This window comes from Actinomadura sp. 7K534, assembly GCF_004348575.1.
In the GTDB taxonomy this organism is placed as follows: Bacteria; Actinomycetota; Actinomycetes; order Streptosporangiales; family Streptosporangiaceae; genus Spirillospora; species Spirillospora livida.
In genome coordinates, this window is the sequence record NZ_SMKB01000021.1 from 1 (window position 1) to 55,196 (window position 55,196).

Annotated in this window: 42 protein-coding genes and 4 pseudogenes; 34 read left to right on the forward strand and 12 right to left on the reverse strand. The window is 70.1% G+C overall.

Going from position 1 to position 55,196, the window contains the following annotated elements:
- Positions 1-26: 26 nt before the first annotated feature.
- From E1266_RS06950 to E1266_RS06965, 3 genes are all read right to left on the reverse strand, one after another.
- Positions 27-1,031 (reverse strand): IS3 family transposase, encoded by a 1,005-nt coding sequence (locus E1266_RS06950; protein ID WP_132044950.1) that lies wholly within the window; start codon positions 1,029-1,031, stop codon positions 27-29.
- A 29-nt stretch (positions 1,032-1,060) separates the two neighbouring features.
- The gene (locus tag E1266_RS06955; RefSeq protein ID WP_132044952.1) at positions 1,061-1,489 is read right to left on the reverse strand and encodes a transposase; all 429 of its coding nucleotides are present in this window, start codon (positions 1,487-1,489) and stop codon (positions 1,061-1,063) included.
- Between the two features lie 782 nt (positions 1,490-2,271).
- Positions 2,272-2,628 carry a VOC family protein gene (locus E1266_RS06965; protein ID WP_132044954.1) on the reverse strand — a complete coding sequence of 119 codons (357 nt, stop codon included), beginning with the start codon at positions 2,626-2,628 and terminating at the stop codon, positions 2,272-2,274.
- A 154-nt stretch (positions 2,629-2,782) separates the two neighbouring features.
- On the opposite strand from E1266_RS06965, the gene E1266_RS06970 reads away from it, so the two are divergent.
- Together E1266_RS06970 and E1266_RS37815 are read left to right on the forward strand one after the other, a co-directional pair.
- Positions 2,783-5,572, forward strand: a complete 2,790-nt coding sequence (locus tag E1266_RS06970) for a LuxR C-terminal-related transcriptional regulator (protein ID WP_132044956.1) — start codon at positions 2,783-2,785, stop codon at positions 5,570-5,572.
- Positions 5,573-6,225: 653 nt separating this feature from the next.
- Complete coding sequence (locus tag E1266_RS37815) at positions 6,226-6,555, forward strand: hypothetical protein (protein WP_165965962.1); 330 nt, start codon at positions 6,226-6,228, stop codon at positions 6,553-6,555.
- Positions 6,556-6,573: 18 nt separating this feature from the next.
- Here the strand turns inward: E1266_RS37815 and E1266_RS06975 are convergent.
- Both E1266_RS06975 and E1266_RS06985 read right to left on the reverse strand, forming a co-directional pair.
- Positions 6,574-6,678: pseudogene (locus E1266_RS06975) on the reverse strand (2,3-dihydro-2,3-dihydroxybenzoate synthetase); the annotation flags it as partial.
- Positions 6,679-7,008: 330 nt separating this feature from the next.
- A pseudogene (locus E1266_RS06985) lies at positions 7,009-7,614 on the reverse strand (septum formation family protein); the annotation flags it as partial.
- 149 nt (positions 7,615-7,763) lie between these two features.
- On the opposite strand from E1266_RS06985, the gene E1266_RS06990 reads away from it, so the two are divergent.
- From E1266_RS06990 to E1266_RS39290, 5 genes and pseudogenes are all read left to right on the forward strand, one after another.
- Entirely contained in the window at positions 7,764-7,949 is a 186-nt protein-coding gene (locus tag E1266_RS06990) for a hypothetical protein (protein WP_132044962.1), read from the forward strand.
- Between the two features lie 928 nt (positions 7,950-8,877).
- Complete coding sequence (locus E1266_RS06995) at positions 8,878-10,890, forward strand: NB-ARC domain-containing protein (protein WP_165965963.1); 2,013 nt, start codon at positions 8,878-8,880, stop codon at positions 10,888-10,890.
- A gap of 44 nt (positions 10,891-10,934) precedes the next feature.
- Positions 10,935-12,305, forward strand: a complete 1,371-nt coding sequence (locus E1266_RS07000; RefSeq protein ID WP_132044966.1) for an FAD-dependent monooxygenase — start codon at positions 10,935-10,937, stop codon at positions 12,303-12,305.
- Positions 12,306-12,414: 109 nt separating this feature from the next.
- Positions 12,415-13,230, forward strand: a pseudogene (locus tag E1266_RS39285) (helix-turn-helix transcriptional regulator); the annotation flags it as partial.
- A 141-nt stretch (positions 13,231-13,371) separates the two neighbouring features.
- Positions 13,372-13,983 (forward strand): annotated as a pseudogene (locus E1266_RS39290) (PP2C family protein-serine/threonine phosphatase); the annotation flags it as partial.
- 37 nt (positions 13,984-14,020) lie between these two features.
- On the opposite strand, the gene E1266_RS07010 reads toward E1266_RS39290, so the two are convergent.
- Positions 14,021-14,839, reverse strand: coding sequence for a class I SAM-dependent methyltransferase (locus E1266_RS07010; protein WP_132044968.1), 819 nt, complete (start codon positions 14,837-14,839; stop codon positions 14,021-14,023).
- Positions 14,840-15,040: 201 nt separating this feature from the next.
- Between E1266_RS07010 and E1266_RS07015 the strand changes: the two genes are divergently transcribed.
- The 10 genes from E1266_RS07015 (at position 15,041) to ispG (ending at position 27,577) form a co-directional block, all read left to right on the forward strand.
- The gene (locus E1266_RS07015; RefSeq protein WP_207945468.1) at positions 15,041-15,835 is read left to right on the forward strand and encodes a HEAT repeat domain-containing protein; all 795 of its coding nucleotides are present in this window, start codon (positions 15,041-15,043) and stop codon (positions 15,833-15,835) included.
- A gap of 1,031 nt (positions 15,836-16,866) precedes the next feature.
- A complete protein-coding gene (locus tag E1266_RS07020; protein ID WP_132044970.1) occupies positions 16,867-17,388 on the forward strand; it encodes a cupin domain-containing protein in 522 nt (173 codons plus the stop codon).
- A 14-nt stretch (positions 17,389-17,402) separates the two neighbouring features.
- Positions 17,403-18,548 (forward strand): DegT/DnrJ/EryC1/StrS aminotransferase family protein, encoded by a 1,146-nt coding sequence (locus tag E1266_RS07025; protein WP_132044972.1) that lies wholly within the window; start codon positions 17,403-17,405, stop codon positions 18,546-18,548.
- A 29-nt stretch (positions 18,549-18,577) separates the two neighbouring features.
- Positions 18,578-19,189: an NAD(P)H:quinone oxidoreductase gene (wrbA, locus tag E1266_RS07030; RefSeq protein WP_132044974.1), complete on the forward strand. Its 612-nt coding sequence runs from the start codon at positions 18,578-18,580 to the stop codon at positions 19,187-19,189.
- 146 nt (positions 19,190-19,335) lie between these two features.
- Entirely contained in the window at positions 19,336-20,922 is a 1,587-nt protein-coding gene (locus E1266_RS07035) for a class I adenylate-forming enzyme family protein (RefSeq protein ID WP_132044976.1), read from the forward strand.
- 109 nt (positions 20,923-21,031) lie between these two features.
- A complete protein-coding gene (locus tag E1266_RS07040) occupies positions 21,032-22,072 on the forward strand; it encodes a methyltransferase (RefSeq protein ID WP_132045022.1) in 1,041 nt (346 codons plus the stop codon).
- A 239-nt stretch (positions 22,073-22,311) separates the two neighbouring features.
- Positions 22,312-23,415: a type III polyketide synthase gene (locus E1266_RS07045; protein WP_207945469.1), complete on the forward strand. Its 1,104-nt coding sequence runs from the start codon at positions 22,312-22,314 to the stop codon at positions 23,413-23,415.
- 23 nt (positions 23,416-23,438) lie between these two features.
- The gene (locus E1266_RS07050; protein WP_207945476.1) at positions 23,439-24,401 is read left to right on the forward strand and encodes a 4-hydroxy-3-methylbut-2-enyl diphosphate reductase; all 963 of its coding nucleotides are present in this window, start codon (positions 23,439-23,441) and stop codon (positions 24,399-24,401) included.
- Positions 24,402-24,452: 51 nt separating this feature from the next.
- Entirely contained in the window at positions 24,453-26,294 is a 1,842-nt protein-coding gene (locus tag E1266_RS07055) for a 1-deoxy-D-xylulose-5-phosphate synthase (protein ID WP_132044980.1), read from the forward strand.
- 107 nt (positions 26,295-26,401) lie between these two features.
- The gene (gene ispG, locus E1266_RS07060; RefSeq protein ID WP_207945470.1) at positions 26,402-27,577 is read left to right on the forward strand and encodes a flavodoxin-dependent (E)-4-hydroxy-3-methylbut-2-enyl-diphosphate synthase; all 1,176 of its coding nucleotides are present in this window, start codon (positions 26,402-26,404) and stop codon (positions 27,575-27,577) included.
- A gap of 281 nt (positions 27,578-27,858) precedes the next feature.
- On the opposite strand, the gene E1266_RS07065 is transcribed toward ispG, so the two are convergent.
- Both E1266_RS07065 and E1266_RS07070 read right to left on the reverse strand, forming a co-directional pair.
- Entirely contained in the window at positions 27,859-28,020 is a 162-nt protein-coding gene (locus tag E1266_RS07065) for a helix-turn-helix domain-containing protein (RefSeq protein WP_207945471.1), read from the reverse strand.
- A 520-nt stretch (positions 28,021-28,540) separates the two neighbouring features.
- The gene (locus E1266_RS07070; protein WP_207945472.1) at positions 28,541-29,059 is read right to left on the reverse strand and encodes a hypothetical protein; all 519 of its coding nucleotides are present in this window, start codon (positions 29,057-29,059) and stop codon (positions 28,541-28,543) included.
- A 2,085-nt stretch (positions 29,060-31,144) separates the two neighbouring features.
- Between E1266_RS07070 and E1266_RS07075 the strand changes: the two genes are divergently transcribed.
- The 10 genes from E1266_RS07075 to E1266_RS07120 all read left to right on the forward strand — a co-directional run bounded on the left by E1266_RS07075 (position 31,145) and on the right by E1266_RS07120 (position 42,221).
- A complete protein-coding gene (locus tag E1266_RS07075; RefSeq protein ID WP_132044984.1) occupies positions 31,145-32,050 on the forward strand; it encodes an aromatic prenyltransferase in 906 nt (301 codons plus the stop codon).
- A gap of 231 nt (positions 32,051-32,281) precedes the next feature.
- Positions 32,282-32,938, forward strand: coding sequence for an undecaprenyl diphosphate synthase family protein (locus E1266_RS07080; RefSeq protein ID WP_132044986.1), 657 nt, complete (start codon positions 32,282-32,284; stop codon positions 32,936-32,938).
- 149 nt (positions 32,939-33,087) lie between these two features.
- Positions 33,088-34,668, forward strand: coding sequence for a DUF6851 domain-containing protein (locus E1266_RS07085; RefSeq protein WP_207945473.1), 1,581 nt, complete (start codon positions 33,088-33,090; stop codon positions 34,666-34,668).
- Between the two features lie 194 nt (positions 34,669-34,862).
- A complete protein-coding gene (locus E1266_RS07090; RefSeq protein WP_165965965.1) occupies positions 34,863-35,765 on the forward strand; it encodes an aromatic prenyltransferase in 903 nt (300 codons plus the stop codon).
- Positions 35,766-35,779: 14 nt separating this feature from the next.
- Positions 35,780-37,288: a DUF6851 domain-containing protein gene (locus E1266_RS07095; RefSeq protein ID WP_207945474.1), complete on the forward strand. Its 1,509-nt coding sequence runs from the start codon at positions 35,780-35,782 to the stop codon at positions 37,286-37,288.
- 154 nt (positions 37,289-37,442) lie between these two features.
- Positions 37,443-38,978 carry an MFS transporter gene (locus tag E1266_RS07100; protein WP_132044990.1) on the forward strand — a complete coding sequence of 512 codons (1,536 nt, stop codon included), beginning with the start codon at positions 37,443-37,445 and terminating at the stop codon, positions 38,976-38,978.
- Between the two features lie 17 nt (positions 38,979-38,995).
- On the forward strand, positions 38,996-39,616 hold the full coding sequence (locus E1266_RS07105) for a TetR/AcrR family transcriptional regulator (protein WP_132044992.1): 621 nt from the start codon (positions 38,996-38,998) through the stop codon (positions 39,614-39,616).
- A gap of 109 nt (positions 39,617-39,725) precedes the next feature.
- Entirely contained in the window at positions 39,726-40,778 is a 1,053-nt protein-coding gene (locus E1266_RS07110) for a polyprenyl synthetase family protein (RefSeq protein ID WP_132044994.1), read from the forward strand.
- 220 nt (positions 40,779-40,998) lie between these two features.
- Positions 40,999-41,469, forward strand: a complete 471-nt coding sequence (locus tag E1266_RS07115; protein WP_132044996.1) for a VOC family protein — start codon at positions 40,999-41,001, stop codon at positions 41,467-41,469.
- 272 nt (positions 41,470-41,741) lie between these two features.
- Complete coding sequence (locus E1266_RS07120) at positions 41,742-42,221, forward strand: VOC family protein (RefSeq protein WP_132044998.1); 480 nt, start codon at positions 41,742-41,744, stop codon at positions 42,219-42,221.
- Between the two features lie 216 nt (positions 42,222-42,437).
- Here the strand turns inward: E1266_RS07120 and E1266_RS07125 are convergent, their stop codons facing one another.
- Entirely contained in the window at positions 42,438-43,676 is a 1,239-nt protein-coding gene (locus E1266_RS07125) for a cytochrome P450 (RefSeq protein ID WP_132045000.1), read from the reverse strand.
- Positions 43,677-43,702: 26 nt separating this feature from the next.
- Complete coding sequence (locus E1266_RS07130; protein WP_132045002.1) at positions 43,703-44,413, reverse strand: class I SAM-dependent methyltransferase; 711 nt, start codon at positions 44,411-44,413, stop codon at positions 43,703-43,705.
- Positions 44,414-44,797: 384 nt separating this feature from the next.
- Between E1266_RS07130 and E1266_RS07135 the strand changes: the two genes are divergently transcribed.
- From E1266_RS07135 to E1266_RS07145, 3 genes are read left to right on the forward strand one after another with little or no spacing between them, the layout of a single operon-like run.
- Positions 44,798-46,258 (forward strand): DHA2 family efflux MFS transporter permease subunit, encoded by a 1,461-nt coding sequence (locus tag E1266_RS07135; RefSeq protein ID WP_132045004.1) that lies wholly within the window; start codon positions 44,798-44,800, stop codon positions 46,256-46,258.
- Positions 46,255-48,405: a CRTAC1 family protein gene (locus E1266_RS07140; RefSeq protein WP_132045006.1), complete on the forward strand. Its 2,151-nt coding sequence runs from the start codon at positions 46,255-46,257 to the stop codon at positions 48,403-48,405. Before E1266_RS07135 ends, E1266_RS07140 begins: the two co-directional genes overlap by 4 nt.
- A 16-nt stretch (positions 48,406-48,421) precedes the next feature.
- Positions 48,422-49,615 (forward strand): acyl-CoA dehydrogenase family protein, encoded by a 1,194-nt coding sequence (locus E1266_RS07145; protein ID WP_132045008.1) that lies wholly within the window; start codon positions 48,422-48,424, stop codon positions 49,613-49,615.
- A gap of 31 nt (positions 49,616-49,646) precedes the next feature.
- Here E1266_RS07145 and E1266_RS07150 read toward each other — a convergent pair whose 3' ends face one another.
- A complete protein-coding gene (locus E1266_RS07150) occupies positions 49,647-50,381 on the reverse strand; it encodes a class I SAM-dependent methyltransferase (protein WP_165965966.1) in 735 nt (244 codons plus the stop codon).
- A gap of 266 nt (positions 50,382-50,647) precedes the next feature.
- Complete coding sequence (locus E1266_RS07155) at positions 50,648-51,391, reverse strand: DUF6073 family protein (protein ID WP_132045012.1); 744 nt, start codon at positions 51,389-51,391, stop codon at positions 50,648-50,650.
- Between the two features lie 588 nt (positions 51,392-51,979).
- On the opposite strand from E1266_RS07155, the gene E1266_RS07160 reads away from it, so the two are divergent.
- The 4 genes from E1266_RS07160 (at position 51,980) to E1266_RS07175 (ending at position 55,109) form a co-directional block, all read left to right on the forward strand.
- Positions 51,980-52,564, forward strand: a complete 585-nt coding sequence (locus E1266_RS07160) for a hypothetical protein (protein ID WP_132045014.1) — start codon at positions 51,980-51,982, stop codon at positions 52,562-52,564.
- Between the two features lie 10 nt (positions 52,565-52,574).
- Entirely contained in the window at positions 52,575-52,916 is a 342-nt protein-coding gene (locus E1266_RS07165) for a hypothetical protein (protein WP_132045016.1), read from the forward strand.
- Positions 52,917-53,061: 145 nt separating this feature from the next.
- Entirely contained in the window at positions 53,062-53,643 is a 582-nt protein-coding gene (locus E1266_RS07170; RefSeq protein ID WP_132045018.1) for a carboxymuconolactone decarboxylase family protein, read from the forward strand.
- 11 nt (positions 53,644-53,654) lie between these two features.
- Positions 53,655-55,109, forward strand: a complete 1,455-nt coding sequence (locus E1266_RS07175; protein ID WP_207945475.1) for an aminotransferase class V-fold PLP-dependent enzyme — start codon at positions 53,655-53,657, stop codon at positions 55,107-55,109.
- Positions 55,110-55,196 lie beyond the last annotated feature (87 nt).

A 55,196-nucleotide genomic window follows, 5' to 3' on the forward strand; every position in this document is an offset into this window, starting at 1 on the left:
CGGAACCTGTCAAACCGGATGAGACGTCAGGCCACGTGGGTGGTTTGTGGCTTGTTGTCGGTCTGGGGTTGGGGTGGCGGGTTGATCCAGACCTTGTCCGGTAGCGGGGGCGGTGAGGGGCACCGGCCTCGGAACCGTTCGGGGTGGGCCCGAAAGGCCGCCTGCAGGGTGGCGGCCCGGCGGGCCTGGACCTGGATGGCGGTGCCGTCGTGGACGGTCGCGGGCGTGTGCATTCCGATCCCGGAATGGCGATGTTCGTGGTTGTAGTAGGCGAAGAAGTGGCTGCAGAAGCTGTTGGCGTCCTCGATCGAGCCGAACCGTCCCGGGAATGCCGGGCAGTATTTGAGGGTCTTGAACTGTGCTTCGGAGTAGGGGTTGTCGTTGGACACGTGCGGGCGGGAATGGGACTGGTCGATGCCCAGGAGGGCGAGGAGTCCGGTGACGGTGTTGGAGGTCATGGCCGTGCCGCGGTCGGCATGGATCGATCGGGGCGCCACGCCGCCGTTGGTGATGATGGCGTGCTGGATGAACTCCTTGGCCAGGGTGCCGTTCTCGGTGGGCCAGATCTCCCAGTGCACGACTTTGCGGGAGAAGATGTCGATGATGACGTACAGCAGATAATGCACGCCGCGCACGGGGCCTTTCAGTTTCGTGATGTCCCACGACCACACCTGGTCGGGGCCGTCGGCCTGAAGTTCGGGCTTGACGGTCGCCGGACGCACGGCCTGGGCGCGCCGCTCACCGGTCTGGCCGCGCTCGCGCAGCAGCCGGTACATCGTGGCCTGCGAGCACAGGTACACGCCCTCGTCCAGCAGAATCGCCCACACCTGCGCCGGTGACTTGTCGACGAACCGGGCCGAGTCCAGCACCGCCAGCACCCGCTCGCGTTCGGCCGCCGACAGCTCGGCCGGATGATGGAACGGGCGGCGCGGCCCGAGCCGCGGCGGGCGGGGATTGCGGTGCCGGTGCAGAGTCGAGCGGGATTTCCCCAGGATGCGGCATGCCCGGGCGGTGCCGAGCAGTTCCTCCATGCCGGGCAGGTGGTCGTCGATGACCTGGTTCAGTTCTCGTCGGAGTCCGCGCTGCTTGAGATGTCCTGCAGCAGCGCGAATGCTTTTCCCGCGATGTCCAATGCGGTTCGGGTCTTGTCGAGTTCACCCGCGAGTTTGGCGTTGCCGGCTTCGAGTTTGGCGGCTTCGGCCTTGAGTTTCTTGTTCTCGGCCTTCAGGCGGGCCAGTTCCTCGGCCTCGGGGCTGCGTGCCGGCTTTCCCGACGTGGCTGCCAGGGTGCCTTCATCGCGTTGTTTGCGCCAGTGCTCGATGTGGGAGTGGTAGAGCTTTTCGGCACGCAACAGGGCGCCGCGTTCGGGGCTGCCCTCGGGCAGCGCGTCGTAGGCGGCCAGGATCCGGGCCTTGTAGGCCTTGGTGAACGTCCGGCGCTTGGGCCGGGCGGGCCTGCCCGGCTGCTGGTCGCCGTGTTCGTCGGTCACCCGACCATCCTGCCGTGTCGTCACGGCGGCCTGGTCGGCGAGAGTCATCGTCACTGCGCTGTTCGTCCTGTCTCGCCCTGCTTGGTATCAGAAGGACTCGTTCGTCCCTTGTGTCACAGCAGTCTGACAGAGAGGGGGTGGGCGTGGGTTCCCAGGCGAATCCGTCCGGGTCGGTGATGGGGTCGCTGCCGCCGACCAGCACGAGTCGGTGCGAGCCGGTGCCCTCCTGGTCGACGCCGGTGTCCTTGGCGAGGGCGCGGCGCGGGTAGAGCGCCAGTGCGACGGTGGACGACGGGGTGTCGAACTCGGCGTACTTGCCGCCGAAGCTCTTGGCGACGGCCAGGCCGCGGTCGACATAGAACCGCTTGCTCGCCTTGACGTCCGCTACGCCTAGCAGAAGCGTGACCTGGTCGAATTCGGGGGCGGCGGGCGCGGAGTCCTTCTTCTTTGAGGACGCGACCTTGCAGATCGTCCCGTCCGGGGTCTGGATGACGCCGCCGTAGCCCCAGAACGACTTCGTGGCGGGCTTCAGCGTCGTGGCGCCGGCGTCGAGCGCGGCGGCGATGAGGGCGTCGACGTTGCCGGGCTGGGACGTGACGAGCGACAGCGCGAAGCCGCGGAAGCCGGTGGTCGGCTCGTCCGAGGGGCGGACGTTCACATAGGGCGCGAGACCGAAGGTGTCATAGAAGGTCTCCGCGGCCGTGGGGTCGGCGACTTCCAGGGTGATGGATTCGAACGAGGTCATGGTGGTTCCTTCTGGTGAGGTGGTCCGGCGGTGGTGCTCAGCGGTCCTGGATCAGCCCGAGGACGTTGCCGTCCGGGTCGGTGACGGCGGCGACCAGCCGTCCGCCGCCGACGTCGTGCGCGGCCTCCTTGACGGTCGCGCCGGCGGCGGTCAGTTCGGCGACCTTCGCGTCGATGTCCGGCACGTGCCAGTAGGCCACCGGCGAGGTCATGTCCCGGGGGCCGCCGGCCGGGACCAGCCCGATGTGCTGACCCCCGACCTCGAACCCGACGTAGTGGGACGAGTCGGTCTGCGGCGCCTCGCCGAGCAGGGCCGCGTACACCGCCTTGGCCTTCGCCAGGTCGCTCACGGGGTGCAGCACGGTTCTGATTCCCTGGACGGGAGATCCGCTCATGGTCGCTCCTGGAGTCGTGGGCCGCATCGGCCCGTTGTTCAACTGCTCATAGCCTCGCTTCAGGCTCAGGCCGGCCACATCCGTAGCGCCTACGGAACCGACTACGGATCGCTGACACGGACCGCGCACGGATGGCCTGCGACAGAATGGGACAGTGACCGCGAGCGTGGACGTTTCTCCCCGTGAAGCCGAGGTGTTGGAGCTGGTCGGGGACCATCTCAGCAACGCCGAGATCGCGGCGCGGCTGTTCATCTCGGTCCGCACGGCCGAGAGCCACGTCTCCGCGCTGCTGCGGAAGCTGGACGTCCCGGACCGGCGGGCGCTCGCCGCGCAGGCCGCCGCGAGCCGCCGCGCCGTCGATGCGTCGCATGCCGTGCCCGTCCTGCCGGCTCCGCTGACCTCGTTCGTCGGCCGGGCGAGCGAGCGGGCCGAGCTGACCAAGATGATCGGTGAGCACCGGCAGGTGACCGCGGTCGGGCCCGGCGGTGTGGGCAAGACCCGGCTCGCGCTGGCGGTGGCGGCGGACGCGGCCGGCGTTTTCGCGGACGGGGTGTGGTTCGTCGATCTGGTGCCGGTCAACGATCCGGGGATGGTCGCGGACGCGGTCGCCGGGGCGCTCGGTCTCGGCGAGCAGCCCGGCCGCGGTATGACCGAGTCGGTGGCCGTGGCGCTGGCCGACCGGCATGCGCTGCTCGTGCTGGACAACTGCGAGCAGGTGCGGGACGGCGTGGCGCTGTTCGTCGAGCGGCTGCTCGCGGCGTGCCCCGGGGTGACGGTGCTGGTGACGAGCCGGGCCCGGCTGATGGTGCCGTTCGAGCGGGTGTACCAGGTCCCGCCGCTGTCGCTGTCCGACGACGGCGAGTCGGACGCGGTCGCGCTGTTCAAGGAACGGGCGACGGCGATCGGCTGGCCGCTGGATCCTCCCCTGCACGACCACATCCGCTCGATCTGCGAGCGGCTGGACGGCATGGCGCTGGCGATCGAGTTGGCCGCCGCCCGGTACCCGACGCTCGGGCTGGACGGTCTCACCGCAGCCCTGTCCGAACCGCTGCGGACGCTCACCGGCGGCTCCCGCGCCGACGACCGGCACCGTTCGGTGCGGGCGGCGATGGACTGGAGCCACGCACTGCTGGAGCCGTCCGACCGTGAACTCCTCCGGCGCGTGTCGGTGTTCGTCGCGCCGTTCACCGCCACAGCGGCGGCGGAGGTGGCCGGGGCCGGGGAGGGCGTCATCGCCGACGGGCTGGCCCGCCTGGCGGAGCAGAGCCTGCTGGTCGTGCGGGCGTCGTCGAGCGCGACCGAGTACCGGGCGCTGGAGACCATCCGCCAGTACGGGGCCGAGCGGCTCGCCGAGGCCGGTGAGCTGGCCGATGCCCGCACCCGGCACCTTCGCTGGTCCCTGGCCGCGGCCGCCGGCCTCGCGGTCGGCGGAACGGACTGGCGGCCCCGGTTCGACGCCGTCGCCGACGACCTCCGCGCCGCCCTGGCGTGGGCGGCCGACGAGCCGGAACACCGCGCGGACGCGTTCGACCTCGCGCGGCACATGGCGGAGCTCGCCTTCACCCGCAATCTGGTCGGGGAGTCACAGCAGCGGTACGAGCAGGCCGCCGCGCTCGCCGGCGACCCGGCCACCGCCGCGGCGATGCTCCGCCATGCCGCCGCCGTCGCCGGGTGCCGCATGCACGGCGACGACATGTACCGCCTGCACCGGGCCGCCGCGGCGCACGCCCGCCGGTGTGGCGCCGCCACCCGCGCTGCCGCCGACCTGGCGACCGCCGCGACCACCGTGTACCGGTTCTCGGGCACGTTCGTCCGGACGCCGTCCCCGGACGAGGCGCTCGCGCTGATCACTGAGGCGCGGGAGGACGCGAACGACGACCCCGCCGCACTGGCGGCCGTCGCGCTGGCCGAGGTCGCATCGGCCGCCGACGCGTTCGGCGCCGACCAGGACCCGCACGACGACGTGGTGACGGAGACGCTCGCGCGCGCCGAACGCGCGGTCGAACTCGCCCACCGCACCGGCGACCCACCCGCCGAGTCCGCCGCGCTCGACGCGCTCGCCGCCGTCCAGAGCTGGGCCGGCGACGCGTTCGCCACCGCGGCCACGGCCCGGCGCCGCGTCCGCCTTCTGTCGTCCGCGCCGACCACGCCCGCTGTCACCCACGAGCTCGTCCAGGCGCTCGGCGAGGCGGCCCAGACCGGTATCGGCGTCGGGGACCTGCCCGGCGCCCGCCGTTGGGCGAGGCGGCTCGCCGACCACCCGTCCCTGGCCGAAGTGGGGCACCGCGCGACGAGCTGGCAGCTGGTCGCCGACGCGCTGGCGGGCGACGTCGGCGACGTGCTCACCGGCGCCGTCCGGTTCCTTGACTCGTGGCGGCGCAGCGGCAGCCCCGCCTGGCCGGACCTCGAACCGGCGGTGACCGCCGTCGCGATGGTCCACGGCCTCCGCGACGACCAGGACGCCCGGCTCGTGTGGAACACGGTTCTGGAGCAGTTCGGCGCGTCCCCGAACCGGGTCCACGGCTACGGCGCGGTCTTCGACGCGATGCCGCTGCTCCACAACGGACAGGCGTCCGAAGCGCTGGAGCGGATGGCTCCCGAACCCGGCGAGGTGTGGAGGTGGGTCACCTGGATCTGGCACCACTGGTATGTGGCCTTGCGCGCGGAGGCCGCCGTGCTCGCGGGAAGCCCCGACGCCCGCCACCGCTTGGCCGACGCCCGCGAACTCACCACCGGCAATCCCGTCGCCGGTGCCATCGTTGAGCGGGCCGAGGCACTACTGGAGGGGGACCCGACGCGGCTGCTCGCCACGACGGACGCGTTCGACGCCGCCGGTTGCCACTACCAGTCGGCCCGCACCAGGATCCTGGCGGGCGGCGAGCACGCCCTCCGCGGAGCGGCCGTACTCGCCGACCTCGGTCTCGCCCCCATGGCCGCCCGGTAGCCGGCCGATCGCCGCTCGTAGCCCCTGGTTCGGACGCGGTGGTCGTGGTGCTCAACCCGTCTGCCAGGGGTCTATTCGCGTCACCTGCCGAACGCTGTTCAGTGTTGGGTCTGCGTCGGTGGAGGATCCGGGTGCCGGCGGATGGTCACGTCCGCGCTTCGCGGCGTTTGGCCTTTTTGGGCTGGTCTGGTGAGGATTCGGCGACCTGTGAATGGACTGCGCTTGGGTTCGGTACGGGTACGTCTCGTGGCATGGGCGAGCTCATAACGAGGGGACAAAGGTAAGGGCGGCGGGCTCGAAGACAAGTTCCCGTGGCCCGTTGGCTCTGGTGGTGTGTTGGGCGGGTCGGGCATACGCGACGGCGACGTCCCGCTCGGCTGTATCGGGTGGGGCCCCACGATTGTGGGGGAAGAATGAGAAGAAATCAGATCGCGGGGATGGTTGCGGCCGTCGCGCTTATCGCGGGCGGTGGCGGGGCGTGCGGGTCGGATGATCCTGCTGCCCCGCCCGAGCCGTCTCGGACGCCTGCGGAGAGTTCGGCGAAGCCGCACGAGCCGACGTCGCAGGAGCCGACCCGGACGCCTGAGCCTACCCCGCAAGACACCGATGACCGGCCTCTCCCCGAAGAGTGCAAGCATCCGGCAGGGGCGAGCGTGCGGCAGAGCTGTATCGAGGAGTTCGGGCCGGAAGGTGTCGGCACGGTTTCGCCGGTTCCCTCGGAGCGGGATCGAAACGGCGACGGCATTGAGGACTCTGTGGAGGAGTCGGAGCCGCCCCAGGAGCAGGGGCCGGGGGAGGAGCCGGAGCCGACTCAAGACGAGGAGCCGACGGACGTGCCCGAGTCGACGCAGGAGGAGGAGCCTACGGAGGAGCCGGAGGCGACTCGAGACGAGGAGCGGGTGCCGCCGAAGGAGGAGCAGATCGAGCAGTGCATTGAGCAAACCGGGTCGCCCGAAGCATGCCGGGAGAAGATCGATCCTTGAGCGGCCGTGTGTCATCGGGCAGCCGATGTGGGCGTAGATGCCGGTGATGACCAGCTGGTCGCGGTTCAGGTCGGCGAGGGGTGGGCGCTGGAACGCGCTGTATCGCCATTTGGTCAGCACGATGCCTGACACGCGAGAGTACTCGCTGTTGCAAAGTACTTCGCGAGAGCGAGGTGCTGGAGGCGTCGAGGACTGCGGCGCAGACCTCGGCCTCGGGGTCGCTCCCTAGTGGCAGCCGGTAGAGCCCGCGCTCACCCCGCGAATGCCCGGTTCCGCGATGACGGTCATGTAGTCGCTCAGTGGCCTGTTCGTCATGGCGAGGGCTAGCAAGAGAGCCGAGGAAAGGGTTCCGGTAACGGTCTGCTTACTAGGAACGCTCCGGAAAGAGAAGGACCGCGACCAGGAAGGCGACCAGCAGCACGGGCACTGCCAGACCGATTCCGTTCTCCGCGGTCACGATCGCTCGAGTTCGGGCACCAGTGAGCGGGACAGCCGCCCCTTCCGGCTGGTGACCAGGCAGACGACATGTCGCTGGCCTCGCGCCCATTCCAACTCGTCCGGCCCCGTGTAACGCAGCAGGAGGTCCTTCGGCGGGTCAGTGCCGAAGACCTTCCGCGCCCGCTCTGCACAGAGGGTGAGAACCTGGGCGTGGTCCGGGTATTTCTCCTGCTTCAGCGTTATTCTCGCGAACACCTGGACCTCGTGCTTCTGGTCGCAGTCGACGAGTTCCACGCTGCCGGAGTCGCTCCATGTCCCGACGCAGTCACCGGCGGCGAGTTCCGAGGTCATTCGCGGCGCATTGGCCAGGACGTACATCTTGGCTCCGTCCGAGTAGCGGAGAAGGCACGTCACCGTATGATCGCCGCCCTCCCACGCCCTCCGGTCGGGGCGGTCGACGACCAGCGTGAACTCGTCGCCGCGTCCGTCCTCGTACAGGGACGAGGCCTCGCGCCGGCAGGCGCTTTGCGCATCGGCTGCCAGGCGCTCCTCACCGGGGTACCGAACAGCGGGCAGAACGGGCACGGCCAGGACCTCGCCCTGGTGGGGGGCCTCGCACGGCGCCGCCTGCGCGAAGACCTTCGCTCCCTCGCGCCGGAAACCGACGAAGCAGTCGTCCCACCGACAACGCGGACGCCCGCGGCCCTCGGGCTTCTGGGGCGCGGACTTCCCCGTTCCCTGCCGTGACGCTCAGAAGTACCGCGCCCGCCGTGAGCCAGGCCCCGGACATCACCAGAGCGGCGACCGCCCAACCTCGGCCCTTCCCACCGCGCCGGCCCGTCTGGACCAGAGCGGCGACGGCCAACCCGATCGCGGGCATCGCCAGCCCCACCGCCCCGGTGATCGCCGCGGCCACGGCCCACCGGTTCGTCCGGCCCCGCTCGGGCTGCGAGTGATCCGGAGGCTCTGCAACGTTCTCACTCTCCGGTGGCCGCGTCACGGGAGGAAACCTACGGCAGCAAGATCACAAAAAGGCCGCACGGCATCGAACTCGGCGGTGCTCCGGAGGGAGTGAGGCGCTGAGCGGCTGAACCGGTTGCTCGGGCTGCTCACACAGGCCGCACTCGCGTGCGCCGCGACGGCGGTGTCGTTGAAAGCGGGCTCAAAGGTCGGCGTCCGGCACGAACGTGTGGTCAAGCGGCGCGGACCGCCTTGTTGATCGAGGGTGTGCGGAGGGCCGGACTCGATGGGCCTGGTGAACACGCCTGCCAGCTCGCCGACTGGAATGATCTTCGAGATCCAGACCGCCAGGTCCGAGTCTGCCGAACGGCGACCCGCCCTCTTGCGATGGACGGCCCCGGCCAGGAGGCCGTCACCGCCCGAGGTTGCGCGGGTGAGGCTGTGCGGGGCAAGTAATGGCGTAAGTGGCATTTACGGGTTTCGGACCGAGCACGGTCCGCAGTCGAAAATGCAGACCGCGAGGACGCTCGGCATTCATCGGCCCCCGGCGGATTCTCCTGCAGCTGTCTTCCGGGACCTGCCACCGCCACCCGGGGCTGTGACCACATCGGGCCACCTTGTCGAGGGCGACTTGGGTGGGGAGCCCTTCACGGGGTGTTGCTGCTGGTGGCTCATGTGTTGGGTGGGGGTTTTCGTGAAGTCTGTAATGGTTCTTCCTGATCGGAGATCGGTTTCCGAATATGCCTTATTGTTGCGGGCCGTCTGGGTAAGGTTGTGCGTCGTCGTGGCGGGTGCGTGGGGGGTGAGGCGGTCGTGGCTGGAGCCGGTGTGCCGGGGAAAGGCAATCTCGTTCCTCAGAGGACCGCTCTCGTCGGTCGGTATGCCGAGCTCGCCGAGGTCAGGGGGCTGTTGGACGCAGGGCGCATGGTGACGGTGTCCGGGGTGGGCGGTGTCGGCAAGACGCGGGTCGCCGTGGAGGCCGCGCGGGAACTGGAGGGACGGTTCCGTGACGGCGCGTGGGTGGTGCCGCTGTCGGGTCTGCGGGACGGATCGCTCGTGGGCCACGCGATCGCCCGCACCCTGCGAATCGTCGACCAGACCGCGCGTCCGCAGCTCGACGTCCTGGCCGGTCACCTGTCCGGCAGGCGGCTGCTGCTGGTACTGGACACCTGCGAGCATCTCCGGGACGCCTGTGCGGGCGTGGTAGACGTCCTGTTGAAGGCGGCGCCTGGATTGCGCGTGTTGGCCACGAGTCGTCAGTCCCTTGGCGTCAGCGGTGAGCGGGTACTGGAACTCGCGCCACTGGAGACGGCGGACACGGTTCCGCGGCCCGCGGCGGTCACCCTGTTCGAAGACCGTGCCGCCTCGGCAACGGGTGATTTTGTTGTCGGCGATGGCAACCGGCGTACCGTCGTGCGGCTGTGCCGCCGGCTGGAGGGACTTCCGCTGGCCCTGGAACTCGCCGCCGGTCAGCTGCGGCGGCTTTCCCTGGAGCAATTGTCGGATCGGCTGGACGACCGGTTCGAAATGCTGGTGGACGGTACCGCGGATGTGTCCGGGGAAGTGTCGCGGCACGACGCGCTGCGTACGACGGTCGGCTGGAGTCATGAGCTGTGCACGAGCCAAGAGCGGCTGTTGTGGGCTCGGCTGTCGGTCTTCGCCGGGGACTTCGATCAGCGGGCGGCCGAACACGTGTGCAGCGACGGCGTGCTGCCCGTGGACCGCGTCTCGGGGACGCTGGCGGCTCTGGTCGACAAGTCGATCCTTTCGCGGATCGGAGACGGCGCGGACGTCCGGTACCGGCTGCTGGACACCTTGCGTGAGTACGGCGCGGAATGGCTCGGTGAGCTGGGCGAGCAGGAGAGTGTGCGGGGGCGGCACCGCGATTGGTATCTGCGTGTGGTCGAGCAGTGCGAGGCCGAGTGGTTCGGCGCCGGGCAGAAGGAGATCTTCACGCGCCTGCTCAGCGAGCACGCCAATGTGAGCGCGGCCCTGGACTACTGCCTCACCACTCCCGGCCAGGCGCGAACCGGCCTGCGGATGGCCGGGGCCCTGGGCTTCTACTGGGTGGGCTGCGGTTTCCTTGCCGAAGGGCGGCACTGGCTGGATCGGGCACTCGCCCTCGACACGGACGTCACCCGGGTACGCGCCAAGGCCCTCTGGGTGAACGGCTACATCGCCATCAAGCAGGGTGAAACGGATGCCGCGACCGCATACCTGGAGGCCGGTAGGGCGGCGGCCGTGCAGATCGGCGACCCGGTGGCGTCGGCCAATGCGGTCCATCGGCTGGGCTGCGTCGCGCTGGTGACCGACGATCACGCGCAGGCGGCGACTTTCTTCAAGGACGCGCTGGCGGCCTATGACTCCCTCGGAGAGCTGAACACCAGCGTGATCATGGCGCGCGCCGAGTACGCCATGACGGTCGCGTTCCAGGGAGACCTGCCCTTCGCCGTCGAGTTGTGCGAAGGGGTCCGCGCGATCTGCGAGGAGCACGGCGAGCAGTGGGTCAGGGCCTACGCGCTCTACGTCCTGGCCTTCGCGGCCTGGACCGGGAGCCGGGCGGAGGAGGCCACCGGCCTCGCCCGGCAGTGCGTGGACACCAGCCGGACCTTCAATGATCTGGTCTGCGCGGTGTTGGGCATCGAGCTTCTCGCCCTGTTCCACGCGGCGAGCGGCCGTCCACGGGACGCCGCGGCCCTGCAGGGGGCGGCCGGACGCATCTGGCGGACGGTGGGGCTCCCGCTGTTCGGTTCCGCGTATTTCAACGCCCCGCACAACGAAGGCGAGGCGCTTGCTCGGCAGGCTCTAGGCGACGAGGCATATGGGCACTTCTTCGAGCAGGGGACGGGCCTCGATCTCGACCAGGCCGTCGCATTCGCGATGGGGGAGCGCCCGAGTGCTCTCCCACTCGCGGAAGCCTTCGATCGCCGCCGCTGACGTCCTGGTGAACGCCCCTTTCCGCACCCCCGAGGAGGAAGACCATGACGCAGCGCCGTGAGCATGCCGTTGTCGTCGGCGGCAGCCTGATGGGGTTGCTGGCGGCCAGAGTCCTCACCGACCACTTCCCCCGGGTCACGTTGATCGAGCGCGACCGTTTCGCGGAGGCCGTCGGGTCCCGTCCCGGTCTGGGGCAGGCGCGCCATCTGCACGTGCTCTGGAGCCGGGGAATGGAGATCGCGGAGCAGCTGTTCCCCGGGCTGGAGGACGAGCTGCTCGCCGCGGACGTCCCGGAGGTCCGGGTGCCCGCCGACATGCTGTGGCTGACCTCCGCCGGATGGCGGCGCCGGTTCGAGTCGACCCGCCTGCTGACCTTCAGCCGGGACCTCCTCGACTGGACGGTGCGCGCCCGGCTGGCCAAGACCGGGAACCTTCAGATGCTGAGCGGGCACGAGGTGACCGGGTTGCTCGCCGACGCCGGGGCCGTCACCGGGGCCGTCACCGGAGTCGAGGTGCGCGAGCGGGGGACGGCGGAGCCGGGCGAGCCGATCACCGCGGACCTGGTCATCGACGCAACCGGGCGCGCCTCGAAGACCCCCGCGTGGCTGGAGCGGCTCGGCTACCCGGCCGTCCGGCAGACCCTGATCGACCCGCTGCTGGGATACGCCAGCCGCACCTACGCCGTCCCCTCCGGGTTCGACCCCGGCTGGAAGGCGCTCTACCTCCAGGCCGACCCTCCGCAGGGCACGCGCACCGGCGCGCTGTTCCCCCAGGAGGGCGGACGGTGGATCGTCAGCCTCTTCGGCGTCGGCGAGGACTACCCGCCCAACGAGGCCGGCGGCTTCCTCGACTTCGCCAAGAGCCTGCGCAGCCCGGTGCTCTACGAGGCGATCCGCGACGCCGAGCCGCTCACCCCCGTCGTCGGCTACCGGCGCACCGAGAATCATCGCCGTCACTACGAGCGGATGCGGGCATGGCCGAAGCGGTTCCTCGTCTCGGGAGACGCACTGTGCGCCTTCAATCCGCTCTACGGCCAGGGAATGACCGTCGCGGCGAAGTCCGCGCTCACGCTGGACGCGTGCCTGCGGGCGGACGAGGACCTCGACGGGCTGGCGCGGCGCTTCCACCGCAAGGTGATCAAGAACGCCAGCGGTCCGTGGCTGGTGGCCACGGGGGAGGACCTGCGGTACAGCACGACCCGGGGCGCCACGGCCGGTCTCCGGACCAGGATCCTCAACCGTTACGTGGACCGGGTCCAGCATCTCGCCAACGTCGACCCGCGAGTATGCGACCGGTTCGTCGACGTGCTGGCGCTCACCGCCCAGCCCCAGTCCCTGTTCCTGCCAGAGGTGCTCTGGCGCGCCGCCACCACGCGCACGCGCCCGCCCACCGGACCCGACGACCTCATCCCGTGAGCGGGACGCGATTCAACGTGCGAGGAGCACGCGATGCCGCCGCAGACGCCTTCGGAGGTGGGAGGTGACCGCTGATCGTCCGGGATCGAGTTCGACGGTGCTTCGCATCATCCTCGGCGCACAGCTGCGCCGCCTGCGGGAGGCGTCCGGGCTGAGCCGCCACGAGGCCGGGGATCGCATCCGGAGCTCGGAGTCGAAGATCAGCCGGATGGAACTCGGCCGGGTGGGCTTCAAGGAACGGGACGTGGCCGATCTGCTCACCCTTTACGGTGTGGCCGAGCAGGGCGAGCGGGACACGATCCTGGAGCAGGTCCGCCAGGCCAACACGGCGGGATGGTGGCACCGGTATCACGACGTCCTGCCCAACTGGTTCCAGACTTATGTGGGGCTCGAGGAAGCGACGTCGCTCATCCGGACGTATGAGATCCAATTCGTCCCCGGCCTGCTGCAAACCCCCGACTATGCGCGCGCGGTCATCCGGCTCGGGAATCCGGACGCGTCCGCCGCCGAGATCGAGCATCGGGTCGAACTGCGTTTGCGCCGCCAGGAGCGACTCTCCGGGCCCGATGCCCCTCGGCTGTGGGCCGTCATCGACGAGACGGCGCTGCGCCGGCCACTCGGCGGAGCCGAGACGATGCGGGGCCAACTCGAGCACCTCATCGCCATGTGCGCGCGACCGAACACCACGATCCAGGTCATGCCGTTCCGTTTCGGGGGCCATGTCGCGGAGGGCGGCGCGTTCACCATTCTGCGCTTCCCCGAGCCCGAACTGCCGGACGTGGTGTACCTGGAGAACCTCACCGGCGCGCTGTATCTGGACAAGGCGGAGGAGACCGAGAGCTACCTGCAGACGATCGAACGGCTGTGCGTGGACAGCGCCACTCCGGAGTCCACTCCCGAGGTCCTCTTGGACCTCCTGCGAAAGGAATATCAGGCGCCGACGGCGACTACGGCCTCTGCGCAGCGAGGCGGCACGGTGCGCACGCAGAGTTGCCTGGTTCCGGCGGCGACCCGGGTCCGCGGCGATTTCCATGCCGTCCTGCCCACGCCTTTCGGCACCCGGATCCTGATCGGGGACGTGCTCGGTACAGGCGGATCGGCCCAGCAGACGGCGGCCGCCGCACTCGGCAACTTCCGGCAACTGGCTCCGAATGAGCCGAATCTGCCTGGGTTGGCCGAGCGGATGCACTCGGTCCTCGCTCCGATGCTCACGGACGACGAATTCGTCACCGCCCTGCTGCTCACCTTCCGCGAGGACTGCGCCGAAATGGTGTGCTGCGGGAACCCGCCGCCCCTGCTGTTGAGAGAGGGGCGGGTATCGCCGATCGAAGTCCTGCCCGCCTATCCGCCGCTGACCCTGCTCGACCTCGGCGGCCACTGGTGCGAGACCACGACAGTGCCACTCCACCAGGGTGATCGCCTGCTGCTGCACACCTACGGTCCGATGCAGGTGCGCGACGAGCAAGGCCACGCCTATCCGCTTGCGGAAAGGGCGGCCGCACTGAGCGCGGACGGTCCGGCCTCGACGCTGGAGAATGTTCAGGCCGACCTGCTCGATCACGTGGTGGACGGTCCCAACCTCCCGATGACACTTCTTCTGGCGAACCTCGAACGACCAACTACGCAACCCGTCGCCGACAAGGCGGCGGTGCACTGGACGGCGCAAGTGAATGACTGACCGTCCGCCGGCTGGAGACCTGGCCAAGTCGTAGGGGCTATTCCTTGATTGCTTGCAGTGTGTAGCTGGCGGCCAGGCGTTCGGGGTGGTGAGTTAGGCGCCATTCGCCGGTGTCGTCCCTGGTCATGTGTCCGGGAATGGCCTGCCAGGGGACGCTGTCGTGCTCGGTGAGGCCGGTCAGCCGCATTCCGGCCGTGAGCAGCGCGGTGATGGTCTCGCCGAGTCCGTGGTTCCATGTGTGGGTGAGCGCGTGCGTGAAGCTCGTGTCTGTCTGGACGTAGGTTCCCGGCTCTTCGAAGATCACCGGCTCGGCGGTTTCGAAGTAGGGGTAGCCCAGGACGGGCGGGCTGGCGGTCTCGTCCAGTGCCAGCAGCATGGGGTGGCCCTCGCGGAGGAACAGGCGGCCGCCCGGGCGCAGCAGGTCGGCGACGACGCGGGCCCATCGCACCACGTCCGGCAGCCAGATCAGGGCGCCGATCCCGGTGTAGACCAGATCGAAGCTTTCGCGGCCGAAGACCTCGACGGCGTCGTAGAGCTCCGCGTGGTGGAAGTCGACGGTGCTGCCGGTGGCGGTGGCCAGTCGCCGCGCCTGGTCCAGCGCGGCCGCGGAGAAGTCCAGGCCGCTCATCGTGGCGCCCAGGCGTGCCAGGGACACGGTGTCGGTGCCGATGTGGCATTGCAGGTGCACGGCGCGCAGCCCGGCCAGGTCGCCGAGGCGGGGGCGGTCGAACCGGACGACGCCGCTGAGGTGCCCGGGGTCGTCGATGAACCGGTCGAATTCGTAGTCGGGGGAATCGGCATGTGCCGGGGCCCGCTCGTCCCAGTTGGCCCTGTTGATCGCCACGTAGTCGTCCACAGCAGCACTGTGCCAGCGCGCCACGCCCTCACCGAACGAATATTCGCCGGCACCGGTACGGCAGCACCTCGCTGCTGCCCGTATCGCGTGCACCCTTCTCAGATCCGAGTACGCGACCCGCGGCGTGATCGGATGCCCGGGGGCGCTACTGCCGATTTAAGCGATGTTCTCGGCGAAACCGGTCGCTTAGGATGCCGGGTCATGGCGATGTTAGTGCACCTGACCTCGGCGGCGAATGCGCCGCGGATCCGGCGGTCCGGGATCCGTGCGGAAGGCCGCGGGCAGGGCGGTGCACGCGGGGTGTACGTCTTTCCGGTGCTGCGGTCGTACACCCTCACCCATCAATGGCTGCGCGAGTTGGCCCGTTTCGGTGGCCGGGGACGGCTGGTGGCCGTTCACGTGCGGCTGGACGACGCTCAGCAGGTCCTGGCCGGGCATTACGCCGAGCGGGCACGGGACGCCCAGGTCGCCGTTCCGGCGGCGGAGGCGGTCCGGCGGATCGCGGCACTTGAGGACCCCCGTGGATGGGAGGTGTTCGTCCCCCGGGCGATCCGGCCTCGCGAGGTGCACAGGATTCGTGCCGTGCCGCAGGTGGTCGGCTGGCGGTACCGGCCGGGCGCGCACGGCATGCGCCCATGCACCTGCCTGGGGTGCCGGGAGCGCGGCGGCTACGGAGCGCGGCGCCTGCTCGAACGGTTGCCGCACCCGATGGACGGTCCGGCGCCACCGGTCAGGGAGCTGCTGGCGAAGATCGCAGCGGCCGGAGACCCCGGAGACCCGGCCGCGCTGCGAGAAGCGCTGCGGTGGTTCGGCACGCGTCGGCGCGGTCCGCTGCCGGAGCTGACCCACCTCGCCGGCCACCCGGACCCTCAGGTGCGGGAGGGGCTGGTGTTCGCCGTCGCCCACTGGTCCACCCCCGGCGTCGCCGAGTTGCTGAGCGGCCTCGCCGACGACCCGCACCCGGACGTCCGGGAGGCCGTGGAGATGGTCCGCTAATAGCGCTGACGGCACTGGGGGCCGGGCCGATTCCGGGCCGTGCTGCGCCAAGACCTGCTCCACCGCCTTCGACCGCAAGGACCGCGTCGACCTGCAAACCGCGCCCCCTTAATCGGCCTGTCCCCGCTTCGAATACTTTGCGCCATCCGCAGACAAAAGCGTGCCTGAAGCCCGCACATGGTGCCGAGCCGGCAGAGCATCATCAGTCCGTTAGCAGGATGGTCAGGGCAAGGCTCGACTTGTTGTCGCCGTTCAAGCAGGTAGCTCTTTATTGTAGGCGTTGTATAATTGCAAGAAGCATTTTTGATGCGGTAAGGCATAAACTGTTGGACGTCGCCGCCAGGGTCAATCCAGTGATCGTTCTACGTCGCTGGGGGAGGCGGGCATCGCAGCGCCGTTCGGGGTGACGCGAGGTGTGGGGAGACCCCGCGGAAACCGGTGCCGCGGCCGGGGTGGCGGCCTCGGAGGACGTGATCCGGCGATCGGCAGTGGTCGCTCAGCGGCCTCGGTCGAACGGTCCCGTCGCGTTGCTATGCCCTCTGACCTGGTCATTCACGCGATCGGTGTCGCCCGGCCAGTCGACGTCGTCGAGGCTGGGCCGACGGGAGCCGGCGTGGGCGACTGGTCGTCGGCGGCGGTCGAGGGTTGACAGGCAGGGGGCGAAGAACTTATATCTAGACTTACTCGCCCCGATTCCACCCACTTGCCCGGCTTCCGCTTTTGGAAGATCACCGGATGATCGGGACGGCGAAACTTCGCCCCGCGGTACCGCGGGAGCCGGGGAGCGATCCCGACCGGAAGTCGCAGACCTCCGCAGGTCACGTGACCTGCGATCACGGTTTACCGGCATTTCACCTGCGCACGCTCTTTCGGTGCGCTCTCCGGTGTTATTCGACGACGCGTCCGATGACATCGCCGCGCCCGCGCCGGGGCGCGGTGCCGGCGCGCGCAGAAGGTCGATCCAGTGTCACGGGTGCGCGGGCACCCCCGTCTCGAGTCGGGTTTTCCGCAGACGACAGGAAGCGAGTCGCATGAGTGGCCTTATTGTCCCCCCAGGTCAGGGACGAAAGCTCAGCACGAAGGCGCAGGAGATCACCTTCAAGGTCACTGCGGCGGACGGCTTCGTCATCTCGACGTTCGAGGTGGTGGTGCCGCCCGGGTTCGACGTGGGCGCCCACGTCCACCAGCACGCGCAGGAGTTCTTCTACGTCTTGGAGGGGGAGATCGACCTGCTGGCGTTCGAGCCGGTCGAGCGCACCGGGGAGGACTGGCGGGACTGGAAGTCCCCGGCCGGGGACGGGGTCGTCCGCGCGGGCCCGGGCAGCTGCATGTTCGTCCCGCCCGGCTGCCCGCACGCGTTCACGAACGCCACCGACGAGCCGGTCCGCATGCTGTTCCAGAGCTACCCGTCGCCCGATCACGAACGCTACTTCGAGGAGATCGCGGAGATCTTCTCCAGCGGCCGCTCCGTCGACTCCGGCGCGGTCGAGCGGATGCGCGAGCGCTACGACATCAGCCAGATCACACCGCTTCGCTACGGAAGCCCGGCATGACGGGAGGTGACCCGATGGACGCGATTCCACTGGTGCACGCGAGCCTGGGGGAGCGGGAACTGGCGGCCGTCAAGGAGGTGTTCGCGTCCGACTGGCCGGCCGGCCAGGGGCCCCGCGGCAAGGCCCTGGAGCGGGAGCTGGCCGAGCGCTTCGGCGTCGCCGACGCGGTCGCGCTGAGCAGCTGCGCGGCCTCGCTGCACCTGAGCCTGCTGGCGCTCGGCGCCGGGCCGGGCGACGAGGTCATCGTCGCCGACTACACGTTCCCGGCGCCCGCCCATGCCGTGCGGTACGTGGACGCGGTGCCCGTCTTCGCCGACGTCCGCGCCGACACCGGCACCATCGACCCGCAGGCCGTGGCGGACCTGGTCACACCCCGGACGGTGGGCGTGATCGCGGTGGACACGGTCGGCCTGCCCGCCGACTACGCGGAACTGCAGGCGATCGCGGACCGCCACGGGCTGTTCCTCATCGAGGACGCCGCATGCGCGGTCGGCGCGACCTACCAGGGCCGCCCGGCTGGGACGCTGGCACCGGTCGCCTGCCTCTCCTTCCACGGACGCAAGGGCATCACCAGCGGCGAGGGCGGAGCCCTGCTCACCACGGACCCGGCACTCGGCGGCGACGTGCGGCTGCGGTCGTCCTTCGGCATCGGGAGCATCGCCGAGCAGGCGCGGGTCATCGGCCTGCCGATCCCCGAGTTCACCGAGATCGGCTTCAACTACAAGCTCTCCGACATCGGCGCCGCGATCCTCCAGGTGCAGCTCGGCCGGCTCGACGAGCTGCTGGAGCGCCGGAGCGCGGTCGCGGAACGCTACGCCGAACTCCTCAAGGACGAGGAGCACGTCACGCTCCCGCACGTGCCGGCCGACCGCACCCACGCCTGGCAGTCGTACATGGTGACGCTGGAACCGGGCGTGGACCGGGCGGGCGTCGCCGCCGACCTGCGCGCCCAGGGCATCGGCTGCGGGCACGGCACGTGGGCGAGCCACCTGCAGCCCGTCTACAAGACCGACCAGACGTGCCCGGTCTCGGCGGACCTCTTCCGGCGCAACCTCGCCATCCCGATGCACGCCGAGCTGACCGACGGCCAGGTCGAAAGGGTCGTGGGAGCCCTGCGGACCGCGCTGCGCGCCCACGCACGTCCGCACCCGGCGCGGTGACCGCGCGCGTATCCGGAGAGGAGACCGACATGCGGAGTGTGAACGCCGCGATCATCTACTACAGCTCGACCGGCACCGTGCACGCGCTGGCGTCGGCGGCGGCGGAGGGCGCGGAGAAGGCCGGGGCGCAGGTGCGGCTGCGGAAGGTCCCCGAGCTGGCCCCTCCCGAGGCGATCAGCGCCAACCCGGCCTGGGCCCGGCACGTACAGGACACGGCCGACGTCGCCGAGGCCGCCTTGGACGACCTGGAGTGGGCCGACGCGGTGCTGTTCGGCACCCCCACCCGTTTCGGCAACCCGGCGATGCAGCTCAAGGCGTTCATCGACACGACCGGCGGGCTGTGGCGGCAGGGCGGCAAGCTCGCCGACAAGGTGTACTCGGCCTTCACCTCGACCGGCACCGCGCACGGCGGGCAGGAGTCCACGATCCTCGCGCTGGGGAACGTGTTCTACCACTGGGGCGGCATCATCGTGCCGCCCGGATACACCGATCCCGTCCAGTTCGAACTCGGCAATCCCTACGGGACGTCCCACCGGGCCGCCGACGGCGCGCCGGGCGACGTCCCGCTGCGGGCGGCCGCCTACCAGGCCAAGCGCGCCGTGGACGTCGCCGCCGCGCTCAAGGCCGGCCGCGCCGGCTGACGACTCCCTGCACCTCCCGTCCCTGTACCTCCCGATCCCGGGCCCGCCGCACGTCCTCCGCGGCGGGCCCGTCAACTCCCCACGACCGAAACGCGCGGGCGCGGCCCGGACGACGCAGCTGAACATCGCAAGGGAGTCAGTCCCCCATGAAGCGTTCCATCGCCTACAGATCGGTCCAGAAGCGCGGTCTCCACATCGGCCTTCTGCCGGAGATGGCCGCGGCCGTCAACGCTTCCACGCCGATCGACCTCGACCACGACCTGGACGTCCTGCCCGGCGCGGGCAGGCGCATGACGGTCACCGACTTCGCCGACCACATCCGCGACCTGGCGGCCCGCCTCTGGGCGGCCGGTGTCCGGCCGGACGAGCACGTCGTCCTCTACAAGACGGCCAACGCCGACGCCTGGATGCTCGGCGCGGCCACGTCCCGCATCGGGGCGATCCCCGTCATGCTGTCGCCCTCGCTGGACGCCATCACCGTCGGCGCGCTGCTCAAGCGGCTGGGCCGGCCGAGCCTGCTCACCGACGGGCGCACGCTCGACGCGCTGGCCGAGCTGCCGCTGGCGGACCTCGTCGAGCGGACGCTGATCGTGCGCGGCGACCGGCCGGGTGCGCTGTCGCTCGCGGACTACGCCGGGTCGCCCGACGTCGCCCCGCGGGTCCGGCCGATCGACGCCGCCGCCGTCATCACCCACACGTCCGGCACGACCGGAATCCCCAAGCTCGTCGTGCACACGCCCCGCACGCAGGCCGTGCGGCTCAGGCCGCAGTGGCGGCTCCTGTCGCTGATGCGCCGCAAGGAGACCGTCGCGATCCACATCCCGTTCGTGCACTCCCGGATGGTCGCCGCGATGTCCCTCGCGCTCCTCCAGGAGATGCCGGTGCTGCTCATGCGGGAGGGCTCCCTCGACCACGTCGCCGAGACGTTCCGCGAGCACCGGCCGGGCTTCGTCGAGGCGCTGCCCAACTCGCTCATGGAATGGGAGGCGCTGACCGACGACCCCCGCAGGCCGTTCTCGTCGGTGCGGTACTTCAGCAGCACCTTCGACGCCATCCACCCCCGGACGATGAGCCGGCTGCTCAGGTCGTCCGCGCGGCGCGGGGCGCTCTACTTCCAGATCTACGGGCAGAGCGAGGTCGGCCCGGCGGTCGGCCGCGCCTACTTCCGCCACTCCGCGCACCGCACGAACGGGCGCTGCGTCGGCTGGGCGATGCCGCGGGGCTGCGCGAAGATCCGCCTGGTGAGCCGGGACGGCCGGCCGGTCTCCGAGGAGAACCCCGGCTACATCGAGGTCGCGTGGAGCGGGCTCGCGAAGACCTACTTCGCGGAGCAGGACCGGTACGACGAGAACCGGTTCGGGGACTGGTGGCGGACCGGGGACGTCGGCTACCGCACCAGGCTCGGCTGCCTGCACATGCTCGACCGCGAGGTCGACATGATCGGCGGGGTGCAGAGCTCGCTGGAGGTCGAGGACCAGGTGCTCGGCAGGCTGGAGGAGCTGAGCGAGCTCGTCGTCGTCCACGGCCTGAAGTCCGAGCCGATCCCGGTGGTCTGCACCACCGACGACGCGCCGCTGGACCGGGACCGCTGGCGCGCGGCCGTCGCCGGCTTCCCCCAGCTCGCCGACCCGATCCAGATCCCCCGGGCCGAGCTGCCGCGGACCGGGACGCTGAAGGTGCAGCGGCTCGCGCTGTCCCGCCGGCTCAAGGAAGAGATGAAGGACCGGGCGTGACCCGGATCGACCCCCCGCGACCCGCCCCCGGCGACGGCGGCGGGAAGACCGACTCGAAAGGGCCAGTGCAATGACACCGGAAGCCACGCTCGCGCGATTCCGCGAATACATGGTGGGACCGACGCGGTTCATGACGCTGCTGTCCTGTTTCGAACTCGGCATCATCGACGCGCTGCGGGAGCGGCCCGGCATGACCGCCGCGGAGCTCGGCGACGCGGTCGGCGTGAAGCCGGACGCCGTGGAACAGCTCCTGTTCCTGCTGGTCAAGGAGGGCTTCGTCGGGTACGGCGGGGCCACCGAGGAAGGCCGCGGCTACTCCCTCGACGCGCTCGGTGCCGTCCCGGAACGGGATCTGAAGCGCGCGCTCGCCTACATGAACATGATCAAGGTGGTCGCGCTCAGGCAGCTGTTCAACCTGACCGAGAGCGCGCGGACCGGCACGCTCGTCGGCCTGAAGGAGCTCTACGGGGCCGAGGGAACGCTGTACGACGCGGTGGCCGAGCATCGGGACCTGCGCGAGGCGTGGGCGAAGCTGATGGACACCGTCACCGCCAACATCGACCCCTGGTTCTTCGGCAACATCGACATGCCGTCCGGCGCACAGGTGCTCGACCTGGCCGGGAACACCGGGCTGGGGGCCGTGCACACCTTCCAGATGAAGCACGTCCCCGGGATGCGGGTCACGACCTTCGACCTTCCGGAGAAGGAGAGCGAGTGCCTGGAGAACTTCCGGGCCCACGGCGTGGCGGAGCACTGCTCGTTCATCGGCGGCAACGTCTTCGACGGGATCCCCGAGGGCTTCGACGTCGTCCTCATCAAGCACTTCCTGGACATGTTCGACCGGGACGCCGTCATCCAGATCCTCAACGGCGTCCACAAGTCGCTGCCGGTGGGCGGGCAGGTCAACATCCTGGTCCCCGTGTATCCGGAGGACGTCACGGAGACCGACAACCACAACGTCGACTTCTTCCCGGCCTTCTTCATCGGCTGCACCATGGGCCAGGGCGGGCCGCAGAAGCTCTCCACCTACCGGAGCTGGCTGGAGGAATGCGGGTTCGAGGTGACGAGGACGGTCACCAAGGACCCCGCGGAACTGCCGCAGGACGTCATCCCGGTGCCGGCCGTCCTCTCCGCGGTCAAGACCGCGTGAACACCGGCCGGCCGTAACCCGGGGGCGGCCCCTGAGATCCGGAGACACGGCGTCCCGCGCTCCGCGGGGCGCCGTGCCGGTCCCGGCCGCCCTCCGCCGGACGTCCGCGCGCCGGACGCGGACGCCCGCGCGCCCGGGCCGGCCCTCATCTCCTCGGACGCCAATCGAGGCGGCACGGCCGATCCCGCCGCCGCCCGAATGGACTGCAACGTGGCCTCTGAAGAAAGTGGACCCGATACATGCCAACGCTGTGCAAGCCGTCGATCCGTGTGCCGGAGTACGTCGTCACCATGGAGGACACTCTGGAGTTCGCCGAAAAGGTCCACGCGGGAAAACCGCAGCTCCCCTTGGCGCTCCGCCTGATCCAGAACACCGGAGTGCGGAAGCGGCACATCGTCCAGCCCATCGAGGAGGCGCTCCTCCACCCGGGTTTCGAGGAACGGAACCGGCTCTACGAGTCCGAGTCCAAGAAGAGATGCCCCGAGGTCATCGAGGAGGCGCTGGCCAACGCTGCGGTGACGGTGCGCGACATCGACGCCATCATCTACGTGTCGTGCACGGGCTTCATGATGCCGTCGCTCACCGCCTGGCTGATCAACAGCATGGGTTTCCGGTACGACACCCGGCAGATTCCCATCGCCCAGCTGGGCTGCGCGGCGGGCGGCGCGGCGATCAACCGCGCGCAGGAGTTCTGCACCGCCCACCCCGAGAGCAACGTCCTGATCGTCTCGTGCGAGCTGTGTTCGCTGTGCTACCAGCCCGGCGACGACAACGTCGGCGCGCTCCTGTCCGACGGTCTGTTCGGTGACGCGGTCGGCGCCGCCGTTGTGCGGGGCAACGGGGGTGTCGGCGTCGCCCTGGAGCGCAACTCGTCGTACCTCATTCCCGGCACCGAGGACTGGATCTCCTACGCCGTCCGGGAGACCGGCTTCCACTTCCAGCTGGACCGCCGGGTGCCCGGGACGATGGAGCCGCTGGCCCCGGTGCTGCGCGAGCTGGCCGCGAGCCACGGCTGGGACGTCCAGAACCTCGGCTTCTACATCATCCACGCCGGCGGCCCGCGGATCCTCGACGACCTCGCCAAGTTCCTCGACGTCGACCGCGACATGTTCCGCTTCAGCTGGGCGACGCTGACCGAGTACGGCAACATCGCCAGCGCGGTCGTGCTCGACGCGCTGCGCAGGCTGTTCGACGAGGACCGGGTGACCCCGGGCGACACCGGCGTGATCGCGGGCTTCGGCCCCGGGATCACCGCGGAGATGGCGGTGGGCCGCTGGACCGTGGACGCCCCCGCGGAGATGGAACGAGCCCAGCTCGACGAGCTGACGTCCTCCCTCCAGTAATACGAAGCAGCCACCTGAGAGGAATCATGACGCATTCGCAACGCCGAGTCCTGCTCGCGAAGCCGCGCAGCTCCTGCGCCGGGGTGGACCGGGCCGTGCGGACCGTCGAGGTCTGCCTGGAGAAGTACGGGCCGCCCATCTACGTGCGCAAGCAGATCGTCCACAACGCCTTCGTCGTGAAGTCCCTCGAAGAGCGGGGCGTCATCTTCGTCGAGGAGACCGAGGAGGTGCCGGAAGGCGCCACCGTCGTCTTCTCCGCGCACGGGGTGGCGCCGTCGGTGCACGCGGAGGCCAAGGCGCAGAAGCTCACGACGATCGACGCCACCTGCCCGCTGGTCACCAAGGTCCACCGGGAGGCGGTCCGGTTCGCCGAAGCCGACTACGACATCCTGCTGATCGGGCACGAGGGCCACGAGGAGGTCATCGGCACCCTGGGCGAGGCGCCGGACCACATCCACCTGGTCGACGGCCCGGACGACGTGAAGAACGTGCAGGTCCGCGACCCCGACCGCGTGGTGTGGCTGTCGCAGACCACGCTGTCGGTGGACGAGACCCTCGCCACGGCCGCGGCCCTGCGCCGCAGGTTCCCGAACCTGCTGGACCCGCCGTCGGACGACATCTGCTACGCCACCCAGAACCGCCAGGTCGCGGTGAAGGAGATCGCCGCGGGCTCGGAGCTCGTCATCGTCGTCGGCTCGGCGAACTCCTCCAACTCCGTCCGCCTGGTCGAGGTCGCGCGGGAGCGCGGCGCCGCCGCGCACCTCGTGGACTACGCCGAGGACATCGACGAGTCATGGCTCGACGGCGTGACGACCGTCGGGCTGACCAGCGGCGCCTCCGTCCCCGACGAGCTCGTCCAGGACGTGCTGGCCTGGCTGGGCGCACGGGGATACGACGAGGTCCAGGAGATCGAGCCGGTGACGGAGCGGATGCACTTCGCCCTGCCGCGCGAACTGGACCACCCGGCCACGGCGGAGACCGCGTAGCGGGCCCGCACGTCCGCGGCCGCAACGACGCGGCACGAGGAAAGGACACCAATGGCATTGCTGGAAGGCATACGTGACCCCGCCGACCTGCGCGAACTGCCCGCGGAGGAGATGCCCGCGCTGGCGGAGGAGATCCGCGGGTTCCTGGTGCGGGCGGTGGCCCGCACCGGTGGGCACCTTGGCCCCAACCTGGGCGTCGTGGAGCTGACGCTCGCGCTGCACCGGGTGTTCAACTCACCCCGCGACAAGATCGTCTTCGACACCGGGCACCAGTCGTACGTGCACAAGCTGCTCACCGGCCGGCTGGACGGCTTCGACGGGCTCCGCCGGCGGGGCGGCCTGTCGGGCTACCCGTCGCAGGCCGAATCGGCGCACGACCTGGTGGAGAACTCGCACGCCTCGACCGCGCTCGCCTACGCCGACGGCCTGGCCAAGGCCAACCAGCGGCGCGGGCGCACCGACCGGTCCGTGGTCGCCGTGATCGGCGATGGCGCGCTCACCGGCGGGATGGCGTGGGAGGGGCTCAACAACCTGGCCGGCGCCCCTGACCGGCCGGTGATCGTCGTGCTCAACGACAACGGCCGCTCGTACGCCCCGACCATCGGCGGGCTCGGCCGGCACCTGCACGACCTGCGCACCTCGTCCGACACGTGGCTGGACGTCTACACCCGCGACGGCCACATGGTGGAGGACAACCTGTTCACCAACATGGGCTTCGGCTACATCGGCCCGGTCGACGGCCACGACGTGTCCGCCTGCGAGCGGGCCTTCGACGTGGCCCGCGCCATGCGCCGTCCCGTGGTCGTGCACGTCGTCAGCAGCAAGGGCCGGGGATACGCGCCCGCCGAGAACGACCAGGCCGACCACATGCACGGCATCGGCAAGATCGACCCGGAGACCGGGCTGGCGCCCGAGTCGTCCGGCACCTCCTGGACGAAGGTGTTCGCCGACGAGCTGTGCGCGGTGGGCGAGGACCACGACGAGGTCGTCGCCATCACCGCCGCCATGCCCGGACCGACCGGGCTGGCCGCGTTCGCGGAGCGGTTCCCCGACCGGGCGTACGACGTCGGCATAGCCGAGCAGCACGCCGCCGGTTCGGCGGCCGGGCTCGCCCTCGGCGGGCTGCATCCGGTCGTCGCGGTCTACTCCACGTTCCTCAACCGGGCCTTCGACCAGGTCGTGATGGACGTCGCCCTGCACCGCCTGCCGGTGACGTTCGTGCTGGACCGGGCCGGGATCACCGGGCCGGACGGCGCCAGCCACCACGGCATGTGGGACATGTCGATCCTCGGTGTGGTCCCCGGCCTGCGGGTCGCCGCGCCCCGCGACCCCGCCCGGCTCCGCGAGACCCTCCGCGAAGCGGTCGAGGTCACCGACGGGCCGACCGTCCTGCGCTTCCCGAAGGCCACCGCCGGCCCGGACATCGACGCCGTCGTCCGCGTGGACGGGATGGACGTGCTGCGCCGCAGCCGCGGGCTCTCCCTCGACGTCCTCATCGTCTCCACCGGGGTGCTCGCCGAGGCGTGCCTCCAGGCCGCCGACGTCCTGGAGGACCAGGGCATCGGGATCACCGTCGTCGATCCCCGCTGGGTCATCCCGGTCAATCCGGCGCTGACCGGCCTCGCGGCCAGGCACCAGCTCGTCGTCACCGTCGAGGACTGCAGCCGCACCGGCGGGGTGGGGGCGTGCGTCGGCCAGGCGTGCGCCGACGCGGGGGTGCGGACCCCCGTCCGCAACCTCGGGCTTCCCCGCGCCTTCATCGAGCACGGCGACCGCAACGGGCTCCTGGCCGACATGGGCCTGTCCGGCGAGCAGATCGCCCGGACCGTGCGGGACCACCACGCCGACCTGTGCGTCTCCGCGCGAACGGGCGCGGAGACGAGCCCGCGATGACCGCCGGCGACCCCGGCGGCCGTCCGCACGCGGCCCGGACCGCCGCCCGGGCCACGCGCCCGGCGGCGGTCCGGAGCCCGGTGACCGAACAGAGAGGATGATCGGACATGGTCGATCTCGGTATGCCCAAGGTGGCACCGGCGCTCAGCCCGCGGCGGAAGAGCAGGCCGCTGACGCTGGGGAACGACGGCCGCGCCGTCCAGGTGGGCGGCGCGGCGCCGGTGAGCGTCCAGTCGATGACCACCACGGTGACGGCCGACGTGAACGCGACCCTGCAGCAGATCGCGGAGCTGACGGCGTCCGGATGCCAGATCGTGCGGGTGGCGGTGCCGTCGGCCGACGACGCCGAGGCCCTGCCGGCGATCGCCCGCAAGTCGCAGATCCCGGTGATCGCCGACATCCACTTCCAGCCGAAGTACGTGTTCGCGGCGATCGACGCCGGGTGCGCGGCCGTCCGGGTGAACCCGGGCAACATCAAGGCGTTCGACGACAAGGTCGCGGAGATCGCGAAGGCCGCGGCCGCCGCGCGCGTCCCGATCCGGATCGGCGTGAACGCGGGATCGCTGGACAAGCGGCTGCTGGCCAAGCACGGCAGCGCCACGGCCGACGCGCTCGTGGAGTCGGCGCTGTGGGAGTGCTCGCTGTTCGAGGAGCACGGGTTCGGCGATCTGAAGATCTCCGTGAAGCACCACGACCCGGTGGTGATGGTCTCGGCGTACCGGAAGCTGGCCGCGGCGTGCGACTACCCGCTGCACCTCGGGGTGACGGAGGCGGGACCGCAGTTCCAGGGCACGGTGAAGTCGTCGGTGGCGTTCGGCGCCCTGCTGGCGGAGGGCATCGGCGACACGATCCGGGTGTCGCTGTCGGCGCCGCCGGTGGAGGAGGTCAAGGTCGGGATCGCGATCCTGGAGTCGCTCGGCCTGCGCGAACGCGGCCTGGAGATCGTCTCGTGCCCCTCCTGCGGCCGGGCCCAGGTGGACGTGTACAAGCTCGCCGACGAGGTCACCGCCGGTCTGGACGGGCTGGAGGTGCCGCTGCGGGTCGCGGTGATGGGCTGCGTCGTCAACGGTCCCGGCGAGGCCCGCGAGGCCGACCTGGGCGTCGCGTCGGGGAACGGCAAGGGGCAGATCTTCGTCAAGGGCAAGGTCATCGCGACCGTGCCCGAATCGAAGATCGTCGAGACGCTCATCGACGAGGCGATGCGGCTGGCCGAGGAGGCGGGCGACGGCGACGCGGCGGCCGCCGGGAAGCCGGAGGTCATCACCGTCCCCGTTGCGGGCTAGCGCGCTCCGGGGCGCGGTGATCTGGAAACCGGCCGTCGAGCGGTCGAGAGCGGGAGCATTCCGAATATCGTTCGGTTGTATCGCGGGAAGCGCCGTCCGCGCCCCGGAGTTCGCCCCCGGCAGGACGGCGTGGCACGTCGGCTGCCGGGGGCTTTCGCGTACCGGTCCCGGGTCGTCCGGACCCGGGACCGGGTGCGAGTACGCGCACCCGCTCGGTGAAAACTCGCCCCTGGTCTCGGCGGGCGATCCGGCGGTGCGCATTATGGCAGGTCAGTACACGATTACGAGCCCTGGGCCGGGGGGTCGAACGTGTCCATGACGTCGTCCGGGTGGTAGTAGACGCGACGGTTGAGGGTGTAGCGGCGCCACTGTGATTGATGGGCGTAGCGGTAGACCGTGCCCTTGGGAATGCGCCAGATGGCGGCTATGTCATCAACCGTCAAGCCGACCTTGTGGATCTCGCGATTCAGCATGTTCCTCCCTGTGGTGACCTTCTACTGGAGCTCGGTGACCCCTTGGAGCCGAGGGGTCACCGCAGCGCACGTGGAGTTCGATCAGCAGACCGGAAACGCGAACGGCGAATCGCGTCGCGGGACGTGCCGATCGCACGCATGGTCCGGGAACGGGGCGACCTCAATGACGAGCGGATGCGAAGGGGAGCCGTATCGACATTCCCGTCCCGGACCGGACGCCGGCGCTCACTGGCCGGCCGAGGTGATCATTCGCGATGGACGCTCAGCGCCGATGCCGCGGCACGTCCCGGCCGGACGCCCCGGGGGGCGGGAAGCGGGCCGGTGATCACCAGGAGATGACGGCGGGGAGCCGGGCCGTCGGCGTGAGAAAAGGGCGGTGGCGAGGCGGCGCGGCGTGCCGGGTCGCGCGGGTGCGGGGCCGCAACGGCTTTCACCAGCGGGTCCTCGCAGGTGAAAAGCCGCTGCGGTCGGTCAGGGAGCCGTCCTCCGGTCAGCGTCCCTGGATCTGGCGGGCGAGCGTGGCCCATCGGGTGGCGGGCCACCGGTGGTCGGGATAGGTGGTGCAGACGATCTCGGCGGGAAGCGCGTCCTCACGCCGGCGCATGTGGGCGACGAGCTCGCCGCTGCAGGTGGGACAGGAGCCGACCGGCACCCTGCCGCCGCCTTTCGAATAGGCGGTCTTCCGCGCGGCGCGCGTGAGATCCCCGATCTCGTCCACGATCTCCGCCGCGGCGGGGTGGGCGGCGAGCCACTCGGCGTGCCGGCAGAGGAATTGCGCGAGCGCGCGGATGTCCCGCGGGGGGCGCTGGAGCCGGCGTTCGTCGGCGACGAGGCTGGCCCAGGACGCGAGGACTTTGCGAATCGCGGTCCGTATCTCGGTGGCCGCGGCGCTCATCGGGTCGGCGGTGGTGCTCTTCCGGGGACCGGTGCGGATCATGCGCATGGTCCCCTGGCCCGTCTGGTTCACGCAGTCGTCGTAGAGCGTGGGCAGGTTCCGGATGTCCCCCACGAGACGGTCCAGGCATACCGAGCACACGAACCGGCCGTCCCCGGCCCTTCGTGCCTTCTTGTCAATATTCCCGCTCTGTTTTTGGCACGATCCAGCTTGACACAGTATGCGTCCCTTCATGTTCTCCCCGTAAAAGCCTTGTCCGCTGCGGGCCGGGTGGTGTGCGCGTACTCCTGCCATGCTCTCTGCATACTCTTCAAAACAGTCATCTACGTCAACTGCCACGCGAGAAAACACCAAGAGAATTAGCGCTACTGCCCGCTGAACAGGGGAAATTCGCGCACGTCGGGTACGGTGCCGCGGTCAGCCGCCGCACCGGGTGATCGGGTCGGTGGTTACCCGGGATAGGGACCAGGTTGAAATGTCAACGTGTTATTCTGCGTTATATCGTGATCACGAAACGTCATAGGTCGAGCTTATTGCGCCGGCCGGCCGCTCGGCCCAATCGCGAGTTTGGGGCATCCGTAACGCGGAGGGCGACACCTTCTCGAATGCTGAGATGAGCGACGGGCGGGTGGGCCCCGAGGCCGGGCGGAGCCGGGGTTCGCCCCTGGGCCAAGCGGGTGATCTCCCTCGGTGAGGACGGTGTGGCGCCCGCCGGCGGAACGCCCTGCCGCCTCCGCCCGCGCGGCGGTGCGCACCCTGATCGCGAATCGACTGCCTGGCCGCGCACTTGACGACGGTCACGGTCACCGGTAGAGGCGTCGCCTCCGCCCCTGCCGTCCGGTCGAGGGGCGGCACAGCATGTCCCAGGGGCCCTCCTCGGCCTCACCAGAGCCCAGAAGTACTCCGCGGGGCTCTTCCGGGCCCCTGGCGGCAGGACAGGCCGCGTCGCGGGCCCTCGGCGCCTGCGGTCATTCCGGTCACCCCGCCACCACGGCTCGCCGGCCGCTCGATCTCATCGATTGGGAACGGCTTCTTCCCAGGAGAAGCGCCGCGCGCTCTGTCGGCCGAGGAGTCCCAAATTACAGCGAACGCCGCTGGCGTACATACCCGCATGGCCGTGTTGGCGGCCGATGGCCCCTCGGTGATCAAATGGAAGAACACGTTATATAGCGACGTTGTTCAGGTCGGTTCTTTTCGCTGTTCCCGGCAACCGGCCGAACCATGATCTGACACTGGGAAGAGTCGAAGCCATTGGTCGAGGGCGCTGAATTCTGTCCCTTGATTCCCGGTACTCGCCACCCGGCCGGCGTGGGGGAGAGGCTCTCTCCTCGCCGTCACCCTCCGTGGCGAGCGGCCCCACGGCTTTCACGCCTCCGCCCGGCGTGGGGCACGCGCTGCGCCGCGCCATCACGCTGCGCCCTCGGCCCCGCGCCCTGAGGTCCGCGTGCGGAGCGCCCTGCCGGCCGACCGGATCGATGCCGTCGTGCGGCACGGGTCGCCAGGCCATGAACGTCTGTGTACAGCGGAAATGCCGACGTGATCAGCTGGAGTCGGCGGCAGTGGGGGCCTTGACATCCCGCAGCGAAGAACCTATATCTATGGTGGCGTCTTTAGGGTTTGCCCAGGTGCCGGCCAATGCCAGATGCAAGCTCCCATTTCACCGCTCTACCCGTTCACCCTCGTGGCGTTCGACCACGGGGCGTGAGCGAGGCCATTATCTCCTGGCTGGAACCGGCCCTGTTAACGGTCTGTCCAACTAATCGGCCGACGCGCCCAGTGATCATATGAGTAGGGCGTCCGGTGGCTGGCCCGCGCCTGTGATCGCGCGACCCCACGAGCCGAGAACGCCGAGGTCTGCGGCCTGCGGAAGGCGACACATATCGTCCGACCAGGCATGGAGTGGCTCCGCCTGGGAGCCTTGACAACCTGTGGCGAAGAACATATATCTAGGGTGGTAGCTCCGGATTTTGCCTTCTGACGGGCCCATCACCGGAGCAGGCTCCCCGTTCCGCCGTCTTTGGCGGCCCGCCGCCCCAGCTGAGGGTGGCGCCCTTTCTCCCGACCCGGCACGCGGTAATTGATATCCGCAACGCCGCATCTTTTCCTGGCACGCCCATTTCCCGTCGGTGACCCCTGTGCCACCGGCGTTCGACCTGTTCCGTCCCACACGAAAAAATCAAGACCGACGCGGGAGGCGCAATGGCCGGCACAGCCGAGCTGGAAGCTCTTTACTCCGACATCGAGAAGGCCGCCGGACTGCTGGACGAGCCCTGCTCGCGGGACGCGGTCTGGCCCATCCTGACCGCGTACGCGGACGCCCTGCCCCCGCACGCCCAGATGGCCTACCGGGTGGCGACCAACTCCGCGGGCCTCGACTTCCGCATCGCGTCGCTCGCCCCCGACCTCCACCCCTACGCCCTCGCGCTGGCGAACGGCCTCACCGAGAAGACCGACCACCCCGTCGGCGACCTGCTCTCCGACATCCAGGACCGCTTCCCGCTCGACTACCACGGCGTCGACTTCGGCGTCGTCGACGGCTTCAAGAAGACCTGGACGTTCTTCCCCCTGAACAACCTGCAGAAGGTGACGGAGCTCGCCGACCTCCCGTCCATGCCGCGCAGCCTGTCCGAGAACCTGGAGTTCTTCACGCGCAATGGCCTGGACGGCAAGACGAGCCTGATCGGCATCGACTACCCGAGCAGGACGCTGAACATCTACTTCCTCGGATCGCCCCCCGAGATGCGCGAGCCGGACGCCGTCCGGTCGATGATGCGCGAGCACGGGCTGGCCGAGCCGAGCGAGCAGATGCTCACGCTCGCCCAGCAGGCGACCGGCTACTACACCACGCTGAGCTGGGACTCCTCGAAGATCGAGCGGATCACCTTCGCCGTGGTGGTCCGCGACCTGGACGCGTTCCCCGCCGGCGTCGAGGTGGATCCGAAGATCGAGAAGTTCGCCAAGGACGTCCCGTACACCTACGGTCCCGCCACGCGCAAGGGGATCTACGGCGTCACGGCGGCGCCGAGAGGCGAGTACTACAAGCTCCAGTCGTGGTACCAGATGCCGCCCCAGATGGTGCAGATGCTCGCCCCCGACGCGGGCTGACGGCACCCGGCGACGGCTCGCCTGTTCCACCCGACGCGGAGAGCACCCGTCACCACGCCCATGGCGACACCCACCGGTGACGGGTGCTCTTTCGCGTGCAGTTCTCCTCCACCCCGACTCCGGTGCCACCGGCGTGGTCGCGGGTCCGATCCAGGTCCCGGCCGCCGAGCCGGCGGCGGGCCGCCCTTCCCACGGTGAGACCCCGCACAAGATGACAGAGAGGCGAGAACAGTGACCAACTTGATGCTGCTGCCGGACGGAATGCGCCGCTGGTCCCAGGAGCAGGGCGTCTCCCTCGACGACGGCTACACGGCGATGGCGGACAAGCTCATCGACTTCATCGGCTGGGCCAAAGAGGACGGCATCACGACGCTCTACATCACGACCTCGTCCGCGGCGAACTTCAGCCGCCCCGAGGCCGCGGTGACCACGTTCCTGGTCGCCTTCAACGACGTGGCGCGCCGCTGCCACGGCGACTGCAACTTCGACTTCTCCGGGTCGCTGGACCTCGTCCCCGAGGAGTACCTCACGGAACTGGAGGAGCTCCGCGACAAGTCGGACAAGGACTCGGGTTTCACGCTCCACTACATCCTCGGGATGTCCCTGACCCGCGAGGTGATCGGGATCTTCAACCGGTACAACGGCAAGATCCCGGTGATGACCGAGGAGATCCTGACGGAGAGCGCGTACGTCACGAAGCCGGTCGACTTCGTCATCCGGACCGGCGGCGCGATCCGCATGTCCTCCTTCTTCCCGCTGATGTCGCCGTACGCGGAGCTCCACTTCTCGCCCGTCCTGTTCCCGAACATGACGCGGGCCGACTTCGACCGGGCGCTCAAGGACCTCCGGGGCCGGGAACGGCGCTTCGGCGGCTACCCGACGACCTGACGCTCTCCCACCCCGGCTCCCGGCCTCGGCGAGCGGCGTCGCCGCCGACGCGACCACCGGGCCCGGATCGTCCATGTGCGACGGCCCCGGGCCCGGCCACCCCGCCCCACATCCGCAAGAAATCCTCTGCAAAGGACAGGGACACCCCCATGACGACGTCCAACCTCCCGCCCGCTTCAGGTCTCCTCCCGAGCCGCAGGCTGCTGCTGTTCGGCGGCCTCGGCGTCGCCTCGACCGCGGCGCTGGGCCTCGGGCAGACCGGCACCGCCCATGCCGGGAAGCGCGAGGACGAGCCCTCGATCGACTTCGACCTGGACACCGACAACTACCTGAAGTTCCTGGGGCCCAGTGACGACACCGCCGGGGAGTCGATCAACCAGGACGTCTTCGGTGCCATGGACATCACCACGTTCCTGTGGCTGAACCGCATCACGGCCATCGCCGCGTTCGACGCGGCGGCGCCGTACCACGAGACCGCGGTCGGCATCTACGCCAAGATCAAGCGGCGTCCCGCCGGCGAGTCCGCCACCAACCGGAACATGAACATCGCCGGCCTGTACGCCGGGTGGCGGGTCTGGCAGGGGGTATTCGGGGAGTCGAGGCCCGCCGTCCGGCAGTTCATGACGGCCCTCGGGCTCGACCCCGACGACCAGTCGGAGGACACCACCAGCCCCGTCGGCATCGGCAACGTCGTCGGCAAGGCCGCCTGGAACGCGCACAAGCAGGACGGCATGAACTTCCTCGGCTACGAGGGCGGCCGCCGCTACAACCCCAGGCCGTGGGGCGACTACACCGGCTACGTCCCGGTGAACACCCCCTACGAGCTGACCCATCCCTCGCGCTGGCAGCCGCAGCTCGGTCCGCACAACGGGCGCCGCGTCGGCGGCGGGCCGGGTGACATCGGCATCTACGTCGCGCAGCACGTGGTCACCCCGCAGGTCCGGCGGGTCAGGGCGCTCACCTTCAAGGACCCGACGCAGTTCAAGATCTCCCGCCCCGACTTCATCGACCACCGCGACCGCCGCCGGTTCCGGCGCCTGGTGGACGGGATCATCGACGCGTCGGCCGGGCTCACCGACGAGCAGAAGGTGATCGCGGAGGTCATGGACAACAAGCGCTGGGGAATCGGGCACTCGGCGGTCCACCTCCTCAACAAGCACGACCAGAACGGGGAGCAGGGCATCCCCGGGTGGGCCTTCTTCCAGCTCGTGCACACGCTCGCGACGTTCGAGACGACGATCGCGGTCTGGCACCACAAGATCAAGTACGACGCGGTCCGGCCGATCAGCGCGGTCCGCTACGTGTACGGCAGGCGCCGGCTGACGGCGTGGGGAGGCCCCGGCAAGGGGACGGTCAACGACCTCCCCGCCGAGGAGTGGAGCAGCTACCTGCCCACGGGGGACCACCCCGAATACCCCTCGGCCTCCACCACGGTGTGCGCCGCCTCGGCGCAGGCGGCCCGGCTCTACTTCGGCGAGGACACGCTGGACTGGAAGTTCACCGTGAAGAAGGGGGAGACGAGGACGGAACCGGGGCTCGTCCCGGGCAAGGACGTCGAGTTGCACTTCCCCACCTGGACCGACTTCACCAAGGTGTGCGGCGACAGCCGGGTGTGGGCGGGGGTGCACTTCCAGGAGACCATCGACCGGTCCAGGCCGTTCGGCGACCAGTTCGGCGACCTGGCCAACGACTTCGTGCAGCGGCACATCAAGGGTCAGGTCAAGAGCTGACGCGATGAATGAGCGGGCAAGGGCGGCCGGCGCGTAGGCCGGCCGACCCGCCCGCTCCTCCATGGGAAAAGGGTCCGCCTGCGAACGGGGCCTTCCGGCAGCCCGGCGGTTGCGAGAACCGGGCCGGCGCCGGAAGGCCCCGTTCTCATATCCGAAAAGGCCACCGCCGCATAAGACTGAGACTTGGAGGACCGATGTCCGGAGCCGCCGGGATGGAAAAGGTGTACTCGGCCATCGAGCAGTCGGCTCGAATGCTGGACGTGCCCTGCTCGCGTGACAGGGTATTGCCGATCCTCGCCTCGTACGGGGACGCGATCAGCGAGGTCGCGATCATTTTCAGCGTGTCGACCGGCAGCCAGGAGTTCGACTACACCGTCCAGCTGCCCGAGGAGATCGACGACCCCTACGCCCACACGCTGTCGCACGGACTCGTGGCGAAGACGGACCATCCGGTCGGCGCGCTGCTCTCGGACATCAAGGCGCGTATTCCCGTCAGCGAGTACTTCGCCGACTACGGGGCCGTCGGCGGTTTCCAGAAGCTCTACCCGAGCTTCCCCGGTTCCCCGCAGAAGGTCGCGGACCTCGCCGGCATCCCGTCCATGCCGCGCGCCGTCGCCGAGAACGCGGACCTCTTCGCCCGCTACGACCTGGCCGACGTCGCGCTGGTCGGGATCGACTACAAGCGCAAGACGATGAACCTGTACTTCCAGCTCGGTGCCGAGGTCGCGGGCGATCTCGAATCGAAGGTCGTCCTCTCGCTGCTGCACGACTGCGGAATGCCGGAACCGGACGAGCAGATGCTGGAACTCGCCCGAAAGGCGTACCGGATCTACATCACCCTCGGCTGGGACTCCGCGGACGTGCTGCGGATCTCCTTCGCGCCCCAGCCGCGGCAGAACCTGGACCTGTCGGAGATCCAGGCCCGGCTGGATCCGAAGATCGAGGCATTCATGACCGGCGCTCCGTACGCCTACGACGACGACCGGGTGAGCATTTCGGTCCCGAAGTGGTCGGCCCAGGGGGGCCATTTCAACCTGGGCTACTACTACCAGGTGTCGCCGCAGCTGAAGGCCCTCATCGCGAAGAACAAGGACTAGGAAAGGGCACTTGGATGACGACGTCCGACCAATCTCTTGCCTCCGCCGAAGAACACGCCGCCGTGGACGAGGCCGCCGAGCCCGCCCCCGCGCCGGAGCCGGCGCCGCCGCAGTTCGAATACGACTTCGACAACGGCAACTTCATCAAGGACCTGATCACGACCAACGCGGACGGCAGGTTCCCCTCCGAGGACGCGATCGGCCCCACGGACGCGCCCCTCTACATCTGGATCACGCACATGTTCATGATGTCGTGGTTCGACGCGCTGGCGCCCTACCACCCGACCGCCGTCGGCATCTGCTCCCGGATCGAACGCCGTCCCGCGAGCGAGTCCGCGACCAACCGGAACAAGAACATCGCCGGCCTGTACGCCGGGTACCGGGTGCTGCAGACCGTGTACCCGGAGCGGGCGCTGGTCATGGGGCAGGCGCTGGCCCTGTTCGGCCTTGACCCGGACGACGAGTCGGAGGACCCGGCCACCCCGGTCGGCATCGGGAACATCGCGGGGAAGGCCGTCATCAGGGCCCGCGCCAAGGACGGCATGAACCACCTCGGCGACGTGGGCCGCACGTACCACGGCGAGCCCTTCGAGGACTACACCGGCTACGAGCCCGTGAACACGCCCCGCGAACTGGCCGACCCCTCGCGGTGGCAGCCGGCGATCCACCGGCACCGCCGCCGCGTCGGCGACGGGCCCGGCGACAAGGGCATCTTCGTGGCCCAGCAGTTCATCACGCCGCAGGTGCGGCTGGTCAAGCCGTTCACCTACGACGACCCGGGGCGGTTCGAGTTGGCCCCGCCGGACCACACCGACCACACCGACGCCGAGCGCTACAAGCGCTCGGTGGACGAGGTCCTCGCGGCGTCGGCCGGCCTCACCGACGAGCAGAAGGTGAAGGCGGAGTTCTTCGACCACACCGGAGCGGCCATCACCCTGGCGCCGCGCGCCGCGGCGCTGGCCCACGACCTCGACCTGGACGGCTGGGCGCAGCTGTTCATGACGACGTCGCTGGCGCGCTTCGACGACATGATCGCCGCCTGGCACCAGATCCACCGGTACGACTCCGTGCGGCCGTTCAGCGCGGTCCGGCACGTGTACGGCGACGCCAAGGTGACGGGCTGGGGCGGGCCCGGCGTCGGGACGGTCGACGACCTCCCCGCACGCGAGTGGACCGGCTACCTGCCCCCGGGCGACCACCCCGAGTACCCGGCGGGCTTCGCGACGATCTGCGCGGCCCAGGCGCAGGCGGCACGGCGCTTCCTCGGCGACGACGTCCTCGACTGGACCTGGCCCTACGAGGCCGGGTCGGCGCTGACGGAGCCGGGGGCCGTCCCCGCCGAGGACCTCCAGCTCCACTACGCCACCTGGACCGACTACGAGCGGGACTACGCCGACAGCCGGGTGTGGGCCGGCGTGCACTTCAGGGAGACGGTCGAGAGGTCGCTCCCGTTCGGTGCCCAGTTCGGCGACCGGGCCCACGAGTTCGTGCAGCGGCACATCAGCGGGGACGTCGAGGACTGACCCTCTCCGGCGCGGCGGCGGGCACCGCCCCCGGCCCGCCGCCGCGCCTCCCCTGCGGGCCGCGGCCCGTCGCCCGGCCCGGTGACGGTAAAGCCCCGGCATGGGTGCGCCGCGAACCCTAGGCGCAGAAGTTGGGATCAACTATCATTTGAGTATGGCTTCCAAAAACAACTGGCTAGCACTAGTCGGTCTGATCATCAGCGTCATCGTCCTCGGACTCGACCTGACGATCATGAACGTGGCGCTGCCCACCATGGCCGCCGACATCGGCGCCAGCACGGGCGAGCTGCAGTGGATCGTCGACTCGTACGCCCTGGTCTTCGCGGCCTTCATGCTCCCCGCCGGGCTGCTCGGTGACCGCTTCGGACGGCGCAGGCTGCTCGTCGCCGGCCTCGCCGTCTTCATGGGCGGCTCGATCCTGGGAGCGCTCGTGTCGACCCCGGAGGGGGTCATCACCGCCCGCACGATCATGGGCCTGGGCGCGGCGCTGATCATGCCGCTCGCGCTGTCGGTCATCCCGACCCTCTTCCGGGGGGAGGACCAGACCAAGGCGGTCGCGGCGCTCACCGTCGGGATGTCGGTCGGCCTGCCGTTCGGACCGCTGGTCAGCGGCTGGCTCCTCGACAACTTCTACTGGGGCTCGGTCTTCGTCATCAACATCCCGTTCGTGGCCGTCGGCATCATCGCCTGCCTCACGCTGATCCCCGAGACCCGCGACCCGTCGGCGCCCAAGATCGACCTGATCAGCACGGCGCTCGGCGTGCTCGGCCTCGCCGCCCTGGTCTACGGCCTCATCGAGGCGCCCGTCGAGGGAGGGGGCGACCCCGTCATCGTCGTCGCGCTGGTCGCCGGCGTGCTGATGCTGATCGGCCTCGTCCTGCGCGCCCGCCGCGAGACCCGGCCCATGCTCGACCTGGAACTGCTGGAGAACCCCGCCTACCGGTGGAACACCGCCATCGCCGCGCTGGCGATGTTCGTGATGATGGGCCTGGTGTTCGTCCTGCCGCTGTACCTGCAGGCCGTCCTGCGCTACGACGCCTTCGACACCGGGCTGCGCCTGCTGCCGCTCCTGGTCGGCATGATCGTCGTGGCGCGCGCCGTGCCGCCGCTGGTGACCCGCTTCGGCTCCCGGCCGGTGGTGGTGGGCGGCATGGCCACCCTGGGCCTCGCGATGCTCCTCGGCAGCACCACGGACGCCGACACCGGCTACGGGTTCACCGCGCTGTGGATGGTCATCACCGGCCTGGGCGTCAGCTTCGCCATGATGCCGGCCATGGACAAGGCCCTCGCCGCGCTGCCCAAGGGCCGGGAGGGCATCGGCACCGGCCTCCTCACCACCCTGCGCCAGGTCGGCGGCGCCATCGGCGTCGCGCTCCTGGGCAGCCTGCTCAACGTGATCTTCAAGGACCGGATCGACACGGCGGGGCTGCCGGCGGAGGCGGCCGACGCGGCCGGGGAGTCCGTGGTGGCCGCGCAGGCGGTCGCCGGACAGCTCAACATGCCGCAGCTGGCGCAGTCCGCCGAGTCGGCCTTCATCGACGGCATGGGGCTGGTCCTGCTGGTCAGCGGCATCGCCGCGCTCGCCATGGCCGTCCTCGGCGCCTTCGTCCTGCCGGACGACCCGGAGGAGGAGAAGGATGACCGGACCGTCGAGGCCCAGCCCGGCTCTGCCGCTGGCGCCCGAGAATGAACTGTAGGCTCTCGTCCATGCCCAGCAAGCCGACCGTGCCGACGATCGCGGCCGTCGAAGCCGATCTCGGCCTGCGCGAACGCAAGAAACTGCGCACCCGCCGGAGCATCCGTGAGGCGGCCCGCCGGCTGATCGAGGAGCAGGGGTACGAGCACACCACCATCGAGCAGATCGCCGCGGAGGCCGAGGTCTCCCCGAGCACCGTCTTCCGGTACTTCCCCACCAAGGAGCACATCGTCCTGACGGACGAGTTCGCCGCGTCCGGCATCGACCTGCTCCGCTCCCGCCCCGCGGACGAGCCGCCGCTGGTCGCACTCCGGGAGACCCTGACCGGGATGGTGCACCACGTCTACGGGGACTACGGCGCCGAGTACCGGTGGCGGCGGGAGCTGGTGCGGACGGTGCCGACGGTGCGGGCCTTCATGTACGAGGCCCAGTACCGGATGGTCGACGCCGCGTGCGCGGCGCTCGCCGAGCGGACCGGCCGCCCGGCGGACGACCTCGAACTCCGCGTCGTCGTGGGCGCCATGACGGGCGCCTTCCACCAGGTGCTCTGGGGCGACCACAGCGAGGAGGGCGACCTGCTCGATCTGATCGACCGGGCCCTGGCGGTACTGAACCGCGGCCTGGTGCTTTAGACCGTGCTGTAAGACCGTCCAGACACACCCTGCGGGCCAGGAACGCCGACGGCGTTCCTGGCCCGCACCGCTTATGCGGACAGATTCTTCGGGAAGAGGAGGTCGTGGCATGGGAGCCACCGATCAGACCACCACCACGCCCGCCGAGGCCCGCGGCGCCCTGCTGAGCCGGGTCGAGGACCGGCTGAGCGGCCTGCTCACCGCGGAGAAGTCCCGCTGGTCCGCGGTGGACCCGCGCGCGGCGGTGCCGGTCGAGGCGGTCGACGCCCTGGTGTCCGCCGGCGGGAAGCGGCTGCGGCCCGCGTTCTGCCTGAACGGCTTCCTGGCCGCGGGCGGCGATCCGGCGCGGGAGCAGCTCGCGGTGGACGCGGCCGCCGCACTGGAGATCCTGCACGCGTACGCACTGCTCCACGACGACGTGCTGGACGACTCGCCCCTGCGCCGCGACGAGCCGACCGCCCACGAGCGGCACGCCGCGGAGCACCGCGCCGCCGGCTGGGCCGGCGAGCCGCGCCGGTACGGCGAGGGCGTGGCGAGCCTGGCCGGGGACCTCGCGCACGTCTACGCCCACCGCCTGGTCGGCGCGCTGTCCCCGGCCGCCCGGGAGGTGTGGCACGACGTCTGCACCGAGGTCGTCATCGGCCAGTACCTGGACATAAGGGTGGCGGCCGAGCGGGTCGCGGACCCCGAGCTCTCCCGCTGGACGGCGATATGCAAGTCCGCGCGGTACACGATCCACCGCCCGCTGGCGCTCGGCGCCGCCATCGCCGGGCGGCTGGACCTCGCGGCCCCGTTCGAGCAGTACGGCGCAGCGCTGGGCGAGGCGTTCCAGCTGCGCGACGACCTGATCGACGCCTTCGGCGACAGCTCCGTCTCCGGCAAGCCGACCGGCCTGGACTTCGCCCAGCAGCGGATGACCCTGCTCGTCGCCCTGGCGGTCCAGCGCGACGACCGCGTCTCCCGGCTGCTCGCCGACCAGAACGGGGACGGCGCCGAACTCGGCCGCCTCATCACCGACATGGGCGTGCGCGGCGAGGTCGAGCGCCGCATCGACCACCTGGTGGAGCAGGCCCGGTCCGCGATCGCGGAGGCCCCGCTCAGCCCGGGCTGGCGGGACGAACTGGCGCGCGTCGCCATCGAGGTCGCCTACCGCCAGAAGTGACCTCCCCGCTCGGCCCGTGAGGCCCGCGCCGCATGAGAAATGCCGAAACGGCATGCGATTCTGGACCGGCCGGAAAGTGGCGCGGCCGGCAATTTATCCGGAGGTGTTCATCCGTTGACGCTCGCGATAGCGAGTGTTAGCGTGCGAGCTGGCTGAATTACCTGGTTTCTGTTGCCGCTGCACGGTTCGAACGTGCGGGAGCCGACAAGGAGGAGTGATCATGGCGGGTGCAGTGAAGCCGATTCCCGAGTCATATCGCAGAATTACTCCGGCCCTCGTCGTCAACGGCGCGGCCAAGGCCATCGAGTTCTACACGGAAGTGTTCGGGGCGACGCAGCGCATGTCCTACCCCGGGCCCAACGGGACGATCGCCCACGCGGAGATCGAGGTCGGCGACGCGGTCCTCATCGTCGAGGACGAGATGCCCGGCCGCACCAAGGCGCCGCCTCCCGGCGGGCTCGACGGCTCGCCCACCTTCCTGTTCATCTACGTCGAGGACGTCGACGCGGTCGTCGACAAGGCGGTGAAGCTCGGCGCCGAGCTCGTGCGGCCCCCAGAGGACCAGTTCTACGGCGACCGCGACGGTCACGTCGTCGACCCGTTCGGCCACGGCTGGACCATCGCGTCCCATGTCGAGGACGTCGCGCCCGACGAAATGATGGCTCGCATGGCGAAGATGTTCGGCGGCTGAACACGCCGGCCCCCGGTTCCCCCCGCGCACGCGGGAGAGTTCCGGGGGCTTTGGCGGCAAGCGCATTGGAACGATCCACCGAGGTCCATTCCGGTAAATGGTTCGCGCTGTATTCGCCGACCGCGTCGAAACATTGCACTAAATGCCGGGAGAGAGGGTCACGGCGAGGTAAAGATCTGGTTTTGGCCGAACAGGGGAGTTGACCAGGGCCCGGCAGGCGCAAGAATCATTTGAACGGTCACGTCAAAGCGCCAGGCGAGGAGGACGAGCCAATGTCCGGTACCGACCTGATCACCTGCATGTTCTTCAGCGGCAATGCCCAGGAGGCGGCCGAGCACTACACCGGAATCTTCAAGGACTCCTCCATCGGCCGGGTCAACCACTTCACCGCGGCCGGCCCCGGGCCCGAGGGAGCGGTCGTGAGCGTGGAGTTCACCCTGAACGGCCGGAGCTTCGTCGCGCTCAACGGCCCGCCCCTCGACTTCACCCAGGCGATCTCGCTGCAGATCCCGTGCGCCGACCAAGCCGAGGTGGACCACTACTGGGACGCGCTGACGGCGGGCGGCGAGGAGGGCCGGGCCGGCTGGCTCAAGGACAGGTTCGGCGTGTCCTGGCAGGTCGTCCCGGCCGCGCTCGCGGACATGCTCGGCTCCCCGGACCGGGCGAAGGCGGCCCAGGCCGCGAAGGCGATGATGAGCACTCAGGGCAAGATGAGCCTCGCCGCGCTCCAGCAGGCGTTCGACGGAGCCTGAGCTCGGACGCAGTCCCGCATCCGAGCGCGCCGCCCCTGCGACGCCGACGATCAGACTCAGGCGATCAGACCGCAGCCGTCCGGCGCGCTCGACCCACGGCCTCCACGGCCGCTCACATGCATCAAGGCATGCGAGCGACCGTGGGGGCCTTTTCGCATGTCCGCGGACACCCGGACCACCGCGACACGGCCGGGCCGGCCGCCGCGAGCCCGCTCCCTACCAGGCGACGGGCACCTCGGCCGGGCCCTTCTGGATGAGGGACGGGCGCCAGGTCGCGGGCCGGTCCGGCACCAGCGACAGCTTCGGGAAGCGCCGGGTGAGGACGTCGAGTGAGATCTCCAGCTCCGCACGGGCCAGCCGGGACCCGATGCAGTAGTGCGGCCCATGCCCGAACGCCAGGTGGCTCGTCGGCGAGTCCCGGGTGATGTCGAACTCGCCGGGCCGGTCGAAGACGGCCGCGTCCCGGTTCGCCGCGGCCGGGCAGACCGCCAGCTCGGTGCCGGCCGGCAGTTCCCGCCCGGCCAGGACCGTGTCCTTCGTGGTCTGCCGCAGGAACAGGTGACCCGGGGCGCAGAACCGCAGGATCTCCTCGACGGCGCTCGGGATCAGGTCGGGCCGGTCGCACAGCGACCGCCACTGCTCCGGGTGTTCGAGGAGCCGCAGCACCCCTGCGCCGATCAAGGCCGACGTGGTGATCTGGCCGGCCAGCGTGACGCCCCACGCCGATCCGACCAGCTCCGCCTCCTCGTCCTCGCTGAGCGGCGCGCCGTCGGGCGAGAAGGCCGCGATCGCCTCACTGATCAGGTCGTCGCGCGGCTCGGCCCTGCGCGCGTCCACGTAGTCGCCGATCAGGCGCTGGGAGTTCGTCCACGACATGGCGGCCTCGGCCTGCTCCTCCTCGGTGGGGGAGACGTAGCCGATGGCGATCTTCACGGCGTTCCTGGTGTCCGCGCCCAGCGCGGCGTGGTGCTCGGGCGCGATCCCCATCACGTGGGCGATGACGGAGTTGGCCAGGGGGTTCGCGTAGCCGGCCATGAGATCGGCCGGGCTCTCGCCCGCGAGCAGGTCGTCGGCGAGCGCCGCGGAACGCTCCGCGACGTAGGGCCTGACCGCCGCCACCCGGTCGGCGGTGAACCCGGCGGCCCACGGCTGCCGGTGCTCCATGTGCTCGTCGCCGTCCATCACGAGGAAGACCGGTACCAGGGGGTACCCGCTGAACATGATGGGGAGCACCGCCATGCTGAGCGGCTGCAGCGGCCTCAAGTTGTTGATCGACGAGAACGTCCGGCCGTCCCGCATGACCTTCTTCACGTCCGCCATCCGGGTCACGACCCAGATGCCCAGCTTGGCGGAGAAGAAGACCGGCGTCTCCCGCTGGGCGCGCGCATAGAACTCGTAGGGGTCGTCCAGATGCCTGCTCAGCGGGTCGTACTCGTCCCCTACGGACTCGGACATGCTCTCTCCTTCCGCTCGCGGAGAAGTCACTTCTCCGGCCGCGCTTTCCTGCCCGAGAAGAACGCGTAGGCGCCGCGCCGGCCGACCTGGGGGTCGGCGATCCCGGCGGCGGCGAGCCACCGCTCGATGTCCTCGGCCGTCCCCACGTCGGCGAACTGGGCGGCGCGCTGGAAGATCGCGATGCAGGCGGCGGGGATCCTGCCGCCGCCGGTGACCACCGCGGTCCCGCGCAACTGCCCGCCGGGCCGCAGCACACGGACCATTTCCGCGACGGCGGCCTCAGGGTCGGGGAAGCAGTGCAGGCCGTTGTACGTGAGGCAGCGGTCGAAAGTGGCGTCGGCGAAGGGCAGCGCGCGCACATCCGCCTGATGGAATTCGACCGAGGACAGGTCGCGCCGTGCCGCCTCCGCCCGGGCCCTGTCCAGCATGAACGGGGAGATGTCCGCGGCGACGTAGCGCACTCGCCGGCCGGGCCGCAGCCCACGGAAGGACACGCCTCCGCCGCAGGGGACGTCGAGGATCTCCGAACCCGCGGGGAGGTCGCCGAGCTCGGCGATATCGCGATACATATCGCTCATGTCGTTGTGCCACATGAGGCGGCCGAGCGGGTCGGCGACGCGCTCGTGCATGACGATGAAGTCGTACATGCGCGACCCGAAGCCGCCTTTTCGCCATTGGCCGGTGACCCGGTCGGCGGCCGGTGGGAGCTGACCCGCGGTGCCGGCTTCCCGTGTCATCGCAATTCCTCCTGAATGGCGGCAATGCGGCTCGCCGCCTGGCACGTCGCATCCGCCGTCAAAGCTAAGGTTGAAAAAGACCTAGTGCAAGAACGGCTGCGTTGTTCAAACGTCCGTACGGTGGGCGGCACCGCGAGCGGCGCGGGGAAGCCGCCTGCTCAATCGCGGGATTCCGCAGTCGAGCAGGCGGTTTCCCGTCCCGAAGGCCGTCTTCCGGCGGGACGTTCACTTTCCCGGCTGAGCCCCTTGTGATCCTTTGCGGAATCGATCCTATATTTGCGTAAAGCAGTGGTGGCGTCCGCGCCTCCGCCTGTTCCGTGTGCCGTCTTTCCTGGCCGGAGTACTGATCGGCGAAAGCGCCCTGCTCATATCGAGGAGCCCGTCGTGCGCGTTGTGACATCGAGTCCCACACCGGCCGAGATTCCCGGCGGGGTCGCCACATTGCGGCAGCGGCGGACGGTCGTCCTCGCGTCGGTGACGGCCTTCATGGTCGGCCTGGACATTCTGGTGATCATGGTGGCGCTGCCCACCCTGTTCGAGACGCTGCGGGCGAGCGCCAGCGACCTCGGCTGGACGGTCAACGCCTACGAGATCGGCTTCGCCGCGTCCCTGCTGACCAGCTCCGCGCTCGGCGACCGCTACGGCCGGCGCCTGGTCTTCGTCATCGGAGTCGGCATCTTCACGGTCGGGTCGGTCTGGTGCGCGCTGAGCTCCGCGTCCGGAATCGGCATGCTGATCGTCGCGCGGGCCTTCCAGGGGATCGGCGGCGGCACCGGGATGGCGCTGGGGCTGTCCATCGTCACGGCGGTGACGCCGCCCGCGAAACGGGGCACGGCGTTCGGGGTCTGGGGCGCGATCATGGGGATCAGCATCGCCGTGGGGCCGCTGGTCGGCGGCGGCATCCTGCATTTCCTGCCGTGGCAGTGGATCTTCTGGGTGAACGTTCCGATCGGCGCCGTGCTGATCGTGCTCAGCCTGCTCTGGATCGACGAGACCAAGGGCCACGCCCGGCAGCTCGACCTCATCGGGCTGATCCTCGCCAGCTCGGCCATCATCCTCATCCTGCAGGCGCTGCTCCGGATCGGCAGCGTCAGCGGAAGCGACTGGACGATCGTCGTCGGCCTGATCGCCGGCGGCATCGGGCTGATCACGTTCATCCAGTGGGAGCGCCGGTGCGCGGACCCGATGATCCCCCTGGCGATGTTCCGGGACCGGAGCTTCGCCGGCGGCTGCGCATCGAGCTTCGCCATCGGCGCCGGCATCTACGGCACCGCGTTCATGTTCACCCAGTACCTGCAGCTCGTGGTCGGCGAGGACTCCATCGGCGTCGGGGTGCGGCTGCTCCCGTGGGTCGCGCTCGCGCCCCTGATCGCGCCGCTGGCCGGCCTGCTGGCCGACCGGCTCGGCGAACGGCCCATCATCGCGGTCGCGCTGACCCTGTTCGCCGGCGCGTTCTTCGCGATCGGGGTGCTCGTGACGTCCGGGCGGTCCTACACGACGCTGGTCGTCCCGCTGGTCATCGCGGGGATCGGGGTCGCGGCGGCCATGCCCACGACCGCCACCGCCGTCATGCGGTTCACGGACCCGGAGCGGTTCGCCATCGCCTCCGGGGTGAGCAACACGATGCGCCAGGCGGGGGCCGGCTTCGGGGTGGCGCTCGCCGTGGCGATGTTCTCCGCCTTCGGCGGATACGAGTCCGGGCCCGAGTTCTTCTCGGGCTTCGGCGCGGCCGTTTACGCGCTGGCCGGCGTGACCCTGCTCGGTGTGATCCCCGCCCTGGTGATCCCGCCGCTGCGGGGACGGGTCGCCGCCGGCCCGGGAGACAGCAGAACGGGTGACTCATGATCGCAAGGGCATCTCTCCGTCCGCTGGGCGTCGCCGCGGCGTTCGCCGTCCTCACCGGCGCGTGCGCGTCCGGCGGGTCGGCGCCGCCGCCGAAGGTGGTGAACGCCGGGATCGCCTTCCAGAACATCGCGGTCCCCGGGACGCCGCTCGCCCAGTACCGCCGCTGCCCGACGCTTCCCGAGCACCAGCACCGGCTGGCCAACAAGAAGCGGCTGTTCATCTCGATCAGCGACTTCACCGACGAGCCGCTGCACGACCGGGGCATTCCCGGCGTCGTCGTCTTCGACTACAACGACGACGGCTACCAGGACGTGTACGTGACCAACGGCCCGTGCCGGCCGAGCTCCCTCTTCGAGAACATGATGGGAAAGACGGGGAAGCTCGAATTCCGGGACGTCGCCGAGCAGGCCGGGGCCGCCCTGCCGGGGTTCAACGCGAACGGCGCGTGCGCCGGCGACATCGACAACTCGGGCCGCGACAGCCTCTACGTCCTGGGACGGAACGGCCCGAACCGGCTGCTGCTGAACGAGGGCGGCGGGCGCTTCACGGACATCACCGAGGAGAGCGGCGCCGGCGGCGGCTCCTACAGCCACGTGAGCTGCACGATGGGGGACTTCTCCGGCAACGGGCGGCTCGGCATCGCGATCGCGAACTCGAGCAACCTGAAGAACGCCAAAGCGATCATGGACGACACGTCCACCTACAACCAGCCGAACCAGCTCCTGGCGAACACCGGCGGAAGCACTCCGCACTTCGAGGACGTCAGCGTGAGCTCCGGATTCGCCACCCCGACACCGCTGATCGGCCAGACCTGGGCCGTCGCCGCGGTGGACCTCTTCCAGCGCGGGTGCACCGACCTCGTGGTGGGGTCCGACCAGGGCGCCGTCCCGCTGGCGAAGTTCGCGGGGGGCCGCGACCGCGGGTTCATCCGGGTGTACAAGAACGACTGCCGCGGCCGGTTCACCGACGTCACGCAGCAGCTGGGCCTCATGGAGTCCCCGGGCGCCTGGATGGGCTTCGCATTCGGGAACCTCAACTTCAACGGCGAGCTGAGCATGTTCGTCACCAATTTCGGCGACTTCATGCTGCCCATGTACGGCCTGCCGCAGAACCTCGGCGACTTCTCCAGCCGCTGGCTGATCCAGCGGCCGGACGGCACCATCGCCGACCCGCGGAGCCCGGCGCAGCTCCATCCCTCCGAGACGGGCGCGGACCCGACCCTGGGCGGCCTGAACGCGACCCCGTTCGGCTGGGGCGTGTCGACGCTCGACTACGACAACGACGGCTACACCGACGTCGCCTATTACGGCGGCATGCAGGCGATCGTCGGCGTCAACGCGGACAACCCCGGAACGCTCCTGCGGAACGACGGCCCGAAAAGACTCATCAAGGGGCTGTACCCGTCGTTCTCCTATGACCCGGCGCTGACCAAGAGCGGTGCCGACAACCGCACCCGGATCATCACCGGTGTCGCCTCCGGCGACCTCGACAACGACGGGCACGTGGACCTGGTGACCGCCGCCCAGGGAGTGATGGTCGGCAAGCTCACCTCGGACCCGCAGGACTTCGGTTCACCGTTCGACGGCAGCGCGTACCTCGCGGAGTACCGGGCGGTCGGCGTCCTGAGCTACAAGCCGGCCCCGGGCAAGACCGGCGAGGGGACGCTCGCCGTCGAGATGAACAAGGGCGGCAACGGAAACGGCTCGGTGGCGGTGCGCACGCTCGGCGCCAAGGGGCTGGTCGAGGACGCGCGGGCGAACCGGGACGGCATCGGCGCCGTGGTCAGCTTCACGCCCGCCGGTCTCCCCGCCGCGATCAGCCCGGTCATGGCCGGTTCGAGTTTCGCGTCGCAGAACTCGCTGGTCCAGTCGTTCGGGATGGGCGCCGCGAAGACCGGGACGGTGGAGGTCCTCTGGCCGGGCGGCGTCCGCAACAAGCTCTACGACGTGCGCCCCGGCGAGCGGATCACGTTCCCGGAGATCCCGTGCGACCACACCGACAGGGCGCTGTCCGCGAAGTCCTTCGAGTCGTGCGTCGACGGGGCGCTCCAGGACCTGGCCGACGGCGGGAAGGTGACCGAGCCGATGGCGGCCCGGTTCGCGTCCAGCGCCCTCCGGGCCTTCCACGAGGCGCACCAGCCCAACTAGGAAGCAGGTGACGGTCATGACAGACGGTTCCGGGACGCTGACGCTGACCCCCGCCGAGGCCACCGCCCGTGCGCGGGCGCTCATTCCGGTCCTCGACGACCGCGCCGCCAAGACCGAGGCGCTCCGCCGGCTGCCGGACGAGACGTTCGCCGACCTCAGGGAATCCGCGCTGATGCGCATCACCCAGCCGCGGCGCTTCGGCGGGTCGGAACTCGACCTGGCCGACGCGTTCGACGTCATCACGCTGCTCGCCCAGGGGTGCGGGTCGACCGGATGGACGTATTCGCTGGTCATCGCGCACGGCTGGTTCGTGGCGCTGTTCGGCGAGCGGGCCCAGCAGGAGGTCTGGGGCCAGAATCCGGACGCGACCATGAGCACGTGCTTCAGCGGGGGCAGCCCCCCGGACGCCGTCGACGGCGGCCTGCACATCCGGGAGGGCCGGTGGCGGTTCTCGACCGGCGTGCACCACGCCGACTGGGTGGCGCTGCTCGCCCCGCTGCCGCGGCGGGAGGGGCCGCCGGACATGCGGTTCCTGCTGATCCCGCGGGACGAGGTCGAGATCGTCGAGGACTGGCGGTCGGCCGGGCTGGCCGGCACGGGCAGCTGCAGCGTCGACGCCAGGGACGTCTTCGTCCCGCACCACCGCACGCTCCGGCTGCACGACCTGCTGAACGCCACCGCGCCCGGCGCCGAGGTCAACGACGGCCCGATGTACCGGCTGCCGCTCGTCGGCGCCTGGCAGGTCTTCCTCACCGCGCCCGCGGTCGGCATCGCGCAGGCGGCGATCAGCGCCGCGACCGAACGCATGCGGAGCAGGCCGCGTCCGGCCGCGGGCGCGAACGGGACCGCGGACCCGGGCGCCCTTGCCAGGCTCGGCGGTGCGGCGGCGCGCGTCGAGGCCGCGGAGACCCTGATCCGGCGCTCGGCGGAGACCGTGACCCTGGACGTGCTGACTCTGGGCGCCGCGGCTCCCGCGACGCTCGCCCGCAGCCGCCGGGACAACGCGTTCTCGGTGCGGCTCTGCGTGGAGGCCGTCGAGGAGTTGTTCGTCAACGCCGGCGCGAGCATGCTCGACGAGAGCTCACCGCTACAGCGGCACTGGCGGGACGTGCACGCGGTCGCGCAGCACATGGCGAACAACCTCGACATGAACCTGCGCGCCTGGGGCGAGCGGGCCCTGGGCCTGAACGACGGCCTCCGCTTCGGCTGAACCTCTGCCGCAAGTCGACGAAGCCGGGCTGCTACTTGCGCCTGATCGTGGCCAGCCAGGCGTGCGCCTCGTGGACGCCGTGGAACGGGTTCAGCTGGAACGTGTCAGCGGTCAGGGACTCGATGGCCCAGCCGTCGCTGAACGCTGCGTGCAGCTCGTCCGCCCGGAAGCGGCGGGGACCCCAGCTGCCCGGCTGCCGGTCGCTGAAGCAGATGAGGTGGCAGACGCCGCCGGGGCGGAGCACGGAGGCGATGCCCGCGACGTACTTCGCCCTGTCCTCGGCGTCGAGCACGTGGAGGACGGCGCTGTCGATCACCGTGTCGAACACGACGGCCCGGCGCGGCAGCTCGAGCGCGTCGGCGATCTCGAAGCGCGCGCTCACGCCGCGCTCGGCCGCCTTCTCGCGGGCGCGCCGGATCGCCGTGGGGGAGAGGTCCATGCCGGTGGCGTCGGCGCCCCGGCTCGCGGCGAGCAGCGTGTGCTCGCCGGTTCCGCAGCCGGCGTCGAGGACGCGGCCCCGCAGCCGGCCCTCGTCCGCCAGCCGCACGAAGGCCGGCTGCGGGCGGCCGATGTCCCACGGGGGCGGAGCGGCGCCGGTGTAGCTGGCGTCCCACGACTCCTTCATGTCGCGGGCGCCGACGACGAGGACGTCCTCGCCCTCGGCGACCACCGACACCAGCAGGTGGCGGCCGGCGTCGGTGAGGCCGTAGACCAGGGTCGTCCCGTCCGGGCCGGGAGCCGTCCAGTAAGGCCGCCGGAGCAGCACTTCCCGCGTCTCCTCCCGGCTGACGCCGTTTCCGGCCGCATCATCCGGCCAATTGACATGCCAATTGACATTCTGGATCGCGTCCAACATGGCACCCGCCTTTGAAAGCCAATTGCAAAGGATATGGACAGCGTAATAAACGCGCTTTCCGGCCGGAAGCGGAAGCCCGCCGGATCAACCGGCGGGCTTCCCCGGCCTGCCTGCCCGGACCCGTCCGCACCGCGGACGGCGGGCTCCGGCTCAGGTCGGTTCGGGCGGTCCGGCGGCTACGCCTTGAGGAGCACCTCGGCCAGCGCCGGCGAGATGGTCACGCTGCTGATCGGGATGTGGTGCAGCAGCGCGCCGATCTCGATGTCGGCCGCGACGAGCTCGCCGACCGGGCGGTCCTCGCTGTCGTACAGCGGGTACCGCGCCGACGTCCGCGAGACGTCGCCGATCGGCGGGACCATCGCGATCCGGGACTCGAGCCGCACCACGCGGTCGCCGGTGTGGACGACCTGGCCGAGCTGCTCGATCTCGAACTGCGGGTAGATGTCGGTGACGCAGTCCTTGATCGGCATCAGGGTGCCGTCGCGGGACGGCGTCGGCCGGACCCGGGCGCCTTCCGGCTTGGCCGGCGTGTTCGAGACCTTGACCTGGCCGAAGACGTCGCTGTGCCCGGTGACCTGGAGGGTCAGGAACTGCGCGGTGATCGTGGAGGTGGCCCACTCCAGCTCCACGCCGTCGGCCGCGAACGGGTCGTGCCGGCGGTAGATCGCCATGCCGTGGAGGTCCACGATGTCCTCGCCGAGGCCGTCGACGAGCACGTGGATGCGCTCGCGCACGGTGAACGCCTCGAGGGCCGGCGGGGTCAGCGTGTACGGGCGGATCGGGTACAGGTTGCCGGGCCCGCCCCAGGCGGACTCGTGGCCCTTGACGACCGCGTCCGGGCTGGGGCTTTGCGAGCCGTCGGACCCGACGCCGATGCCGCGCTCCATCACGCGCCGGATGATGTTCTCGGATTCGCTCATGGCAGAGCCTTTCGGTGGGGATGTGGAACTGGACCGCAGGGGTCCGGACGGGCGGCCGGCACACCATGGTTCTTCGGATTGGGTTGACGATCTGGGCATGGTCGACCAGGCGTTCTCGGATTCGCGTGTGGGCTCGCGGTCTGGTCGCCGAAATTGTGGTCGTTTCGTGTCGGCTCGCCGGGTTCCAGGCAAACACTTTAAGAATCGATAGTCAATCGCGCTGAGCAGTACGCTTCTCGCCCGGGACAAGGGCCGACACAGGGGGATGTCCGACCGGACGACCACGGCGGCCGGGTCTCCTGGTTCGAGCAATCGCTATATGTTTCTAAATCGTCTGCCGGGATCTCTGAGCCCGATGGGTGCCGCGGCTGAAGCCGGCGTGGTCGCGGACGCGCTGCTCAACCGCGAACTTCTCGCGGTTGAGCGACCGGCCCCGGGACGGGAATCCGCTCAACCCGGCATTGGCGGGAAACGCTTTACCGGCGCACCATTTAGGGGCAATCCGGTGCGCACCGAGGGACCGTGCTGCGCGGACGGCGCCGCCGGGCGGAAACGCTGACGATCAGCGATGCGGACAGGGAGTGAGTCGTGCGCCTGGCGAACCTTGAGACGGGGCAGCGGAAGCCGGCCAGGTTCTTCATGCTGATGGCCTCGAAATCCTCCGGGGCGGAGATGGCCGACGTCGTCAAGATGATCCTCTACCGCCCGGAGTTCTTCGGCCGTGCGGTGAGCGAGCTCTTCGCGGAGGCGATGCGCGGCCCCTCGTTCTGGACTCCCGGCGAGCGCGAGTACATCGCGCTGACCATCGCCCGGCTCTTCAAGATCCCGTACTGCATCGACATCCACACCGAGATGATCGGGATCGCGGCCGACGGCGAGGTCGACGTCGCGGACGCCGATACCGCCCGGCCGGAGTTCAGGGCGGTCCTCTCGTTCGTCGAGAAGGTGATGCGCTCCCCCGGGCCGGTCTCCGGAGACGACCTCCGGGAGGCTCGTGAGCTGGGCGTCCCCGACGACGCCGTGGTCGAGGCGCTCCACGTCGCGTTCGTGTGGAACGCCGTCGACCGCTTGGCGTTCGCGTTCGACTTCAAGCTGCTCGAAGGCCAGCTCACGAAGGGGACGCGGGCCCTCCACCAGTTCGGCTACCGGTTCCCCGCTTTCACGCTGCGCTGAAAGGACGGCCATGCGCAACAAGGACCCGCGCAACCAGGAAGAGTCCACCGCGGCCAAGTACTCGCGGCTCATCGCGGAGCTGCGCGCGGGCGTGTTCGAGGGCTCCGGTCAGACCGCTCCCGCGCTGCGCCGCTCCGCCGCCACCGGAGAGGCGGCGCTCGCCGATCCCTGGTCGTCCTACACCGCGAAGATCAGGGACGAGCCCTGGGACGTGACGGACTCGGACATCGAGCACCTCAAGGCGGCCGGCCACAGCGAGGACGAGATATTCGAAATGACCGTCGCCGCCGCCGTGGGCGTCTCGCTGGGAGCGCTCGACGCCGGTTTGCGCGCACTGCGCGACGACGCCTGACCTCATTGCCAGCCGGGCATCACCGCCGCATTCTTTCGTGCCTTCAATTCGAAGTCGCGCCACAAACATGCAGCGTTGACTAGATATTTTTAAAGTGTTCTACTGGCGGTGCAATCAAAGGCCGCCCGCTATCGAGGAGGGCAAGATGCCGCACATTCCTGTTCCCAAGGAAAGTCCCGGTACCTTCGGGCTCTTCCAGTTCCGGCCGGAGACGGCCGTGCCGCTGCTCGAACTCTGCGAGGTCCTGCTCCGCGCGGACAACGCGCTGACCCGCGGCGAACGTGAGCTGATCGCCGGATATGTGTCCCAGGGGAACTCCAGCGAGTTCTGCCGGGACGGGCACTTCACCATTGCCGCCCTGCAGATGGAGGACGGTTTCGACGTCGTGCGCGCCGTGCGGGAGATGCCGGACGAGGCGCCGATCAGCGCCAAGATGAAGGCACTGCTGCGCATCGCCGAGAAGGTGCGGATCGGCGGCCGGTCGGTGCTCGGCGCCGACGTGGACGCGGCACGGGACGCCGGGGCCGCCGACGTCGAGATCCACGACACCGTGCTGATCGCCGCCGCGTTCTCGATGTTCAACCGGTATGCGGACGGCCTCGACGCGGTGGTCCCCGAGAACCCCGACTTCCATGACGTGGTGGCGCAGCGGGTGGTCGACCAGGGGTACTCCAGGATGGCGCGGATGATCGCCGAGCCGGCCCCGGCGGCCGGCGCCTCCCGGTGAGCCGACCCGCCGTGACCGTCGAAGCGCAGGAGGAGCTCGGTGCGGCCGAGTTCTCGCGGGCCTTTCCGGGCTACATCGCCACCGGCCATCTCGACCGGATCCGCAAGGAGGACTTCGGCCGGCTCGACGACCAGGACCTCGTCTACGTGGACTACGCCGGGAGCGGGCTTCCGGGCCGGTCCCAGATCGCCGCGTACCAGCAGGTCCTGTGCGGGGGCACCTGGGGCAACCCGCATTCGGAGAACGGGCCTTCCCGGCGTTCCACCGAAGCGATGCACCGGGCCCGGCAGGCGACACTGCGGTTCCTGAACGCTGACCCCGGCGAGTACTCGGTCATCTTCACCGCGAACGCCTCCGGCGCTTTGCGGCTCGTGGGGGAGGCGTTCCCGTTCGGGCCGGAGTCCCGGCTGGCGCTCTTGCAGGACAACCACAACTCCGTGCTCGGCATCCGGGAGTACGCCACCGCACGCGGTGCCGCCGTGGAGACGATCCCGCTGCGCCCTGACCTGCGGGCCGACCCCTCCGCCGTGCTCCGGGTCCTGGATCGGGCGGGCGCGTCGCCGTCGCTGTTCGCGTATCCGGCGCAGAGCAACTTCTCCGGCGTCCGGCATCCGCTCGGCTGGGTCCGCGAGGCGCAGTCGCGCGGCTGGCGGGTGGCGCTCGACGCCGCGGCCTACCTGGCGCTGTCCGACCTTGATCTGCGCACCGGCAAGCCCGACTTCGTCCCGCTGTCCTACTACAAGATCTTCGGCTGGCCGACCGGGCTCGGGTGCCTCGTCGCCCGCAACGACGCGCTCGCGGAGCTGCGCCGCCCGTGGTTCGCCGGCGGGACCGTGGTGGCGTCCAGCGCCCGCGGCGGATGGCACGCACCCGCCGCTCCACCGGACGGCTTCGAGGACGGGACGCCCGACTTCACCGGCGTGCTCGGGGTGCCGATCGGCCTGGACTACGTCCGGGAGACACTCGGCCGCGAGGCGGTCCGGACCAGGGTGCGGTGCCTGCTGGACTGGCTGCTGGACGCGATGCGCACCCTCCGCCACGGCAACGGCCTGCCGCTCTGCGCGCTCTACGGCCCCGCCGACACGAGGGACCGCGGGGCGACGGTCGCGTTCAACCTGCTGGACGCCGACGGAGCCCTCGTCGACGAACGCGTGGTGGAGAGCGGCGCGGCCCGGAGCGGGATCGCCCTGCGCGCGGGGTGCTTCTGCAACCCCGGGGTGGGGGAGACGATCTTCGCGCTCGACCCGGAAGACCTGCTCCGCGCCGGACGGCGCCCCGCCCTCGCCACGGCGGAGGAGTACCGGCGCGCGATAGGGCTCCCCACCGGCGGCGCCCTGCGGATCTCGCTCGGCCCGGTGAGCGACCTGCGCGACGTGTCGCGGCTGATCCGGTTCCTCAAGTCGTGGCGGGACTACCGCGCCGCCGCGGACGACGCGCAGGAGCCCGCCGAGCGGACCCGCTGCTGACAGATCCGTCGCTGACGGATGTGCTGCTGACACATCCGAACTGAGAGATCCGGTGCCGGGCGCCGGCCGCGGGACACGCCGCGGCCG

What these genes read in the sequence shown, in the direction of transcription:
- E1266_RS06950 (WP_132044950.1), bottom strand. Translation starts at nt 1,031, where the DNA reads ATGGAGGAACTGCTCGGCACCGCCCGGGCATGCCGCATCCTGGGGAAA.
- E1266_RS06965 (WP_132044954.1), bottom strand. Translation starts at nt 2,628, where the DNA reads ATGAGCGGATCTCCCGTCCAGGGAATCAGAACCGTGCTGCACCCCGTG.
- E1266_RS06995 (WP_165965963.1), top strand. Translation starts at nt 8,878, where the DNA reads ATGGTGACGGTGTCCGGGGTGGGCGGTGTCGGCAAGACGCGGGTCGCC.
- E1266_RS07000 (WP_132044966.1), top strand. Translation starts at nt 10,935, where the DNA reads ATGACGCAGCGCCGTGAGCATGCCGTTGTCGTCGGCGGCAGCCTGATG.
- E1266_RS07015 (WP_207945468.1), top strand. Translation starts at nt 15,041, where the DNA reads ATGGCGATGTTAGTGCACCTGACCTCGGCGGCGAATGCGCCGCGGATC.
- E1266_RS07020 (WP_132044970.1), top strand. Translation starts at nt 16,867, where the DNA reads ATGAGTGGCCTTATTGTCCCCCCAGGTCAGGGACGAAAGCTCAGCACG.
- E1266_RS07025 (WP_132044972.1), top strand. Translation starts at nt 17,403, where the DNA reads ATGGACGCGATTCCACTGGTGCACGCGAGCCTGGGGGAGCGGGAACTG.
- wrbA (WP_132044974.1), top strand. Translation starts at nt 18,578, where the DNA reads ATGCGGAGTGTGAACGCCGCGATCATCTACTACAGCTCGACCGGCACC.
- E1266_RS07035 (WP_132044976.1), top strand. Translation starts at nt 19,336, where the DNA reads ATGAAGCGTTCCATCGCCTACAGATCGGTCCAGAAGCGCGGTCTCCAC.
- E1266_RS07040 (WP_132045022.1), top strand. Translation starts at nt 21,032, where the DNA reads ATGGTGGGACCGACGCGGTTCATGACGCTGCTGTCCTGTTTCGAACTC.
- E1266_RS07045 (WP_207945469.1), top strand. Translation starts at nt 22,312, where the DNA reads ATGCCAACGCTGTGCAAGCCGTCGATCCGTGTGCCGGAGTACGTCGTC.
- E1266_RS07055 (WP_132044980.1), top strand. Translation starts at nt 24,453, where the DNA reads ATGGCATTGCTGGAAGGCATACGTGACCCCGCCGACCTGCGCGAACTG.
- ispG (WP_207945470.1), top strand. Translation starts at nt 26,402, where the DNA reads ATGGTCGATCTCGGTATGCCCAAGGTGGCACCGGCGCTCAGCCCGCGG.
- E1266_RS07075 (WP_132044984.1), top strand. Translation starts at nt 31,145, where the DNA reads ATGGCCGGCACAGCCGAGCTGGAAGCTCTTTACTCCGACATCGAGAAG.
- E1266_RS07085 (WP_207945473.1), top strand. Translation starts at nt 33,088, where the DNA reads ATGACGACGTCCAACCTCCCGCCCGCTTCAGGTCTCCTCCCGAGCCGC.
- E1266_RS07090 (WP_165965965.1), top strand. Translation starts at nt 34,863, where the DNA reads ATGTCCGGAGCCGCCGGGATGGAAAAGGTGTACTCGGCCATCGAGCAG.
- E1266_RS07095 (WP_207945474.1), top strand. Translation starts at nt 35,780, where the DNA reads ATGACGACGTCCGACCAATCTCTTGCCTCCGCCGAAGAACACGCCGCC.
- E1266_RS07100 (WP_132044990.1), top strand. Translation starts at nt 37,443, where the DNA reads ATGGCTTCCAAAAACAACTGGCTAGCACTAGTCGGTCTGATCATCAGC.
- E1266_RS07105 (WP_132044992.1), top strand. Translation starts at nt 38,996, where the DNA reads ATGCCCAGCAAGCCGACCGTGCCGACGATCGCGGCCGTCGAAGCCGAT.
- E1266_RS07110 (WP_132044994.1), top strand. Translation starts at nt 39,726, where the DNA reads ATGGGAGCCACCGATCAGACCACCACCACGCCCGCCGAGGCCCGCGGC.
- E1266_RS07115 (WP_132044996.1), top strand. Translation starts at nt 40,999, where the DNA reads ATGGCGGGTGCAGTGAAGCCGATTCCCGAGTCATATCGCAGAATTACT.
- E1266_RS07120 (WP_132044998.1), top strand. Translation starts at nt 41,742, where the DNA reads ATGTCCGGTACCGACCTGATCACCTGCATGTTCTTCAGCGGCAATGCC.
- E1266_RS07125 (WP_132045000.1), bottom strand. Translation starts at nt 43,676, where the DNA reads ATGTCCGAGTCCGTAGGGGACGAGTACGACCCGCTGAGCAGGCATCTG.
- E1266_RS07130 (WP_132045002.1), bottom strand. Translation starts at nt 44,413, where the DNA reads ATGACACGGGAAGCCGGCACCGCGGGTCAGCTCCCACCGGCCGCCGAC.
- E1266_RS07140 (WP_132045006.1), top strand. Translation starts at nt 46,255, where the DNA reads ATGATCGCAAGGGCATCTCTCCGTCCGCTGGGCGTCGCCGCGGCGTTC.
- E1266_RS07145 (WP_132045008.1), top strand. Translation starts at nt 48,422, where the DNA reads ATGACAGACGGTTCCGGGACGCTGACGCTGACCCCCGCCGAGGCCACC.
- E1266_RS07155 (WP_132045012.1), bottom strand. Translation starts at nt 51,391, where the DNA reads ATGAGCGAATCCGAGAACATCATCCGGCGCGTGATGGAGCGCGGCATC.
- E1266_RS07165 (WP_132045016.1), top strand. Translation starts at nt 52,575, where the DNA reads ATGCGCAACAAGGACCCGCGCAACCAGGAAGAGTCCACCGCGGCCAAG.
- E1266_RS07170 (WP_132045018.1), top strand. Translation starts at nt 53,062, where the DNA reads ATGCCGCACATTCCTGTTCCCAAGGAAAGTCCCGGTACCTTCGGGCTC.